Genomic DNA, 41291 nt, shown 5'->3' with positions numbered 1-41291 from the left:
GACGGCACGATCCAGTACACGCCCAAGGCCAACTACTTCGGCGACGACAGCTTCACCTACACGCTGAACGGTGGCGCGACCGCCACGGTCAACGTCACCGTGACCCCGGTCAATGATGCGCCGGTGGCGGTGAACGGGACCAAGACAGGCGACGAGGACACAACGATCAGCGGCTCGGTCTCCGCGACCGATGTCGAGAACACTTCCCTCACTTACAGCCTAGTCAACAATGTCGATCCCGCAAAGGGCATCGTTAAGCTCAACTCGGACGGTAGCTACAGCTTCACGCCAGTGAAGGATTTCTTCGGCGAGGTCAGCTTCACCTACAAGGCCAATGACGGCATCGCGGATAGCAATGTCGCAACCATGACGCTCACGGTGAACCCCGTCAATGACGCGCCGGTGGCTGTCAATGACAGCTCTGCCGTGGATGAAGATCAGACCGTCATCCTAGACGTGCTTAGTAACGACTCAGATGTGGATGGCGACGCTCTTACTATCGTGGACGCCAAAGCGACATCGGGCACCGTCGTGGTCGCGCCGGTGGAAGGCAAGATGTACCTTTCATATACGGCCTCGTCGGATGCCTATGATAAGTTGGCTACCGGGGCGTCCCTCCAGGACACGATCACCTACAAGGTGTCCGATGGCAAAGGCGGCTTCTCGACGGCCACGGCGACCGTCAAGGTCACGGGTGTGAACGACGGCGTCGCAATTGTTGGAACCAACCAAGCTGACACCATCAACGGACTGCTGACTTCAACTGGCAAGGACCGTGACGAAACCATTGAGGGTCTCAATGCCAACGATGCGCTTTCCGGCAAAGGTGGCGCTGACCGTCTCATTGGTGGAAATGGCGATGATAAGCTCTTCGGCGACACCGGCTGGGACGAACTCTACGGCGACAACGGCAATGACTTCCTCGACGGAGGTCTTGGTCTCGACTTCCTAGACGGCGGCTTGGGCGACGATCGGCTTACTGGCGGAGCAGATGCTGACACGTTCCACTTCACCAAGGCGAACGGAAACGACACCATTACTGACTTCCAGGTAGGCCTCGACAAGCTCCAGTTTGCGACCGGAGTTTCGATCAAGGGCAGGAGCCTGGTCGACACGGACGGGAACGGCAGCATGGATGCCACGCGCCTGCTTCTCTCAACTGGTACTGTCACGCTTAATGGTGTCATGGAGGCTGAGTGGGGGCTTCTGGCATAATCCTCTGGCGTAAGAAATACTGCTGATCAGAAACGAAGGGGGCCCGGAGCCCCCTGCTCTTCCGGCCTCTAGATGTTCTAGGATCGAACGGCGCTCTCAGCTCTCGTGATTATTTAGCGGAAGCCGGACTCTGGTGTGACCGCGGTGCGTGGCAGGACCTTAGATGCAAGGAGCTCTTCAGCTGCACAAGAAGGGATCGGCGCAGAACTGATGGCATTCCGTGGTTTGGATGTGATGAAAACGTTCGGATACTGTTGGCACAGTCAGGACGAGGTGGCGAGTACGCCAAAGCCCGGCTGGGGGGCTCCAGAGCCGCCAGTTCAACGCTCGATGGCTACCCGGCTCCGACTTCGCCAACAGTGTCGGTTCGTATGCTGGACATAAAGGGAGCGGCCAAGGACGTGGGTCACGCTGTCGATCTCATCCTGTGATCGTATCGGTGACCATCCACGAGTTTCGCTGAGGACTTGCGATCTACCTTGTGGCGGCTACTCCCTCAGGTCGGACCGGTGCGGCGCCGCTCCGCCCTGCAAGGAGCCCGGAATGTATCAGGAGCGCTTTCGACTGGACGGCGAGACGGCCGTCATCACCGGTGGGGGGCGCGGCATCGGGCTTTGCTGCGCCGAGGCCCTGGGCGAGGCCGGAGCCCGCGTCGTCCTGATCGAGGCCGAGGAGGCCGCGACCCAGGAAGCGGTCCGCTCGCTGACGGGCCAAGGCATCGAGGTCCATGCCTTCGGGGGCGATGTGACCCGCTCCGAACGCATGGAGCAGATTGCCGACGAACTGGCAGCGCGCGGTATGGCCGCGACGATCCTCGTCAACAACGCCGGCATCGGCCAGAGCGGCGTCGCCTGCGAGGACGTCACCGATGCCGACTGGCTCCGGATGATGGATGTCAACGTCAACGGCGTGTTCTGGTGCTCGCGCGCCTTCGGGCGGCACATGATCCGGGCGCGCCGGGGCTCCGTTGTCAATCTGGGCTCCATGTCGGGGACCATCGCCAACCGCCCGCAGCCGCAGACGCCCTACAACGTCTCCAAGGCGGCCGTGCATCACCTGACCCGCTCCATGGCGGCCGAATGGGCGGCTCACGGTGTCCGCGTCAACGCCGTCGCGCCCACCTACATCGAGACCCCGATGGTGCTGGCCAACCCACTCAATCAGGACCGCATCCCGATCTGGCTGAACGACACCCCCATGGGCCGCATGGGCCAGGCGCCCGAGGTGGCCGCCGCCGTCCTCTTCCTGGCGTCGGATGCCGCGAGCCTCATGACTGGCGCCGTCGTACCGGTGGATGGCGGCTACACCTGTTGGTGAGGGATGATGTATCCCCGCTCGGAAAACGACCGTTATCCGGCAGGTCAGGACTACGGCCGCTGAGGCGCTTGCAGTCTGCTCGGAAACCCGTTCCGGTTGCTGTGTACGGAAACAGGGTGCCAATGTGTGTTTCCGAGCGGCTCAGGCCGGTGCCAGGTGCGTGGACCGGGTAGGATGAGGGAGGGATCGGGATGGCTGACGTGGTGCTGGGCTACATGCGGGTGTCCAAGGCGGACGGCAGCCAGACGCTGGACCTGCAGCGCGACGCCCTCCTCGCGGCCGGGGTGGAGCCCGGACGCCTGTACGAGGACCTGGCCTCGGGGCGTCACGACGCCCGCCCCGGGCTCCTGGCCTGCCTCAAGGCGCTCCAGCCCGGCAACACGCTGGTCGTGTGGAAGCTCGACCGGCTCGGGCGCGACCTCAAGCACCTGGTGACCACCGTGGACGACCTGCGCACCTGCGGCGTAGGCCTCAAGGTCCCCGGAGTTATCACGGCCTTCGCAGCAGGATCCACTCGGTCCCTGGCGTCTGCCAGCCGTCCTTGACCATGGGACGCCGGGCCGCCTCAACGAAGCCGTTCCGTCCGAAGAAGCTGAGCGAGCGGCGGTCGTGGTCGGCCACGATGGTGCTCATGCCCTCGGGGCCGCGGAAGCGCTCTGCAAACCGGAGGAGCCGCGTGCCGATCCCCTGGCCTCGAAATCCCTCGGCGACGGTCAGGGTCTTGATGTAGGCACTGTCGGAGGCCTGAAGTTCCAGCTCGACGAAGGGCACCCACAGAGGCGACATGATCGTGGCCTCCAGTTGCTCGGGCGTTTCCGCGAGCTGGTGGACGATGACGGCACCGACGCGCTCGTTCCAGATCTCCGCAATCCAAGCCATGCGCCAGGACACCGGCGTGTCGTCGCTCTGGACCCGCCGCAATCCGACTTCCCAGGGGTCCGCACCTGGCAAAGCCAGAGAGGACCAGATGTGAAACGGCATTCCTCCATCGGCCTCGTTGACCATCGGCACCAAGAAGGGCGCGTCCTCGATCTGCGCAGGACGCAACTGCAGGTCCATGAAGCCCTCCCACAGGATCCGGGAGCTGCAGCCAAGCTATCAGAGTTCGGCCCTGCCGCCCACGGGTTCGTAGGAGTGGCTTTGAGGTTCCTCCGCATCCTTCTGTCGACTACCTCCCCAAGGGGGAGGTTCTGCGTCGGCGTGTTCGCTGCTTCCTCTGGGATGCCCGGCGCGGGCCATCGGCATGAAGGCTAAAATCAGCCCCATTGCTCGGTGGATCGCAGTCGAATTCATGGAAGATGAACGGGTCCAATCGCTGGACGGTCGTATAGGCCCTCAGCCGAGGCGGATGATGTCGGCGAACTTGCGGGCGATCCGATCCCGAAGGTCCGATGCGTCCTCGGGTACGAGTTGGACGGCGGCGTGGCACTGCTGACATTTATACTGGTCTGAGCCCTCGACGTCTTTGAGGCTGAGCCAGTTCGCCTCACCGCATATAGGGCAGATTTGCTCGACCGTGATGCTCTCCATCACGGGAAGGGGGCGCGCCTGCTTGGCCATGAGTCTCGTCCTGCTCGCTGCAATGGAGGATAGGTCGCGGATCGGAGCTTGGAGTGGCCCGAGCCTGCTCTGGAGATCCGACCATCTAAGTTGACTGTCCTCGTAAGCTCATCGCGTGCCGGGGTCGACCAAGGATCAGATTGCACGGCCGCCAAGGGAGAGCGCAACAGTCAACCGACCGGGAGGTTGCCTGCGGATGCAAGCTCTCCGCCCAAGGCGTGACCGTGATAAAGGCCGAACAGCACGACAAGACCTATGATCTCGGTCATCGAGAGACGGACCGCGAGAGCGGCGGCATAGACCAGCGCCAGCCCCGAGGCCCAGACCATGGGCTCGACGAACAGGAGCAGCGGAACCTCCTCGACAGCCAGAACCAGGCCCATGCTCATGGCGAGAAGAAAGGCCGCCGGCAGCACAAGAGGCGCGTGTCCACCCAGCCGGGTGGCCCAGACGCTGACGCCAACCGTGGCCAGCAGGTGCGCAAGTCCCAACGCCGGGTAGGACAGCCCTGAGCGGATCGCGCCTCTCGGATTGAAGCCGAGGTAGGTCAACAACAGAACGACCACCAAGCCCAGCAGGGGTAAGGAAAGGGATCTCCTCATACACGGCTAAACTAGGCTGTCGCCGACCCAGGCAACGATGCTCCCTTTGACCTGTCTGCGCCTGACCCTGACCGCAAGGGCGAGGCGGTCTGGCAGTCATCTTCCGGCAACTTGGCTATGGAAAGGGCGACGCAGGGCGGCGGTGGTGACTGGACAAAGAAGGCCAGCACGCCGGTCCGGGTTGATCTCGGTCCACCTAGCGCCTTAGTTGGCTTTGGCTTCCTGGCTCGCGGCTTCGCCTTCGGCCATCCTTGACCATTTCACTACTCCGATCGGAGGCCATCAGAGCGGGCGCGCCCGAACGCGCGTCGCGAGCACTTGCAAGGAGGTGGCCGGGCTCGGGCATGAATGAACCAAACCTGATCTTCCTGCTTGTTCTCCTGCCCTTGGCTGGCTCGGTGGTTGCGGCCACGCTCCCCGCCGGGGCCCGCACCGGCACCGCCTGGCTGTCGGGCCTGGTCCTCGGGGCGGGTCTCCTGATCCTCGCCGGGCTTCACGGGCCGGTCGCCGAAGGTGGCGTGCTCCGCACCACCCTGCCCTGGGTGCCGTCGCTGGGCCTCAACCTCGATTTCCGACTTGACGGCTTTTCCTGGCTGTTCGTGACGCTCGTACTGGGGATCGGCGTCCTCGTCGTGCTTTATGCGCGCTACTACCTTGCGCCGTCGGACCCGGCGCCGCGGTTTCATGCCGGCATTCTGGCCTTCACTGGCGCCATGATCGGCATGCTGACCTCCGGCAACGTCATCATGCTCGTGGTGTTCTGGGAACTGACCAGCCTCATCTCCTTCCTGCTGATCGGCTACTGGCACCGCAACCCGGCCGCACGCGACGGCGCGCGCATGGCGCTGGTCGTGACCGCCGCGGGAGGGCTCTGCCTCTTGGGCGCGATGCTGCTGCTGGGCCGGATGGTGGGCGGCTACGATCTGGACCGCATCCTGGCGTCCGGCGACACCATCCGGGCTCATCCGCTTTATGGCACCACGCTGGCGCTGTTCCTGATCGGGGCTTTCACCAAGTCGGCGCAGGTGCCGTTCCACTTCTGGCTGCCCAATGCCATGGCCGCGCCCACCCCCGTGTCGGCCTTTCTTCACTCGGCCACCATGGTAAAGGCCGGCGTCTTTCTTCTCGTGCGCTTCTCGCCCGCGCTGGGAGGAACGGAGGTCTGGTTCTTTGCCGTGACCGGCACCGGGATGGCCACGCTCCTGATCGGAGCCGTGATCGCGCTTTTCCGCCACGACCTGAAGGGGCTTCTGGCCTATTCCACGATCAGCCACCTGGGCCTTATCACGGCGCTGGCCGGCCTGGGCAGCAACGGGGCGATCGTCGCGGCCATCTTTCACATCGCCAACCACGCCGTGTTCAAGGCCTCTCTGTTCATGGCCGCCGGCATCATCGACCACGAGAGCGGGACCCGCGACATGCGGCGGCTCAGCGGCCTCATGCGCCTCATGCCCGCGACCGGCAGTCTTGCCATCGTGGCAGCCGCAGCCATGGCGGGGGTGCCGCTCCTCAATGGCTTCCTGTCCAAGGAGATGTTCTTCGCCGAGGCGGTCGAGTGGCACAATGGCACCTGGCTCGACAACTCCCTGCCCTACCTCGCCACTCTGGCCAGCGTCTTCTCGGTCGCCTACTCACTGCGCTTCATCGCGACCGTGTTCTTCGGGGCTCCGCCCACGGACCTACCCAAGACCCCGCACGAGCCCGTGCGCTGGTTGCGCCGACCGGTCGAGCTTTTGGTGCTGATTTGCCTGGTCGTGGGCATCATTCCGGGTCTCACGCTCGGGCCCACGCTGAACATGGCGGCCCGCTCGGTGCTAGGAGCGGACATGCCCACTTATAGCGTCGCGGTCTGGCATGGCTTCAACACGCCCCTCCTGATGAGCCTTGCCGCGCTTGTGCTGGGTGCCGCGCTCTACTTCACCTTCTCCACCCGCATTGCCCAGGGACCGGAAGGGCCACCGGTGATCCACAAGCTCCAGGCACAGCGCCTCTACGAGCGCTTCATGCTGGCGGCCACCTGGACCGGACCGCGCCGGCTCCTCCGACTGGTCGGGCCAGACCGGCTCCAACCGCAGCTCCGGCTTCTCGTGCTCCTCGCCATCGCAGGGGCAACCTACATGCTGTGGCGCTCGGTTCAGATCGAGCCTTGGCTCGGCCCGACACCGTTGAACGCCGGCTTCCTTCTCATGTGGGTGGTCGGCGCAACCTGCGCGGTCGCGGCCGCCTGGCAGGCCAAGTACCACCGCTTCGCCGCGCTGGTGCTCCTGGGGGGCGCGGGGCTGGTGACCTGCCTGACCTTTGCCTGGTTCTCGGCGCCTGACCTTGCGGTGACGCAGCTCCTCGTTGAGGTCGTCACGACGGTCCTGATTCTCCTGGGCCTGCGCTGGCTGCCCAAGCGGCTCCAGGAGATCCCGGGGGACCGGCTCCGATCCGCCCGGGTCCGGCGCAGCCTCGACCTCGTGATCGCCGTGGTATTCGGGGCGACGGTCTCGATCATCGCCTTCGTCGTGATGACCCGACCCCAGCTCTCGACTGTGGGCGACTGGTTTCTGCGCAACGCCTACTCCGAGGGCGGCGGCACCAATGTGGTGAACGTCATCTTGGTGGACTTCCGTGCCTTCGACACCTTTGGGGAGATCACCGTTCTCGTCATCGTCGCGCTCACGGTTTTTGCCCTGCTCCGGCGCTTCCGACCTGCCACCGAGATCGCAGGCCAGCCCGAGCAGCAGGCCACTCCCACCGCGCGTGCGCTCAGGGACTACATGCTGGTACCTTCGGTCATCATGCAGTGGATGTTCCCCGTTTTGATCGTGCTGGCGGCCTACCTGTTCCTGCGAGGTCATGACCTGCCGGGCGGTGGCTTCTCGGGCGGGGTGACGCTGGCGATCGCCTTCCTGCTTCAATACCTCGCCACGCATGTCCGTTGGGTCGAGGCGCGGCTCACTGTCCTGCCGACCCGTTGGATGGGCTTTGGCCTGCTGATCGCAGGCGGTACCGGGGTGGGCTCATGGGTCTTCGGCTACCCGTTCCTGACCGCGCACGCCCAGTATGTGGACCTGCCCCTCATCGGGGAGGTGCCAGCGGCCACGGCCATGCTCTTTGATCTGGGCGTGTTCGGGGCCGTGGTCGGAGCCACGGTGCTGATGCTCATCGCCATCGCCCACCAGTCGCTCCGGTCGCCCCGCCCGAGGAGCCAGGATGAGGCGGCGCGATCCGAACACGAGGAGGCCGCCTAATGGAGTTCGTCCTGTCTGCGGCTATCGGCATCCTGGCGGCCTCCGGCGCCTGGCTCCTGATGCGACCACGCACCTTCCAGGTGATCGTGGGGCTGTGCCTGCTGTCCTACGCCGTGAACCTGTTCATCTTCTCGATGGGGCGCCTCACCGTAGGAGCCCCGGCCGTCATGCCCAGGGGCGGCTTCGTGAACCCCGACGCCTACGCGGACCCTATCCCACAGGCGCTGGTCCTGACCGCTATCGTCATCAGCTTCGCCACGACCGCTCTGTTTCTGGTGGTGATGATCGCCGCGCGCGGCTTCAGCGGCACCGACCACGTCGACGGGCAGGAGCGCAACCGGTGACCGTCACGCCCGAGCACCTCCTTATCGCGCCGATCCTGATCCCGTTCTTTGCGGGGGCCCTGATGCTGCTCTACGGCGACGAGAAGCAGCGCAAGGCCCGGCTGACGCTCAGCTTCGGCTCGGCTTTTGCGCTGCTTCTGGTCGCGTTCGAGCTTCTCGAGCGCGCATCGCAAAGCCCCATGGCCGAAGGTGGCGCCATGGGGTTCTACCTCTTGGGCGATTGGGCCGCGCCTTACGGCATTGTCCTGGTGCTCGACCGGCTCTCGGCCATGATGCTGCTCCTGGTGGCGCTCCTGGCGCTCCCCGCGCTGATCTACTCGCTCGCCGGCTGGCAAAGGCAGGGACAGCACTTCCATGCCCTCTTCCAGTTCCTCCTCATGGGATTGAATGGGGCGTTCCTGACGGGCGACCTGTTCAACCTCTTCGTGTTCTTCGAGGTGCTGCTCGCGGCCTCGTACGGCCTTCTTCTGCACGGCTCCGGGCCGGTCCGGGCTCGGGCGGGGCTGCACTACATCGCGGTGAACCTGACCGCCTCGCTCATGTTCCTGATCGGCGTGAGCCTCATCTACGGCGTCACCGGGACGCTGAACATGGCCCACCTCACCGGGCTTATCCCCGACCTGCCCGAAGCCGACCGACCGCTCCTTCACGCGGGTGGCGCCATCCTGGCGCTGGCCTTCCTGGTCAAGGCCGGGATGTGGCCGCTCTCGTTCTGGTTGCCCACGGCCTATATGGCCGGGGCGCCACCCGTGGCCGCCATCTTCGCGATCCTGACCAAGGTCGGCGTCTATGCCGTCCTGCGGCTGTCGATGCTGATGTTCGGGCCCGGCGCGGGCCCCTCGGTCGGCGTGGGCGCCGAAGTGCTGATGACAGGTGGAATGCTGACCGTCCTTTTTGGCCTGCTGGGGGTGCTGGGCAGCCAGGCGCTGGGGCGGATGGCCGGGCACCTGGTCCTGATCTCGTCCGGCACGGTTCTGGCGGTGGTCGGCTTCGCCCTGGCCGGCGCGGGACCCGCCATGCTCGCCGGAGGGCTCTACTATCTCATGGCTTCGACACTGGCCTCGAGCGCCCTATTCCTGCTCATCGAGCCGATGAGCCGGGAGGACGGCGACATTGCGGCCATGCTGGCGCTGACCGCGGACGCCTATGGGATCGAGGACCTGCAGGAGGACGAGGACGCCGGGGCCAGTCTTGCCATCCCAACCTCACTCGCGATGCTGAGCCTTTGTTTTGCAGGCTGCCTCCTTGTCCTGTCGGGCATGCCACCACTCGCGGGCTTTGTCGGCAAGGTTGCCATCCTGTCGGGTCTGCTTACGGATGGCGGCCTTTCGGTGTCACAGGACTGGAGCTGGATCTTCATGGCAGTCCTTCTCGCCTCGGGACTGGCGACGCTGATCGGGCTGGTGCGTGTCGGGGTCCAGGTGTTCTGGACCACCGAAAGTACGGCGCAGCGGGTCTGGGCGCTCGAGGTCGGGCCAGCGGTCGGCCTCCTTCTCATTGTCGTCGCTATGACCGTCCGGGCGGAGGATGTCCTGCGCTACATGGAGGCGACCTCCCGCGCCCTGCACAGCCCACCTGTCTACACCACGGGTGTGGGCCTTGCCCCCCGCATCTCCGATCAGCCCCCGGAGGACACGCCATGAGCCGGCTTGTGCCCCATCCCTTTCTCACCCTGGGACTGGTGCTGATATGGCTGATGCTGACGCGCTTCTCGCTTGGGCACCTGCTCCTTGGGATGCTTGTCGCGGTGATCGCCGGCTGGGCCATGAGCGCGCTCCAGCCCGAGCGGCCCCGCCTGCGCCGCGGGTCTGCCATTCCGCGCCTTCTTGGGATCGTGGCCTGGGACATCCTGCGATCCAACGCCGCTGTGGCCTGGCTGATCCTGACGGGAAGCCGGGGCGGCACCCGGCGGTCGGGCTTTCTCCACGTCCCGCTGCGCCTGCGCCACCCGTCGGCCCTGGCCGTCTTGGCCATTATCGTCACGGCGACGCCTGGAACAGCCTGGCTCGAATACGATCAGGAGTCTGGCGTCCTGCTCCTCCATGTCTTTGACCTGGTGGACAAGGCGCAGTGGCTCGACCTGATCCAGAACCGTTACGAGGCCCGCCTCCTGGAGATCTTCGAATGAGTGGGACCATCCTGACCCTGGCGCTCGATGTCGCCCAGATCACCCTTGCCCTCGCGGCCGTCCTGGCCGGCTGGCGGATCCTGCGCGGGCCCCGTGCCCAGGACCGGGTTCTGGGCCTCGACACGCTTTATGTGACGGCGATGCTGCTGTTCCTCGTCACCGGCCTGCGCTACGGCAGCGTGTTCTTCTTCGAGACGGCCATGGTCATCGGCGTCATGGGTTTTGTGGCTACCGTCGCGCTGGCCAAGTTCCTTATCCGTGGCGAGGTTATCGAATGAGCCATCTCGACACCGTTCCCCTCTGGGCCGCGATTCCAGCGGCGCTGCTGGTCCTGCTGGGCAGCGGGCTCACCCTCCTCGGCACTATCGGGCTCGTTCGGCTGAACGGCTTCTACGACCGCCTCCATGCCCCCACCCTGGGCACGAGCTGGGGGACGCTGGGCATTGTGTTGGCCTCCGTGATCCTGTTCAGCACTCTTGAGCACCGGCCTGTGCTCCACGATGTGCTGATCGGGTTGTTCGTCACGGTCACGACACCGGTGACGCTGATGCTCTTGGGCCGCGCGGCCCTGCACCGCGACCGAGCGGAGCAGGCGCCCGGCGTGCCGCCCGCGATGCTCCATCCGCCGACCTCGGAGCAGGTGCCACTCGAGCAATCCCCCTAGCGGTTCCGGACAGATCCGAGCTCAAGCGACATTGTTGATGGCGGCTGTGCGCGATCGGGCGAGCCGCGCCTCCAGCGAGGCCACAAGGATCAGTGCCACAGTCGATCCGACCGACAAGGCGAGTGGCTCAACGATCCAAGGCTCGAAGGCAAGCACCGCCAGCAAGGCCAGGCCGACAAGCTGGGGAACCGGCACCCGCCTCGAGACCGACAACTTGAAGAGCAGATTGTCGATGAGGAACAAGGCCGGGCTGCCAAGGATCGTTCCTCACGGTTGCCCCCAAGGATCGTGTAGTCGGTCATGCTCCCCTCCAACACATCGAGCCAGTGCAACAGCAAGATCGTTTCACTACGGCGAGGGAGACCTAAGGGCGTTGCTGCGTAGCCCACGTGGTGGGGCGGTTCGTGTAAGAGACACTCCTTGGCGCTGAACACGGAGTAGCGTCGCAGGCCTTTCCGTCAGCCTGAACGAGCCTTGGGTCACCCTATCAGCCAGCGGATGACCCGTTGCAGGTCCACTGGCTTTTCGAAGCGCGGTACGTGGGCGTAAGCGCCGGGCAAGGTCCAGGCTTCGTAGCCCGTGATGAAGGCGAACAGGACGCCACGGCCCAGCAGGAGCTCAGCCACCGGGAAGACCACCTCCCCGCCCAGGTTGATGTCGAGAAGAGCCGCATTGGGAGCGGGTTCAGCCGCTCACACCATCTCGGTGTCAATCGGCACGGGATCCACCAGCGTGCGAGCTGGTCGGGATCGGCCCAGGTCCTCCATACCCGTGCCCGCGGGGCCCGAATGATGCGCGAGGTCATCAGGTCGAGGTCACTGTCGACGTCGGTCACCCTCAACCCCCTCCTGTTCGTCCTCGACGTAGGTAACAAGCCTGTCGGCCTGCGCCTGCCAGGCCGCGCGCTGCTGCGCGAGCCAGCTCTCGGCCTGCGAGATCGCCTGCCCTTCCAGCACGCAGACACGCACCCGCCCCCGCTTCTCGGTCCGGACCACGCCGCAGCTTTCCAGCACCCGGACGTGCTTCATGAAGGCGGGCAGGCTCATCTCGAAGGGCTGGGCCAGTTCGCTGACGCTGGCGCCGCCCTGACCGAGCCGGCCGATCACCGCCCGCCGGGTCGGATCCGACAGGGCGAGAAAGACCCCGTCGAGCGGCTCTGCGGTGGGCCAGGTCCGGCTCGTCATCATGAACCCCCAGCTGCGGTCTCGAAGGCCCGGTCCGTCACGCCCCGAACGTAGGCGCCAGCTCCAGCAGCTCCCTTGAAGCCGTAACGGCACAGCTGAAGGCCGGCCGGGGTCGTCTGGCTCGACAGGAGCTGGAAGCCGAGTGGTCCCGCGGTGTCCCCAAAGAGCCGCCGTCCCTGGCCCAAGATAACCGGGGCAGTCACGAGCCGCAGCTCGTCCACCAGACCCGCAGCGAGCAGTGTGCGGCCCAGCCTGCCACTGCCGTGGACCTGCAACTCGCCGTCTCCGCTGGCCTTGAGCGCCGAGACTTGGGATTCCAGGTCCCGGTCGATGACAGTGACCGGCGTCCAGCTCTGCTCGACGGGCGTCGTTGCCACCACGAACTTCGGTCGGGAGTTCAGCTGCGCCGCATTCCGATCGGCTGGATCGGTGATGGTGGGCCAGACCGCCGCGAAAGCATCGTAGGTGCGGTGGCCGAAGAGGAACGCCGTCGCGATCGCCGTCCATGCCGTCGCCTGCTCCTCAAACGCCGCATCCACGAAGGGAACGAGCCAGCCGCCGCGTTCGAACCCGTCGCTCCGATCCTCGTCGGGAGAGCCCGGCCCCTGGTAGACGCCATCGAGCGTCAAGAACGACATCAAGATCAGTCGCATGGTTTGCCTCCTCCCCGACAACACTTCACCTTGAGGTAAACAATAGACACGCAGGGCCTAAGTCAAGCCGGCCTTGTCGATCAAGGTGCCGCTGCCCATGCCTCTTCGCGTGGGCGGAATCCGAGATCCCGCAGCTCTCAGGACAGCCTCACTCGGCCAGCACCCATCGGGCGAGTTGCTCCACGTTGGCGCGAAAGGTGTGCTCCATCTCAGCGTCCTCGGGCGCAACTGACGCGGCCAGGAGATGGCCATGGATGTAGTCGACGAGGAGCGCCAAGCCGCGATCGGCCATGGACGGATCACGCAGGGCGATCTGCCCCCTGACCCAGGCGCTGAATCGCTTCAGTTCATCCGGCATGAGATCGGAGCGGGCGAAGAGCGCGGCCACCGCTGCCGGATGACGCTGTGCGGCTTGGGCGTAGGCGAGAGTGGCCGCAGCAACCTCCGCTGCACTGGCCTTGTGATCCCCAGGTGGCACGTCGAGGCCAGCATGGGCGGCTGCCACTACCCGCGCCAGGAGGCCGTCGCGCCCGCCGGTGTGGTGAGACACGGCCATGGGCGTCACGCCCAGCCGCCGGGCCACGCCGCGCAGCGTGACCGCCGCCTCCCCTCCCTCGTCCAGTAGGGCAAGCCCCGCTGCAACAATGGCGTCGTCTCCGAGTGCCGCCGCGGCCAGCGGTGGTCGCCCAGGACCGCGGCCCGATGTTCTACCCTCTGTCATCCGTGCGCTTGGGTCGGGGATGGAAGGCTATAGCGGGACTGCACCAGCCCCGAGGGAAAGGTCTCCGTCCCCTGATGCACGAGCCGCAGGTCTTGCTCGATCGCCCCGAAGAGCGGCCGCCCCATGCCGATCAGCACGGGTGCGCGGGTGAGGATCAGGTCCTCGATAAGGCCCTCGGCGAGGCAGGACCGGATTACCGCGCCACCATCGACGTAGGCCCGGCGCCAGCCCTCTCGGCTGAGCCGCTCGAAGAGCACCCGCGGCGGCTCCGCGGTGATCCGCACCCGGCCTGCCAGTTCAGCAGGCACGTCCGCGTCCGTCAGGCTCCGCGACATCACCACGACGGGCTTCGGGTAGGACCACGGGCCGAGCGTCAGCACACTCTCATAGGTGCCGCGGCCCATGATGATGCCGTCCATACGGGAGATGAATGCGTCGTAGCCGTGGTCCTCGTCCCCAGGATCGGAGGCAAAGAGCCAGTCGAGCCCACCGTCCGGCCGGGCAATGAAGCCGTCAAGGCTCGTGGCAATGAAGACGTGACCTGTGACCATGCCGATGCTCCATCCAATATTTATACACCGTATAGCGCAAGGCGGACAGGAGGGTCCACCTCCTCCCGAGAATCGCATCGTTCACTGGATCACTGCGCCCCGCTGGCTTGAATTCTGTTCGAGGCGCTCGGCTTCAGGCTGGGCGATCTGGCCGATGATCATTGTTCTTGGCCCGGCCTGCGATTTGACCCTTGTCGTCCTCAGGGCATCATCTGGCCGTGTCCCTGTTACAGGAGACGACCGTGCTGACGATCTGGACGTATGACTGGGTGCCCGAAGGCCCACGCGGCTATGTCCGTGACCTCCGCCTTCGGTGGGCCTGCGAAGAGGCGCAGCTCGCCTACGAGGTGCGCAGCGTGTCCTTCGACGAGCGCGAGCCGGAGCACTTCGCGCGCCAGCCGTTCGGGCAGATCCCGTTCCTGGAGGATAACGGCCTCACGCTCTTCGAGAGTGGCGCCTGCCTCCTGCATCTGGGCCGCAAGAGCGACACGCTCATGCCGCGTGACCCGGCAGCCGAGGCGGAGGTGCTCGAGTGGACGATCGCCGCCCTCAACTCGATCGAGATGGTCAGCGTGCCGCTGATGGTCGTGGGCAGATCAAGCGAAGGCGGCCAGAGGCTTGCCGGTTGGCTCGCCATGCGTCTCGCCCAGCTTGAGACGGTCATCGAGAGCCGCGAGTGGATCGCGGCCGAGCGCTTCACTGTTGCTGACATCCTCATGGCGGACGTGTTGCGCCAAACCAAGGCGATGACGGGGCTGCCGGGAGACTATCCAACCCTTGAGGCCTACATCGAGCGCGTCTGCGCCCGGCCTGCCTTCGGGAAGGCGCATGCGGACCAGCTCGCCCACTTCGCCGCTGGCGACGAGGCGAGGCTCCGCAAAAGACAGTGAGCACCTGACGGCAGGGGGGCTTGGTCGGCGCGAACCGTGCTGATGTTCTGGGCCGTGAAGCAGGTCACGCCGCGTATGGATCATGACCTCTGCGCGCTCACGCAACGGTCCCGTCAGACGAGCTTTCGCAGGGCGAGATAAAACCCGAGCGCCAGGAGGCTGAGGAAGAAGCACCGGCGGAACGCCCCCTCGCTGATCCGGCCCCGCACCCATCCCCCCACCATCATGCCGGCGAGCGCCGGGATGAGTGTGAGGAGCGAGGCCGTGGCAGCCCCCACCCCCAGCGACCCACCACCCGCGAGCGCGAAGGCCAGCGCGACCGTGGAGACGGTGAACGAGAGCCCCAGGGCTTGGATCAGTTCGTCCCGAGAGAACCCGAGCGCCGCGAGGTAGGGCACGGCCGGGATCACGAACACGCCGGTCATGCCGGTGACGAGGCCTGTGGCGACACCCACCACCGGCCCCAGCCATCGCTCCGTCGGGGCGGGGACGTGGACGCGCGGGGCCGAGAGGCCGAGCCCGGCATAGATCACCAGCGCAACCCCCAGGCCAGCCGAGGCGAGCCCCGCCTCTTGGCTCTGGAGAACCCCGGCGCTTGACACGGTGCCCAGCACGACGCCCGCCTGCATCGGCCACAGGCGCCGGAGGAGGGTGCTCACACGCGAGCCCGCCCCGAGCTGCCAGACGTTGGTGACAAGGGACGGCACGATCAGGAGCGCGGCCGCCTGCGCCGGCGCCATGGCAAGGCTCAAAAGGCCCATGGCGATGGTCGGCAGGCCGAGCCCCACCACGCCCTTGACGAAGCCTGCGAGCAGGAAAGTCAGGGTCACGAGGACCAAGGAGGCGGGAAGGTCGAACGGCATGGCGCAGGCTAGGCCGAACCCGAGCGCGCCGCCACGCTCGGAAGTTTAAGCAAGCCAAAGGCCACTTCCGAACGTGCATAAATCTTGGATGCTGTTGAAAAACTCGAGTTTGAGCGGCGGCTGAGCCCGTGCTTCCCTTTGTTTGAGGGGCGCGGGAGGGCGGGGCCATGACGGGACGTCAGGTCGAGGCGGCACAGCTATTCTACGAGTTCAGCCTGGAGAGGCATGTGCCGGCGGGGCACCTGCTCCGGCGCGTCGACTGCCCAGCATCATAAGCTAAGAGAAATTGGCGCCCTGCGCTGATGCCAAGGAAATACAGCCGCGACGCCTCCTCCGTATCGCCGAATTTCTCAGCGAAGTAGCCGCACTCGAAGGCTTCCCACAGGGTGCGCGACATTGCGGCGTAATCCGCGCTGGTTTCTGCAGCTACGATGACCGGCAATGAGCCTAAGGCTAGGCCGAGCAGCTTCATCGCAGTGCTCCTCGCAACTCTAAGGTTCGTCGTGCTACTCCCTAGTAGGTAGGGGTAGTGTCGCAACCGTGATAGAAGTTCGCGTCGGGCAAATCAGACGCTTCGAACCTTTACGCCTTAATGTGACGGTATCAAGGGACCTGTTCGACAGCGGCATGACGAGCTTTTCTCAGCCGACGACGTTGCGCATAACGATCTGTCCAGAGGTCAGCAGCGGCCAGCCTCTTCGGCCCGCTCGTAGCGATCTGGAGACTTGGCCCACCCCATGTACTGTCGAAGCCCTCGACTTCGAAGGCATGGTGAACTGCCGAGAGTTCTTTTAGCTGAGCTAGCAAGTCGTTCTTCAACATAGGGTAACGATCTGGTTGCACTTCACCGGGACCCGGCGAGATTGACCTCAATCGGAAGAGAAGACCGACCATGGACTACTTGCCAGCTTAGACGTATCGCTGGAGACGACGTCATCCGAGTTCTACGAAGAACCAGCCGAGCACGTCGCGAACGCCAGCATCAGAGAACCTCTCCCGCTCAGAAGCGAGCAGCCAAGCCTTGTCCGATTAACGATAAAACTTAAGAATGGCGTACGAGCCCGCTTAGCCCCACATGCCAGTGCCATTTGCGACAGGCCTAGACTGCCGCCGCGATCTTCGGGATGACGGTGATGCTACCGTCAGCCTCCAGCACGGCGAACTTGATCTGGTCCATACGCTCGAGCCCCTGGAGCTTGCGGGCGGCCTGCATGACGTCGGCCTCGTCGAGGCGGGCCTTCCGAAGCCGGTCCACGAGCGGGCGGCCATTCTCGACGATGATCATAGGAACGCCGTCGATAAACCGGTCGATTAGATCGAAGTGCTGCTTGAGAAGGGACATAAGAATGTCGATGCCGACGAGCGTGGTCACGAGAAGGAAGGCGTTGGTGATCGAGAAATCTTCGCCAAGCAGCGCCTGTTGAGTCGTTTCCGCAATAATGAGCAGGAGAACGAAGTCGAAGGCGGTCATCTCCCCAAGCGTGCGCCGGCCCGACAGACGGATGACCACGAGCACAATGAGGTAGATCGAGACGCCGCGCAGCACTGCATCCATGGCAGGCTCCCTAGGGATAGATGAAGTAGGAAAGCTCGACGGGCTCGTGGCCGGCAAGCCCCAGCCGCGTCCGGCGTAAGCCGATCGCCTGTGGGGTAAGCTGGACATAGATCGTAGCGCGGCCCTGACCGGGCTCGGCCCTGAAGCGCAGACGCAGGCCCTGCGCTGTTGCGACCGCCTCTGCGGGCTCGGGCTGCATCGAGTCGATATCGAAGAACTCGAGAAAGGTCTGGTCCAATTGAAGCTCGATGGCCCTGTCCGTGACAGCGGCGAGATCGACATCGAGCTTGAGCGACGCCGGCGCGGTTTGGCGCTGGATGCGGCCGTAGTCGACGCGAAGCAGCCCGGATGTGTCGGTGCTCGTCGTCCAACTCATCGGACCGACTGCGAAGAGCCCGAGCAAGGCGGCGACGATCACCAGCACCATCACGCCCCAACCGATGCGCTCTGCCATCCAGTCGTGGCTCTGAAAGGCCATGTCCTCCCCGATCTCGGGCGCATGGTAGGAGGTATCCTGAGACATGACGCGTCTCCTGCATGCCGGGTGACCAACGCACGAAGGACCTTTGTGTTGCCGGGGCGTTGTGTCGAGATGGCTCCCCGGCGATGATGCCCCGGCCTTCTGGTGGGCTGGTCAAGTCCCCGAGGCCCGCAGCCGGTGCAGCACCTCCAGAACGGCCGTCAGCAGGATACCCGAGGTCAGCGCGCCCATGTCGCGACATCTGAGCGAGAAGCCTCCAGGCGCAACGAGAAGCGCCGTGACTGCGGCCGGCGGTGGCTTGCTTTCAGCGGAGTCTGCGTCAGAGGGCGAGCGCCATGGCAGTCACAGCGGCCCAGACGCGCGGCTGGATGAGCTCACCGGAAGCGCAGGGAATAGGTATCGGATCCTTTCTCCCGTAAGCCGCATGCAAGGGCGTCATACGTCGAACAGGCCGCCATCGCCCATGTCGTCACCCATTTCGGTCAGCTCGGGTTCCTCGATCAAGCCGTCAAAGTCATTGTCATACAGCTCGAAGATCCCCTCACTGAGCTCCTCGCCGGCAATGAGGCCGTCAGCGTCCACATCGAAATCGCCAAACGTGCCCCAGTCCGCGAATCCATCAAGGAACTCGTCGCGAACGATGATGCCGTCGCCGTCGATGTCCCAGGGTCTGAGAGCCACCCTCTCGTCGAGCGTTTCGTCCTCAGCCAGGCTTTCGTCCTCAAGTACGCCTTCGTCCTCGAGTATATCTTCATCCTCTAGGGACTCGGCAACTTCTACCTCGTCTGTCCGTCGTCAGGTGATTTGAGACTGATGGCGTCGCTTAGGATCGGAGGGTCTGGTCCATCTGGGGGTGAGGTTAGGCGGCTGCGGCGTGGTGCTGCAAGCGCCGGTGGGTCAGGGTCTGTTTCTTGATCCGCTCGCGTTTGGCGAGGATAGCCTCGCCCCGGCCGAAGTAGACGTCGGCGGGGGTCAGGTTGCTCAGGCTCTCGTGGGCGCGGCTGTGGTTGTAATGCTCCACAAAGGCGCCGATCTGCTCCTCGAGGGCGCCGGGCAGGTAGTAGTGCTCGAGCAGGATCCTGTTCTTCAGGGTCTGGTGCCAGCGCTCGATCTTGCCCTGGGTCTGCGGATGCCGTGGGGCACCCCGGATGTGGGTCATGCCTTGGTCCTCCAGCCACTCTGCCAAGTCGCCCGCGATGTAGCTTGAGCCATTGTCACTGAGCAGCCTGGGCCGGTGCCGGACCTTGACCTGGTCGAGCCCTGAGGCGGCCAGAGCCAAGTCCAGCGTCTCCATGACATCGCTGGCCTGCATCGTGGCGCAGAGCTTCCAGGCCACCACGAAGCGGGAGAAGTCGTCGAGCACCGTGGACAGGTAGTACCAGCCCCAGCCCGTCACCTTCAGGTAGGTGAAGTCGGTCTGCCAAAGCTGGTCCGGGGCCGTGGTCTTGTTGGTGAACTCGTCCGCGGCCTTCACGACGATGTAGGCGGGGCTGGTGATGAGGTCGTGGGCCTTGAGCAGGCGATACACTGAGGCTTCAGAGACGAAGTACTTCTGCTCGTCGGTGAAGCGCACGGCTAACTCTCGAGGTGAGAGCTCCGGCTGCTCGAGAGCCAGCGCGATCACCTTGGCCCGGACCTCGTCGGGGATGCGGTTCCAGACCCGGCTGGGCCGGGAGGGGCGGTCCTCGAGCGCCTCAGGTCCTCCGGTCTGGTAGAGCTCGTACCAGCGGTAGAACGTGGCTCTCGGGATCCCGAGCTTCTCCAGGGTCCGGCGGACGGGGAGATGGGACTGCTCTACGAGCCGGATGATCTCGGCCTTCTCGGATGCGGGGTACCTCATGCGTCGTCGCCCCCAGCCCCGCTCATGCTTTTTTTGAGCAGGCGGTTCTCGAGGGTGAGGTCGGCCACGACCTCCTTCAGGGCGCTGGCCTCGCGGCGGAGCTCCTTCACCTCGTCCGAGGTCGCGGCCCGGGCGGTGTCGCCCGCCAGCCTCTTCTTGCCGGCCTCGAGGAACTCCTTGGACCAGCCGTAGTACATCGACGAGCTGATCCCCTCGCGCCGGCACAGCTCGGCGATGCTGTCCTCCCCGCGCAGACCCTCCAGCACGATGCGGATCTTCTCCTCGGCGGAGAACTGGCGCTTGGTGACACGCCGGATGTCCTTCAGGACGGCTTCAGCAGGAGCCTTCTTCGTTGGCCCGGATGTCTGCTTCATCTTCGCTCCTTAGCGGCTACGATGAACCAGACATCCTCCTCTCACAAAACACCCCGGTTGTCTCATGGGCGCTGATCCGGGACAAGTCGCCGTCTGCGATCTCGGCTGCAAAGATCGGGCCCAGCACCTCGTCCGCGCGCACGCGCCGGTAGAAGGCATGAACCATCCACGCGATCCGTGCCTCGTCGAGCCCGGTGCGACGGCGGATCTCCTCGATTAGATCATTGCGGCTGGTCGTTGTCATGGAGGCTTGCCCTTCTTGCTCCGAGTGCGACCTGTCAGGGTCACGTCATCGGGTCTTGCCATAAAGGAGAGCCGCTCTCCTTGCGTTACGACAAAGTCCGCGAAGCGATCACCTTGCGCCTTTGGCGGAACCCAGATTACGGTTTGAGGGTCAGGGCGAGAGAGTGCTCTCCGGCTTCGGGACGGCCCGAGCCGCGCCTGAACGGCTTCGATGAATGGCCGTGTTCGCGATATGCGACACCAAAAGAGGAGCGACTGCTAGCGTAGTCACTCCCAGTAAGCCAAGTCCAAACTGGATCTCGGGATACATAGCCGCTCAGTCTGAGGAGTCGTCCTTAGCGTCGATCCGAGCGCCCAGTCAGCTCCTGAAATCGTCCGTACTCCTGGACGACCTCTTGCCCTTCCGCGAACGCGCGGTCCCGTTCGGTGTCGAGACACCGCAGGTAGGCCTCGAAATCGGCAATGTACTTTTCGAAGTCTTGGCGGATGAGGTCGGAGTAGGCTTCAACGTCCCGACGGTCGCTTGGGACGAACGGGCGCACAGGGGGGATACATCCAAGCTCTTGGCCCAGGACCGGTGCCGCAACTGTGGCGAGGAGGGGGACAAGTGATGACAACTTCGTGAACACGCAATAACCTTCTGCTAGGACTCTGTTTTCCGCAACCCAAGTTGCGCTGGTCAGGCTGAACTCGCCCTCAGGTAGAAGATACCGCTTGCCCGCGTCCTTATGCAATCGTACCGTTCCTCTGACAGCACCGGAGGCGGGTCGATACGATTGCGGATATTAATTCCGTGGATCGAACTATGCCAAATCAAGGGCCCGACGTGGTGAGCGACGAAGGACTACGCGAGCTTTTGAGTCGTGGCTACCAAGCTGTAGTCATTTGCTCGGAGGCGCCCTTGCAGAAGGCGTATTTCTGGCATGGTCTATGGCATATCCTTTGCGTGTCGCTCGATGGCCAAAGCGAGAGGCTCCTGGTCTCGGCGCGGCGCGATGCCGAGGGCGGCGACAAGCCCCGTGAGTTCCGCACCGCCAACGGGCTCATCAGCTTCCTCTACAGCCTGGGTTTCCGCACCGTCATGGTTCCCATGGAAGAAGGCGGGCGCATCAGCCACAATCTCCTGCATCACGGTCAAACGCGCAGCTAGCGTTTCCGCTCTGATCCTGGGCGCCGCCTTGGCGGGCGCCAGTCCAGCCCTGAGCGAGGGCATGGTCCTCGTGATGCGCGAGGACGGTGTGCTGGAGGCTAGCCGCGACGGTGGGACCGGGTTCGCCCGCTATTATGGCGATGGCGTACGTAGTGAAATGCAAGGCGTCCTGCTGTTCGGCGGCGACGAGGCCGAGTTTCCCGAGGAGTTGGAACCGGCCACGATGGCCCGCGCCTCACACGCCCGCGCACCCGCGTCCGAAGTCCTGGCCGAAATTGACGCCGCGGCGTTGCGCTACGCCGGCCATGACGCGCTTCGGCAGGCCGGGCTGAGCGTCACCGAGTGGCTCCACCTGTATCGGGCCAACATCGAGATCGAGAGCGGCTACAACCCTCAGGCCCGCAGTCCCGTGGGGGCGATCGGCCTTGGCCAGCTCATGCCCGGCACGGCGTCGCTCCTCGAGGTGGACCCGCACGACTGGCGACAGAACCTAGATGGATCGGCGCGTTATTTGCTGATGCAATTGGGCCGTTTCAGATCTCCGGAATTGGCCCTAGCGGCGTATAACGCCGGGCCCGAAGCGGTCCTGCAATACGGCGGCATTCCACCTTACCAGGAAACGCAAGGGCACGTTCGCAAGGTGATGTCGGTCGTGGCCCGGCTCGGAGTGGAGTTTTGAAAGTGCAAATGCAAAGACATATGATCGTCGGCATCAGCATCGCTATAATGGTCGCCAGTCCGGCCGTCGCGCAGACAGTGGACCTGTCGCCCCTGCAGAACGTCTTGCAGGGCATCGTGGACGCGCTCACCGGCCCGCTCGGGATCGTCCTAGGCACGCTTGCGCTCATGGGCTGCTTTCTGGGCTGGCTCTTGGGCTACATCGACTTCCAGCGCGCCCTCTACGTCGTCGTGGCCATCGTCGGCGTCGCTGCCGCGCCCACCATTGTCGCCACCATCTTCGGCGGCGCCTGAGGGCGGCGCGACATGGCAGAGCAGACCCGGCTATTCCTTGGCCTGATCCGCCCCCCGAAGCTCCTGGGCCTGCCGATCATGTACGCTGTGGTCTGGCTCTTCGGGGCGGCTCTTCTGTTCGTCTGGGTCCAGCACTGGACCGTCGGAGTCCTGATGGTCCTCGCCTACCCCGTGCTCTGGAAGGCGGCAGACTGGGACCCGCACTTCCTCGACGTGGTCTCGACCGTGCTGCAGCATACGCCGCCCAGTCTGGATCGTTCTGACGAGGGGACCATTGATTATGCCCCGTGATACGATGGAGACCGGAAGCCCCCTCGACCTCACCGGCCTGCTGCCCCAGCCCCGGCGCGGCGACCGCCATCTGGCTCGGATGCTGCCCTACGTGTCCCTCGTTGACGACGGCACGGTGCGCACGCGCGGCAACGAGCTCCTCCAATGCGTCCGCCTCGATGGTCTCAACAGCGGCACGGTGGAGGACGATCTGCTGGACCGCACCAAGCGCCTGTTCGCCCAGGTTCTGGCCCAGGTCGGCTCCGGCTACGCCTTCTATGTCCACAAGGTCTCGAAAGGCCTGCACCACGAGCTGCGCCCGATCGACAACGGTTTCGCCGCCGTGGTGGACGCCCACTGGCGCGCACACTTGGATCGCCTCGGGATGCGCGACCGGACCCTGACGCTCACGGTGATGAAGCGACCCGAGCTCGGGACCAAGGTGCCCTTCTTGGCACGCAAGTCGGCCGAGAGGCTGAAGGCGGAGACCGCGCTGTCTTTGCGCAAGCTGAACGAGGTGGTGGGCTTTATCCTGTCGAGCTTCGGCGAGATGCGGCCGCGACGGCTCACGGCCTCGAGCGGCGAGCTTCTGGGTTTCCTGGGCGCGCTCAACACCGGCGAGGAGCACCCGATCGCTACGCTCTCCCGCTACGGATTTCTGGCCGAGGACGTCGCCAACACCCGCGTGAGCTTTCAGGGCACCCGCTTCGCGCTCTCGGACGGCATCGTCGGGCGCAAGTTCGGCACGAGCTCGCCATCAAGACCTACCCCGCCAAGACCGAGGTGGGCCTGTTCGACGGCCTCAACCTGCCCGTCGACATGGTGGTGACCCACAGCTTTACACCCATCAACTCGAACCTCATGGCCGAGCGGATCAAGCGCCAGAAGCGGCTCATGCACGCGAGTCAGGACGGCGCGACCTCGCTTCTGGCCGAGCTGGACGAGGCGCATGACGACCTGGAGTCCAAGCGGCTCATCTTCGGCGACCACCACATGACGGTCACGGTGTTTGCCGGCACCCTCGCCCGCCTGGATGAGCTCGCGAGCGAGATCCGCAACATCGCCGCCAGCCGGGGCATCCTGATGGTCAACGAGGCCTTTGCGGCACAGACCCACTACTTCGCCCAGCACCCCGGCAACGCCCCTATGCGGGCTCGCCGCGCCGCGATCACCAACCGCAACTTTGCAGACCTCGCGGCCTTCCATCGCACGCCCTTGGGCAAACGGGGTGGGGAGACGCCCTGGGGCACCCCGCTGACCATGTTCCCGACCCCCGAGCGGTCGGGCTTTTGGTTCTCCACCCACGAGCAGGGCCACCCGGAGAAGGAGCCCACAAGCGGGCACACTCTGATCCTGGGTCGTTCGGGATCCGGCAAGTCGGTGCTCGCGGCCTTCTTGATGGCCCAAGCCCGGAGGGCCGAGGCCCGCATCCTCGTCTTCGATTACCGGGCCGGGATGGAGATGGCGGTGCGCGCCCTGGGTGGCGCCTATGCCCCCGTCCGTGCGGGCCTGCCGTCGGGGCTCAATCCTCTGTGGCTGGAGACCGACGAGCGCGGCCAGGCCTGGCTCGCCGACTGGCTGGTCGCCCTGCTCACACGGGAGGGGCGGCCTTTGTCTCCGGTGCAGACCAACCGGATCAACGAGGTGGTCCGGCAGAACGCCGAGGCTCCGCCGCATCTGCGCAACTGGACGGACCTGGCCTCGCTCTTCGCTTCGGCCGATGACGGCGGCGACCTCCACGAGCGCATCCAGGAATGGACTGAGACCGGGCGCTACGGCTGGATCTTCGGCCAGACCCGAGCGGACACCTTCTCGCTCGACGGCGATGTGGTGGGCTTCGACCTCACCGGCATCCTCGACAGCGAAAGCGAGAAGGAGCGCATGGCGGTCCTGAGTTACCTCTTCCGTCGCGTGGAACGGCTGATCGAGGACCGCCGGCCTACGGTGATCGTGGTGGATGAGGCCTGGAAGGCGCTCGACACATCGTACTTTGCGGAACGCCTCTCCAACTGGCTCGTCACCGCCCGCAAGCAAAACGCGGCGGTGGTGATGATGACCCAGTACGCGAGCCAGCTCGAGCGCACGCGCACGGGGCGCACCATCGTGGAGGCTGTGCCGACCCAGGTGCTGTTGCCGAACCTCCGGGCCCGGGCCAGCGACTACGAGATGCTGGGCCTCAGTGACAAGGAACTGGCCATGCTTCTGGAAAGCGGCAGCGGATCGCGGCTGGCGCTGGTGCGCGATGACCGGGGGTCCATCGTGGTCGACACCGACCTGTCCGCTCTGGGGCCGCACCTGACCATCCTGGGCGGCATGGACAAGGGCGAGGGTCTGGCCGGCCCGGACTGGCGAACCCGCCCCGACTTCTGGAGGCTGTAATGCGAGCGGGATGGATCGTATCGCTCCTGATCGCGGCCGCCGCGCTGGCGGGCTGCGCGACGGCCCAGGGCCCCACAGCGACCTGCTTCAATCTCTTGGCGAGCGAAACGCCCTGCGAGTTCCGACCTGTGCCCGGGCAGCCGGACGGCGATGCGTAGGCTCGCGGGCCCCACGGCGCTAGTGGCGGCGCTGGCTGCCCCAACGGCCAGCCCGGCCTTTCTGGGCGGGCTCTTCGGAGGATTCGGCGGCGGAGACGTGTTCGACCTGCGCGCCTGGGTGCAGCGTGAGGCGATCCTGGAGCAAGGAACCGACGACCTGGCCGTCCAAGAGGACCGCCGGATGAACGCGACGACGATGCTCAAGATCGAACGGGAGCAGCTCGCGGCTCTCGACCGCATCCTGGCCTCGGTGTCCGCCACGGATGGATCCGGCACGCCGCTCGCGATCGAGGAGTTGGAAGGCGACGGCACGACCTTGGCCTCGGCGAGCCTCCTCTACGGCCCCGAGGACCCGAACCCCGCCGCCGCGCGGCTCTTCGGGGATGCCAACGTCACCGTCGAGGAGCTCATCATCCAGGTCGCCAAGGACACGGCGGGCTACCCGGGCGTGAGCGCGGCCGGCCTTTCGCCCGTGCAATGGCGCTGCCTCTTGCAGGCGCTGATCTGGCAGGAGAGCCGGTTTCAGGTAGGGGCGCGCTCCCCGGCCGCGGCCTTCGGGCTCACCCAGATCATCCCGGGCACCGCGCAGCAGCTCGGCATCTACCCCGAGTACTACAAGGACCCCTACCTGCAGGTCGAGGGCGGCGCCCGTTACCTCTCCGAGCAGCTTCAGGCCTTCGGCGGCAATGTCGTCTTCGCGCTCGCGGCCTACAACGCCGGTCCCGGCGCCGTGCAGAAGTACGGGGGCGTGCCGCCGTTCTCAGAGACCCAGCACTACGTGAAGGTCATCCCGGCCAAGTACAACACCTACCTCGCGGCCGTGGGCGGCATCGACGCCCTGGGCACCATCGACCCGGTGCTCCTCGCGGGCGCGACGCTCTCGCTCACCGCCGACGCGGCCATCATCTATGCCGGGCACACGGACGCGATGGTCGCGGCGGCGGCCGAGCGGCTCCGGAGCATCGTCACCCGCATCCGCCTGACGGCGGACGCCGAGGAGGCCATGAGCCTCAACACCTACGCGCGGGCCGAGATCGCCCGTCTCCTGGTCATCATGGTCCGCCTCCAGGCCGCCCACACGCAGCCCCTGAGCGCCGAGCAGGTCGCTCTGGCCGCGACCATCGCCGCCGAGCGCGACTATGCGGATTTCACCTTGGAGACCTTGGAATGAAGCGCCTCCTCCTCTCGACAGCCCTGGTCCTGGGTCTTGCCCCAAGCGCGCATGCCGCCATTCCCGTCATCGATCTGCGAGCCATCACCCAGCAGATCGCCCAGCTCGATCAGATGCTGGAGGACTTCGGCATCCAGTCGGACCTCCTCGACAACGCTCTGGAGCAGCTCAAGACGCTGCAGGACCAATACGCCAAGCTGACCGAGACCTACGAGGCGCTGACCGGCGAACGGGACATCATCGAGCTGGTCATGGGCGGCGAGCTGGACAACCTCCTGGGTGGCAACTTCACCGACGTCGTGGCCTCCATCCAGGCCGTGCAGCAAGGGAACTGGTCGCAGCTTGTGGGTCCGAACGCCGGTCGTGTGCGCGAGGAGATCGAGGGCGTTTTGAGTGAGGCTGGCTTCGATGCCGCCACCCTGGAGCGCATGGCCGCGGGCAACCCTCGGGGCACGGGGTCCTCGGATCCGGGCGGCACGCCAGGAGACGGCGTGGGCACCGACGAGGAGGCGCAGCGGATCGCCACCCGTGCCACCACGGGCGCAACGATGAGTGCCGCGGCGCAGGTCAGCCACGAGAACGCCGGTCAGGCGGCCACGCGCATCGAGACGCTGGTGGCCGGGATCGGCGACCAGGCGGACCTTAAGGCCTCCATTGATCACAACACCCGCGTCACCGCCGAGATCGGGATCATTCTGCTCGAGATGCTGCGCCTGCAGTCGGTGGCGACCGTGGGCGCGGGCCAGGCGGGGGTGATCGACGCCGCCACCATCGCCGCCGAGCGCGAGTATGTCGATTTCACCCTGCCGGACATGGAGTGAGAGCCGCCCCATGAACCGGATGAGCGAGATCGTCGAGGAAGAGCTGATCTTTGGAGCACGCCGGCGCGAGCGGGTCTGGAAGGCGCTCGCGGGCGCAGGCTTTCTCTTCGGGGTGGCCGGGTGCCTGGCGGCGGCGGCCGTGGCGGTCCTCGACGTGGACGCCCCTCCGGCCCTCGTCGCCTACGACCCGGACACCGGTATGGCGCTGCCCGAGGCCGCCGTGCAGGCGGTCACGCTCAGCGAACGTCCCGCCGTGATCCAGTCCGAGATCTATCGCTATGTCGCGGCGCGCGAGACCTACAACCAGCTCGACAACGACCTGCGGGTGCGCGGCGTGCTGGCCCAGAGCGAGGGACCAGCGGCCGACACGCTACGTGCTCTCTGGACCAGCGGGCACGCCGCCTACCCGCCGACCGCCTATGGTGACAACGCCCGCATCGATGTGGAGGTGCTGAGCATCACACTCATCACCAACAACCGCGCTCAGGTGCGCCTTCGCAAGCGCCTGACCGCGCCCGAAGGCGTCACCACCGGGCTCTTCACCGTCACGCTCATGTTCGCCTTCGAACCGGGCGAGCGGCGCAGCATTGACGAGGTCTGGGGCAATCCTCTGGGCTTCGTGGTGCTGGACTACGCCATCGTGTCGGACCGACTGGAGGAATGAACATGGGCCCCTTAGGACGTCTCGGATTGGTCCTGGGATTGGCACTGGCTCTCGCGTCTGGCGCGCTGGCGGAGGTGACGCCGAGCCGGGGCGCTTACGACGAGCACGTGCGGGTGGCGTCCTATGTGGACGGACAGGTCTACCGGCTGAACACGACGCTCCTCCACGTGACCACCGTGGAGTTCGCACCCGGCGAGAGCATCCGCTCGATCGTGGCAGGCGACACCGAGGGCTTCCAGTTCGACGGCATCCCGGGCGGACAGGCCTTTGCCGTCAAGCCCACCATGTCCGGGGTCCGCACCAACATCACCGTCTACACGAACCTCCGGAGCTACTACTTCAATGTGGTCGAGGTGAACGGTCCGACCCACTACGTGGTGCGCTTCTCCTATCCGGGCGCCTCCGCGGCGCCCCAGAACGCCATCGCCCGGGCCGCGCCCAACTATCGCTACGGCGCCAACGGCGAGACCGAGTTCACCCCGACGGCGGTCTGGGACGACGGCACCTTCACCTACTTCCAGTTCGCCTCGAACGCGCCGCTGCCGGCCGTCCTGCGGGTGGGGGCTGAGGGGAATGAGCGCACCGTCAACAGCACGACCCAAACGAACGGGGTGGTGCGTGTCTCGGGCGTGAACACCCGTTGGGTGCTGCGGCTGGGAGAACAGGTGGTCTGCGTGCAGGCCCTGGAGGGCACCTCATGAACGACGAGGACCGGATCGATCTCAGCGAGCGCCTGGAGGCGCTGGAGGACAAGCCGCCCCGGACGCGGGCCGCGAAGGCCACGCCTGCCAAGGCCAGCGGCGGCCTTCTTGCCATCGCGGTCCTAGGCGCGGGGCTTTATGTCATGACGCAGATGGAGCAGCCGGAGCAGGCTCTGGCGACGGCCCAGCCCGATGACTGGCAGGGCACGGGCAGCGGATTTGAAGCGATGCCCACGCCGACCAAGGCGGAACCGGCAGCTCCGGCCCTAAGTCCGGTCCCCATTCCCGCTGCGGCCCAACCTGCGGAGCCCCCTGCCCGGCCGACAGGTCCCTCCGAAACCGAGCAGGAACTGATGCGGACCCTGGCTGAACTCAGCGCCGAGCTCGATGCCATGCGGGAGGCTGCGCAGTCTGGTGGAGACCCTACGCGGGACGACGCAAGCGCGGCTCAGATCGACCGGCTGACCGAACAGTTGGCGGCGCTGTCAGAGGAGACCGACGACCTGCGACGAGACGCGCGCGAGGCGGATCGCCTCGCCCGCGAGCGCGAGAACCAGATCCGCGGACTGGAGGCCCAGCTCGAGGCGGCGCAGTTCGAGCCCGAGCCCCTGGGACCCAGCGGGTTGGAGGTGCCTTCGGGCGACCCCTCCGAGGCCGAGCGCCTCGGGGCTCTGGAGGAGCGCCGCGCTCGGGCCGAAGCGGAACGCCAGGCACGGGTCAGCTCGTCCCTCATCGCCTTCGGCGGCTCGGGCGCAGCCCCGACCGACGCCGGAGCCGGGCCGGACCTGGGACAGAATGAGGAGTTCCTGCGCCAAGGCGCCCGCCGGGCCGAGGTCGAGCAGGCTAGCGTCATCGCCAACCCCTCTCGTACCGTCATCCAGGGCACGGTCATCCAGGCCGTCTTGGAGACGGCGATCATCTCGGACCTCCCCGGCGCCATTCGCGCGGTCGTCTCCGAGGACGTGCACAGCTACGACGGCAGCCGTGTCTTGATCCCCCGCGGTTCCAAGCTCATCGGCCGCTACAACAGCCAGATCGAGGCCACGCAGCGCCGGCTCATGGTGGCCTGGGACCGCATCATCACCCCGGACGGCCAGTCGGTGACGATCGCGGCCTATGGCGCTGACGAGCTGGGCCGCTCTGGCACCACGGGCCGGATCGACCGGCGCCTGGGCACCCGCTTCGGATCGGCGGCCCTTGTGTCACTGATCTCCGCCCTGCCCTCGGCCGCCGCGGCCTCGGCCGACGATCCGCTGGCTGCGGAGCTCGCCCTGGCGCTAGGCGAGGACGTGGAGGACGCAAGCCGGTCCGTCCTCGACGAGTACCTGTCCGTAGCCCCCACATTCTATGTCGACCAGGGCGCCCGCATCACCGTCATGGTGGACCGCGATCTGGAGCTCTACTGATGGCTGACAGTTATCTCGCGGCGTCCCTGGATCGCCTCGGGCCTGCGGCCAAGCGGGAGGACGTGATCGAGATTGCGGTCAACCCGGATGGCTCCCTCTGGGGCGAGTTCCAGGGGGACCATGCCATGCAACCGCTGGGCACGACGCTATCCCCGGTGCAGGTGCGCGACTTCGCCAACCAGATCGCCTCGGCGGCGCGCACCACGATCTCCGACAAAAAGCCGATCATCAGCGTGTCGATCTTCTACGGAACGCGGCCGATCCGGGCGCAGGTCGTCATGGCGCCGGCCGTGGAGGGCCCTGCCCCGTCGATTTCGTTGCGCTTCTTCTCGTCGGTGCCGCTGGACGCCATCAGTCTCAGCTGGCTTTACGACCGGCCACGGAGCCTTGAGGAGTTGCGGCGCGAGCGCGCGGAGGAGCTGCGTCAGGTCGTGGCTGGAGGCGACATCGCGGCCGCGACCGGCTTCTGCGTCCGTCACAAGCTCAACATCATTGTCTCGGGCGGCACCAACACCGGCAAGACGGTGGCGCTCCGCAAGCTCCTCTCGCATGTCTCTCCTTCCGAGCGCATCGTCACCATTGAAGAAGCGGCCGAACTGCGCCCTGAACAGCCCAACGTGGTCACGCTCATCGCCAGCCGCGATGACCCCGCGAGGAGCGCCGACCTTCTGTTGACGTCGACCCTACGGATGCGGCCCGACCGGATCATCCTGGGCGAGGTCCGGGGCGGTGAGGCGATGAGCTTTTTGGAGGCCATCAACACCGGGCATGGCGGTTCAATGACGACGCTGCATGCCGAGACACCTCAACTCGCGGTCAAGCGCCTCGCCATCGCCGCTCTGAAGGCCAACCTGCCCATGACCTACGCCGAGGTCTTGGCTTACATCGAGCACACCATCGACGTGATCGTACAGGTAGGGCGACACGAGGATCGGCGCGGCATGACCGAGTTCTTCCTGCCCGGGCTGGCGCGCGAGGCGGCATGACAAACGCGATGGAGGACATCATGGGATGTATGCGGATTGGCCTTGCCCTGGCGGTGGTCATGTCGGGGCCTGGAATGTCGGCTCTGGCCCAAGAGAGCACAACGAACGAGTTCAACGATCTCACCCCACCCGACATGAGCGCGTCCCGGGACGACCGCGAGTATCGCGTGTGCCCCGACCGCGAGCCGCGGCCCGAGTGGGTAGGCAACTTGGGTGTCCGTGAAAGCTACAGGGGCGTTCTCCTGATGAGGATCTACGAGGCTCGCAGTTACGAGGCTATCGTGGCAACTGGTGACTGCTCTTGCGCCAATCGCGCACCTTCGTGGGACGCAGCCGAAGCTGAGTATCAGGAGAACTATGCTCAGCTCGACCCGCAGGCACAGCAGCGTGCGACGAGCGAGTTCCGCCGTCTCAAGAACGACTTCCAGCGCGACGCACGATCAATCTGTGAAGCCCAAGGCAACTGGTGAGAGGACGCCATGGGCTTCGTCACGTGGATGGTTCAGACTGCCGATGAGGCGCTCGATGCAGCGGCCGAGTCGTCCTTTGGCGCTCTGGCCGGAGCCATGGGGAGCATGATCATGCTGGCCTCGACGCTCCTCATCATCCTGGTGCTGGTCAGTTTCGCATTTCAGACCCGTTCTATGGACGGCCGGACCGCTGTGCTGCTCCTCGCGCGTTTGCTCCTCATCAATGCCTTCGCTCTCAACTGGGTACAGTTCAACGCCGTCTCGAGCGCGATCATCGACGGCCTCGACCAACTCGGCGGCGCGATGATTGAGGCATTAGGGGGAACGGGCCCAGAGGGGGCAATAGGGTTTGCCGAGGCATTCGATGAAGTGCTGGCGACCTTTGGTGACTATTTGAACGCTGCCACGACCGAGATGGGCTGGATGGCCGGGGCCATGATCACGGCCCTTGGCACCGCAATCATGGGGATCGTGGGAGCGCTGGCCGGCGGCGTGCTGATCTTTTCCAAGATCATGCTGACGTTGATGATCGGCTTGGCCCCGGTCATGATCGCGGCCTCCATCTTCGAGGCGACAAAGGACTACTTTCATCGCTGGCTGTCGGCGCTCGTAGGTTATGCGATGTACCCCCTCATCATCGCCGGCGTCATGTCCACCATCGTCAGCATGGCACGCAGTATGATGGAAAGCTTGGGCGACCCGAATGACGCTGACAGCATCGGCGCGCTCCTGCCCTTCTTCGCTATGGTGTTCATGGCCGCCGGCATGATCGCGGCCATCCCGCTCATCGTGAAGGCGCTCTCGGGCAATGTGGTCATGCCGCACGCGCCAAGTGCGGTTGGGGCGGTCCAAAGCATGATAACCCGTTACACGGCGGGGCAACGCAGATCCCATGAACGCGAACGGGAGCGGCGCGAACAGGCCAGATGGCAGGAAGAGGATCGCCTGAGAACGCAGGCTCAGAGAGCGGGCAGCGGCGCAGGGAGCGGGTCCGGTGACTCAGGACAAACGGTCGTGAACTATCAGGAGATAATGGCGCGCAACCGTCGCCTCGACGCTGCAGGAATAACCGGCCCCTCGTCCCTGCAACCCAAACCCACCGTCAAGCCCACGTCCTGACGTTGCTGCAAGAACGGATTCAGGAGCAAGCTTGAGCGGTCTTGGTCGGCGGCTCTCGGACATCGCCTATAGGTTATCTGCTATTCTCTATACTTCCTCGAGCATCGGCGTAGGGAACCCGGACCCGAGTGTCAGAACCTCAGACCAAGCGGATACTCTCGCTCGCATCCCCATGCTCGGGCGTTTCCGCAGGACGGTCCTGATCTGAGCGATCCGACGGCGTCGCCGGCGCTGGGGTGTTCAGGAGATCGCTGAGCCGCGACGTGGCCTCCCGGAGGCGGGGTACGTCGGCCGGCGTCAGGAGGGTCGGCTCCAAGAGAGCGCTGGGACCGGTGCGAACGGCCTGGCGGACCTGGCTGCGTCGTGCCGAAGCGACCAGCCGGCCGCCCGTCGAAACCGCCCCGTCTGGGTCGTTCGCCGCCCCCTGCCCTGTCGGGTCACCGCTCACGGGCGCGGCGGGTGCAGGCTCGGGGGAGGATGCGGGGCTCGATCGGTCGGCCGTCAGGCGGGCGACCGAGCCGGTCAGCGCAGCAATCTGCTGCTCCACCGTCGTGACCCGACCGTCGAGGCGTGCTGTCGCCGGGTCCGGATAGGGCAGATCGCCCGACTGCGCCGCATGCAGGGCCCGAAGGACCGGATCCTCGTAGTACTTGATCCGCTTGGCGCGGATCGGGCACTGGGCGTCGATCACCAGCACGACGTCGTCGAGGCTCATGGTGCGCGCCTGGTCCTCGGACAGGAGTGGCGCGTCCTCGGTCCGCTCCGACAGCGTGCGGGACTTGAGGGGACTGGGGCCGAGGGGTCGCGACTTCGAGACGACGCGCCGGGTGGTGCGGCCCACGGCGGCGCTCAGCTCGGCGATGGTCTTCGGGTCCGACGGGGTGAGGTAGAGCTTCACGCCGGCGCCGCCCTGCAACGAGAGCCGCGTGTTCTCGCCGTAGATCTCGTCCAGCGCCGGGATGGTCTGGGTCACCAGCGCCAGATGCGCGCCGTACGAGCGCAGCGTCTTGATCGACTCGGCCACGATCGGCATTCGTCCGAGCCGGTCGAACTCGTCGAGCAGGATCATCACCGGCCAAGGCTCGTCCGGCCCCGGCTCATGGGCCTGAAGGGAGGCGATCAGGTCCGAAAAGAACAACCGGAGGAGTGGCGCGAGCGGCCGGATCATCTCGGGCGCGACCTCGAGGTAGACGGCGTGAGGCGACCGCCTCAGCTCCCGGAACAACACATCACAGTGCGCGGTGGCCGCGTCGATGGCCGAGTTCGCCCAGGTGTCGAGGCCCGAGGTCATCAGGAGCGACAGATAGGACGTGAGGGTGTCGGGGTTGATGGAGGCCAGGGACTCGAACAGGAGCCGCGCGGCCGGGTTCTTTACCTCGAGCGCGAGCCGGGCGTAGGCCTTCTGCTTGTCCCCTCCCCCGGCCGCAATGCGGTAGATCTCGCCCAAGGTCGGTCGGCCGCGCTCGAGGGCGAGCATGCCGGCCGCCACGAAGAGGTTGATGCCGCCCTGCAGGAGGCCGGCCACGCGCTCGCTGTCGGCCTGCAGGAAGAGCCCTGCGGTCAACCGCAGCTCCATCATCTGCTGATCCGGATTCGACAGCTCGGCGATGCGGCTCAGCGGGTTGTAGCGGTGCGTGGGCCGGCCGGACCAGTCGGCCGGAGCAAAGCGAATCACCCGGTCACCCATGGCCTTGCGGTGCCGCGAGGTCTCCCGGAAATTCTCGGCCTTCACGTCGAGGACCACCACCGAGCCCTTGAAGGTCAAGAGGTTCGGGATGACGAACCCGACCCCCTTGCCCCGCCCGGTCGGGGCCACGAGGAGCGCGTGCGGGAACGTCGTCGAGACCAGGAAGGGGGCACGGCTCCTGGCGCCGCCGAGCTTGCCCAAGAGGAAGCCACGCCCGGGCCGTCCCAGAAAGCCGTTGCGCCGGAGCTCGGCCCGGGTCTGCCAGTGCGTGAGCCCGAACCGGGTCAGCGCCTCGTTGGCGGCCAAGCCGCTCACCCCGAGCCCGAGGACCAGGCCTCCCCCGAGAATGGCCACCGCCGTCAGGAACTCGGCCGGTGCTCGCTCTCGGAGAACGCCAAAGCTGCGGACCAGGAACAGGAAGTCGATGCGCTCGAGCGAGCCGCCGAACCGGGTGGTCAGGTAGGCGCTGGCGATCGCATAGCCGAAGGCCAAGCCCAGGGCGGCGAAGGTGACGGCGCCCAGGGCCGCCTGCGGCCTAGCCATGGACCGGCCCTCGGGTCCCGTGCTGCAGGCGCTGCGCATCGATCCGGGCGTCACTGAGCGCCTCCTGAACCTGCCGGGGCACGTCCGAGACGGGCGCGGTCTCCCCCGTGTCCAGGTAGGCCTTCGCCAGGTGGAGCCGGTCGAGACGGTCTCCGCTGAGCCCGGTCAGCGCCCGCTCGTCGCCCTGACGCACCTGCGCGAGTTGCTCGGCGGTCAGGAGGCGCTCGATCTCCTCCCGGAACCTCTGCGCCTCGGCGAGGGAGCCGAAGGCCGGCGCATCGACCGGCGCGTCCTGCAGCCGCCTCAGCGCGTCTGTCACCGCGTTGGCGCCGGTCGAGGCGGCCTCCTCCCGCAGGGCCACACGGCTCTCTCGCAGGAGCCCGGCTGCGTCCAGCGCCGCCCCAAGCCGGGCTTGGACCTGCTCCAGCCGATCCAGCGCGCGCTCGAGGTCCTCCGGCTGGGACAGGTCAAGCCCGTGCCGGGCCGCCAGCGCCCGGACGTCATTCGCCAGCCACTGCCGCTCGAGTGCGGCGTTCGTCGCCCCGATCTGGAGACGAGCCAGGACCTCGGCGGGTGCGATCCCGGTGTCCTGCAGGCTCAACTCTAGTGCCGCCCGCACGGCGGGGCGGTCGAGTCGGTCCAGAGCGGCCTGGTCGACCGCGTCGCGGCCATACAGGCCATCGGCGCTCGCCCGGTCCTGAAGCGAGATGGAGTCCGGCCCCAAGGGGCTCAGGTGGCCGACCGACGCCAGCACCTCGTTGAGCCCGTGCTCCAGGCGCGGCCGCTCCTGCGGCTCGGCCGTGGCGATCCGGTGCTCCACGGCCCTGACCGTGTGCGTGAACTCCCGCAGCAGGGTGTCGAACGAGTCCTGGGTGTCGGCCATGTAGATGCCTCCTGTGGGCTGGATGCGGTCACCGCGGGCCAGGATCGCGCTGGCCCGCAGGAGAGCGTCGCTGACGTCCTCGAACCCGGCCCGGCTCGCCTCGACCGCGAGCTCCCGGTACGTCGAGCCGGCCTCCGCGATCCGCTGGAGCGCGCGGTCGAGGCCTGGGCCGACCCGAAGGCGCTCGGGGGCCCCCTGCCCTACCGCCCGCGCCCGCTGCACCTCGGCCGAGTTGGCCCCGTACGTGAGCACCCCCCGGTCGAGACGGCGGGTGGCTTCCAGCCGCAGCCCATAGCGCTCGCCATGCTCGACCATGGCCTCGCGGAAGGCCTCGTAGCTGAAGTGGTGCCCGCGCCGGAGATAGAACATCTCCCCGTCCTGGCTCCGGCGGTTGAGCACGATGTGGGCGTGCGGATGCGCGCGGTCCTCGTGGATGGCCACGAGGTAGTCGAAATGTGCATCCTCGCCTTGGAAGAACTGCTCGCAGATCCCCCGGGCCACCTCGTGTACATGCTCGGGCCTGGTGCCGACCGGAAAGGCCATCAGGAGGTGCGATGTGTGCCCGAGCTTGGGCGTGCGCTCGGTGGTCCACTGGGCGGTGAAACGCTTGGCCAGCGCCCGGATCTCGGCTGGCGTGAGCACCGCCTGACCGTCGAAGGTGCCACGCGCGTCGAAGAGGCTGCTCGACTTCGTCGTGAGATAGGTGAGCTGCGCGCGCAGTTCCGCGCTCGTACGGCACCCGCCGTTCCGGATCGCCTTGAAGATGGCCGGGCTGTGACCCCGGGCGGCGCGCACCATCTGCGCCCGCGGCCCGGTCAGGAGTGAGCCGCGGGACCGGTCCGAAATCCCACTCGAGCCCCCAGGCACGCCCCGACCCCGGACCCGACTCCAGCCGTCCCCGAACAGGTCGGCCGCCGGGGCGAGGCTAGGGCGCCGCATGCGGGTCCTCCTCTCGGAACGCGTCCACCACCCGGACGTCGAGTTGGGACCGGCGCGACCGCGCCAAGGCCTGGATCTGGTCCGCCACCTCGAACACGACCCGGAGCGCCTCCCGGACCTCGGCATGGCTCTGCGCCGTGTAGGGCAGAGGGTGGCCGAGCAGGCGAGCCTCGTTGCAGGCGCGCGCGATCTGGTTGACGTTGCCACCTAGCCGGTTGATCGCTGCCCCGAGTTCCTTGAGCGCTTGAGCGCCCGCTTCATCGGGGGCCAGGAGGTCGCCGGCGGTTCGCATCATGCGCTTCAGAGCCGCCGAGCGGGTCAGGCCATGGCGGCTTAGCGCCACCTCGAATTGCCGCAGCTCCCGCTCGGACACCCGGACTGCCACCACCTGCGTGCCCACCTCCGCAGGGCGCCCTTGTCCCTGCCGCAGGGTGGCGTGGATCGTCTGCCGGGACACACCGAACCGGGCCGCGAGGTCCTGCGCCGGGACCCCCCTGCCCCGCTCCCGCACGATCTCGCGGCGCTGGCTCTCGGTCAGTCTGCGTGTCGGCATGATGTAAAGTTTACACCCGCTATTTCTTGCCATCCTACAACCGCAGAGAATCTTCGCACAAGCAAAGATGCGCTGTGGTTGTAGTCCATGTCGCGGACCCGCAGGGTTCGCCCCGGCGTGCTTCGACGCCGGGACCCACTGATGGACCGTGCCACCTGGGCTCGGCTGGGGACGAACGACGTGGCCTCAAGCCAGCCGAACGGCCGTCCCGTGTCTCTCGCCGTGTGGACTCGTCAGAGCTCGGCCGCAGGACCGAACCTGAACCGACACGAGCACGACACCAGCAGCCACGCGTCGGCGGTCACGTTCTATCAGGTCTCGACTGTCGAGGATCGGGTCTATTTTGTCGCCACTCGGCCGTCGGATCGCGCTTGTCGTGTATCGCCCATGGGATCTCGTTTCCGTCCAGTCGTAAATCGATCGTTCGTTCTCGGCCATCGACTATGGGTTCTGGTACGTCCGTCATCGCTTCACTGCTAGCGCCTGTCGGTCCTGCCCTCTCGGCTCTTTGCTAACTATACTCGGCTCTAGGAACTAGGTCGTCGGGTCGATGCACTATTCCGTCGACTATGCGCTCCATATTATGGCTTATATGTTATCGGTTATGCGGGATCGGTTGGTGAGCATAGGTCGTGCCCTGTGCGTCACAGGCTATCGCTTCAATCCTGTCGAGGATTGACCGTCGACCGGACGTGATCTGTGATCGCCTCAAGGTCGTCGGCTATGCACCGTCGACTATCGAGGCAGAAAGGCAGACCTGGAATGGCAAACGACAACATGGTGGTCGTCGCGGCGGTGGCCCGTAAAGGCGGCTCGGGCAAGTCGGCCCTGGTGAAGGCTCTGGCCAGCGCGGCGTTGTCCGCCGGCAAAACCACATTGCTCATCGACACCGACCCGCAGGGCGACCTGACACGCTGGTACGACCGGGCCGCCAAAGGCGGGCTGACGCCGTCTGGCGCACAGTTTGCTGCCGTCAGCGACACCCAGAGCCTGGAGGCCGTAATCGACGAAGCCTATTCGGGCGGCGCGACGGACTTCGTCTTCATCGACACCGCCGGGGTCGGGGGCGCCTGGGCCGACGACATTGCCATGCTGTCCGACCACCTTGTGACGCCCGTGGTGGCAACGGTCACCAACTTCGACGTCGGCACCCAGACGGTCGAATGGTTTCGGCGGTTGCATGACCGCGTGGAGCGGCCGGAGGACCTGCCGCCCCATCACGTGGTCATCACCCAATTCCCGGCCAAGGCCTCGAAGCTGGAACTGGCGTTGCTGGAGGAGGCAACCACGCGGTTTCCGGTGATCAACAGCGTCATCCAGCACCGCAACGCCTACCACATGATGGACGCCCAGGGGTTCCTGGGTGAGATCCTTCGCAACTACCGGGACCACCCCAACCCACTCCAGCGCAGCCACGCGCGCCACTACGAGGAGGCCCTCATGGAGGCCACCGACGTTCTCAACGACATTCTGGCGAACTGACCATGGCACGACGCAAGCTTCAGCCGGTCCGCGAGATCGACCCCGCCTACACCGGAGGCCTCGGACTGACGCCGCGGCCGTCCCAGCCGCCAGCCTCTCCCGTCGAGCCTGCGCCGGGGCCGGCCCAAAGCAACGAGCCGCCCGCGATGCCCCCAGCCGCGGCCGACCCCGAGCCGGAAGTGTCCACCGGGCCCGCGCCCGCACCGACCACACCTCGGACGGCCCGGCCCCGACCGGCCCGGACCCGTCCGGAAGCTCCCCCTGTCGCCGCCCCCAAGAAGCGCATCGTCATCGCCGTGAATGCGCGTCCCCTGGCCATGCACGTCGAGCAGATGGCCGCGACGGGGTTGCCGGAGCAGGACGTCATGAAGGCGGCGTGGCGCAAGACGGCCGCACGCGTGGCTCTGGCGCCGGTCTTTGTCGAACCGCCGAGCGCGGACAGGGCAGGGGGGTCGACCCATGTCTACAGCACCACTCTGACGCTCGATGGCTCGACCCTGGCTGCGCTCACGGAGGCGCAGGACCCCTTGGGCGTCAAAAGCCCCTGGTCTCTCGTCCGAGGCCAGATCGAGCCGGTCTTCTGGGCCGCCCTGGACGAAGTGTTGGCCCAAGTCGGCCGACGGACGTGAGGCCGAGCGGGCGGCGCAGACCGACCCCAACCATCCGATGAGGACCGGCATGGGGGGAAGGAGTTTCGACTTCCTTCCCCCCGAAGCGGATTAGACGGGGCCGTGGCTCGGTCGCCTCTGGCTCCCTGCGCCCGCACCACCCCCGTCGAATCCGCTTCCCCCCCATCCTCTCGTCGCTCGCCGCTCGGGCAGAGGGTCAGGCGCGCCTGACCCTCGCCCTCCAGTATGAACCAAGCAGGGTCCGGCCGTCGCAGAGCGCAGCGACAGGTGGATCAGATGCGAAGAGAACGACGGAAGCTCGGGACCCTCACCGGCACCATCACCGATGCCGCAACCGGCGAGGTCTTAGGCTGGACCTACCTTTGGGACAACGGCGAGGAGTCCTGGCTGATGAGGGCGAGCCTCCCGCCCGTGCTACGGGCGAACCTCCGACGCCTGGCCGATCCCTAGGCGCCGACCTGAGCTTTCGGGGCCAGCAGGTCGAAGTCATCGGCGGCCAAGGTCACGCCATAGATCGTTTGGCCGTCCTTCTCGTACCGGGTCTGACGAAGCGTGCCGCGCACATGCACCAGGTCCCCGGTCTTCACGTGGTCCTTGGCCCAAGCAATCACCCGCTCGTTGAAGAGGGTGACCTCGTTCCAGTAGGGGTTCGATTGGAACTGACCCGCGTCGTCCTTGCGCCCGTACTCGGCGGCGACATCCACCCGAAGGGTCGGGCCCACAGAGCGCACTTTCCCGACGTGGCCGATGATCTGAAATTCGCTGAAGGTCCGCATGGCAGCATCCTTTCTGGGCCGTCGCATCAAGACGGCGCTGTGACGATCATATGGGATTGTCGCGGCCGCGCAACTTGAAGTTGAAGCAGGTGACCCACGACAGCTGGAGGAAAGGGGGCCGCTTACGCGGCCACCTCGGACTCGTGGGCCACGGTCGCGCCGCAGCGCCCGGTGATGAGGTCCACGGCCTTCTGCGCCTCGGAGGCAGCGCGGAAGATTGCCTTCTTGTCCCGGGCCAAGGCCTCCAGCCAGCCCGCGACATACGCGGCGGATTGGTCGATGGAGGGGGTCAGACCCAGGGTGGCGAAGAGGAGACATTGCCCGATCTCGGCCACCAGCTCCTCGAAGGCATAGGCGGCCCGGTCCTTGCAGCGCGAGATCCGGTCGAGCCGGGCGCTGCCCCCGGTCCAGTGCACCGCCTCGTGCCCCAGCGTCTCGTAGTAGCCTTGGGTCGTGTGGAAGGTGACGAGGGGGGGCATGTGGATGAGATCGCGGGCGGGGTGGTAGTAGGCGCGCGGGTCCTCGCTCGTCTCGATCGTGGCCCCGAGCCGGGCGAAGTAGGCCTCCAGCCCCTCGTCGGGCTGGGTCCCGAGGTTCACGGCCGGCTCGGCCTCCTGTATGAAGCTGGCGGGCAGCCCGTCGATCTGGCCCGCGTTGAACACCCGATAGGCCTTGAGGTAAGGGCGCCGCTCCTCCGTGCCGTCCTCGTCCTCCCTTTCCACCACGCCGTACTTAACAACGAGGGTGGATCGCTCGCCGCGACGGACCTGCCCCCCGAGCGCCTCCGCCTGCTTGTAGGTCATCCAGAAGGGCGAGGCGTAACCTTTCTCGGACGCCTCCAGCCAGAGCATCAGGACGTTGATGCCCCGGTAGCTCTCACCGGTATGGCGACGGGGAAAGGGACAGCCGCGTCCGCCGGTCCAGGGCTTGCGCCAGGGCGGGGTGCCCGCCTCAAGGGCGGCGATGATCTTGTCCGCGATCTCGCGCTCCGGGTCGAAGGGGGTGGTCGTGTGGGTCGCCATGATCGGCTCCATCTCCAGCGTGGTGATGGGCGGTGTGGGTCTGGTGCCCTTGTCCGCCTGTGGGCGACGCCGGTCCGATCTGACTTCCG

At 66.2% G+C, this 41291-nt stretch carries 47 protein-coding genes and 1 pseudogene; 26 read left to right on the top strand and 22 right to left on the bottom strand.

Annotated elements, in window-relative coordinates; translation table 11 throughout:
- From FHG71_RS24605 to FHG71_RS16960, 3 genes are all read left to right on the top strand, one after another.
- On the top strand, window positions 1-1215 hold a 1215-nt coding region (locus tag FHG71_RS24605; protein ID WP_139082888.1), incomplete at its 5' end, for a tandem-95 repeat protein.
- Window positions 1216-1758: 543 nt separating this feature from the next.
- Window positions 1759-2532: an SDR family NAD(P)-dependent oxidoreductase gene (locus FHG71_RS16965; RefSeq protein WP_139082887.1), complete on the top strand. Its 774-nt coding sequence runs from the start codon at window positions 1759-1761 to the stop codon at window positions 2530-2532.
- A gap of 191 nt (window positions 2533-2723) precedes the next feature.
- Window positions 2724-3077, top strand: a complete 354-nt coding sequence (locus tag FHG71_RS16960) for a recombinase family protein (protein ID WP_425467370.1) — start codon at window positions 2724-2726, stop codon at window positions 3075-3077.
- Here the strand turns inward: FHG71_RS16960 and FHG71_RS16955 are convergent.
- From FHG71_RS16955 to FHG71_RS16945, 3 genes are all read right to left on the bottom strand, one after another.
- Window positions 3022-3591, bottom strand: coding sequence for a GNAT family N-acetyltransferase (locus FHG71_RS16955; RefSeq protein WP_139082886.1), 570 nt, complete (start codon window positions 3589-3591; stop codon window positions 3022-3024). The genes FHG71_RS16960 and FHG71_RS16955 overlap by 56 nt on opposite strands.
- 276 nt (window positions 3592-3867) lie before the next feature.
- Window positions 3868-4092: a hypothetical protein gene (locus FHG71_RS16950; protein ID WP_139082885.1), complete on the bottom strand. Its 225-nt coding sequence runs from the start codon at window positions 4090-4092 to the stop codon at window positions 3868-3870.
- A 170-nt stretch (window positions 4093-4262) separates the two neighbouring features.
- Window positions 4263-4646, bottom strand: coding sequence for a HupE/UreJ family protein (locus tag FHG71_RS16945; protein ID WP_176559474.1), 384 nt, complete (start codon window positions 4644-4646; stop codon window positions 4263-4265).
- Window positions 4647-5038: 392 nt separating this feature from the next.
- Between FHG71_RS16945 and FHG71_RS16940 the strand changes: the two genes are divergently transcribed.
- Genes FHG71_RS16940 through mnhG form a run of 6 tightly spaced genes read left to right on the top strand, consistent with a single transcriptional unit; the run spans window position 5039 to window position 11066 of the window.
- Window positions 5039-7930 carry a monovalent cation/H+ antiporter subunit A gene (locus FHG71_RS16940; protein ID WP_139082883.1) on the top strand — a complete coding sequence of 964 codons (2892 nt, stop codon included), beginning with the start codon at window positions 5039-5041 and terminating at the stop codon, window positions 7928-7930.
- Window positions 7930-8274: a Na+/H+ antiporter subunit C gene (locus FHG71_RS16935; protein ID WP_139082882.1), complete on the top strand. Its 345-nt coding sequence runs from the start codon at window positions 7930-7932 to the stop codon at window positions 8272-8274. Before FHG71_RS16940 ends, FHG71_RS16935 begins: the two co-directional genes overlap by 1 nt.
- Window positions 8271-9917 carry a monovalent cation/H+ antiporter subunit D gene (locus FHG71_RS16930; RefSeq protein WP_139082881.1) on the top strand — a complete coding sequence of 549 codons (1647 nt, stop codon included), beginning with the start codon at window positions 8271-8273 and terminating at the stop codon, window positions 9915-9917. The genes FHG71_RS16935 and FHG71_RS16930 overlap by 4 nt, the downstream gene beginning before the upstream one ends.
- Window positions 9914-10402 carry a Na+/H+ antiporter subunit E gene (locus tag FHG71_RS16925; protein WP_139082880.1) on the top strand — a complete coding sequence of 163 codons (489 nt, stop codon included), beginning with the start codon at window positions 9914-9916 and terminating at the stop codon, window positions 10400-10402. Before FHG71_RS16930 ends, FHG71_RS16925 begins: the two co-directional genes overlap by 4 nt.
- On the top strand, window positions 10399-10680 hold the full coding sequence (locus FHG71_RS16920) for a K+/H+ antiporter subunit F (protein WP_139082879.1): 282 nt from the start codon (window positions 10399-10401) through the stop codon (window positions 10678-10680). Before FHG71_RS16925 ends, FHG71_RS16920 begins: the two co-directional genes overlap by 4 nt.
- Window positions 10677-11066 (top strand): monovalent cation/H(+) antiporter subunit G, encoded by a 390-nt coding sequence (gene mnhG / locus FHG71_RS16915; RefSeq protein ID WP_139082878.1) that lies wholly within the window; start codon window positions 10677-10679, stop codon window positions 11064-11066. The genes FHG71_RS16920 and mnhG overlap by 4 nt, the downstream gene beginning before the upstream one ends.
- Window positions 11067-11087: 21 nt before the next feature.
- Here mnhG and FHG71_RS16910 read toward each other — a convergent pair whose 3' ends face one another.
- The 6 genes from FHG71_RS16910 to FHG71_RS16885 all read right to left on the bottom strand — a co-directional run bounded on the left by FHG71_RS16910 (window position 11088) and on the right by FHG71_RS16885 (window position 14175).
- Complete coding sequence (locus FHG71_RS16910) at window positions 11088-11309, bottom strand: hypothetical protein (protein ID WP_139082877.1); 222 nt, start codon at window positions 11307-11309, stop codon at window positions 11088-11090.
- 236 nt (window positions 11310-11545) lie between these two features.
- Window positions 11546-11692, bottom strand: a complete 147-nt coding sequence (locus FHG71_RS23670; RefSeq protein WP_176559473.1) for a response regulator — start codon at window positions 11690-11692, stop codon at window positions 11546-11548.
- A 189-nt stretch (window positions 11693-11881) separates the two neighbouring features.
- On the bottom strand, window positions 11882-12250 hold the full coding sequence (locus tag FHG71_RS16900) for an ArsR/SmtB family transcription factor (RefSeq protein ID WP_139082876.1): 369 nt from the start codon (window positions 12248-12250) through the stop codon (window positions 11882-11884).
- The gene (locus FHG71_RS16895) at window positions 12250-12903 is read right to left on the bottom strand and encodes a dihydrofolate reductase family protein (RefSeq protein ID WP_139082875.1); all 654 of its coding nucleotides are present in this window, start codon (window positions 12901-12903) and stop codon (window positions 12250-12252) included. Before FHG71_RS16895 ends, FHG71_RS16900 begins: the two co-directional genes overlap by 1 nt.
- A 148-nt stretch (window positions 12904-13051) precedes the next feature.
- Window positions 13052-13624, bottom strand: a complete 573-nt coding sequence (locus tag FHG71_RS16890) for a TetR/AcrR family transcriptional regulator (RefSeq protein WP_139082874.1) — start codon at window positions 13622-13624, stop codon at window positions 13052-13054.
- On the bottom strand, window positions 13621-14175 hold the full coding sequence (locus FHG71_RS16885) for a dihydrofolate reductase family protein (protein ID WP_139082873.1): 555 nt from the start codon (window positions 14173-14175) through the stop codon (window positions 13621-13623). Before FHG71_RS16885 ends, FHG71_RS16890 begins: the two co-directional genes overlap by 4 nt.
- A gap of 242 nt (window positions 14176-14417) precedes the next feature.
- On the opposite strand from FHG71_RS16885, the gene FHG71_RS16880 reads away from it, so the two are divergent.
- Window positions 14418-15065, top strand: coding sequence for a glutathione S-transferase family protein (locus tag FHG71_RS16880; protein WP_218014130.1), 648 nt, complete (start codon window positions 14418-14420; stop codon window positions 15063-15065).
- A 113-nt stretch (window positions 15066-15178) separates the two neighbouring features.
- On the opposite strand, the gene FHG71_RS16875 is transcribed toward FHG71_RS16880, so the two are convergent.
- From FHG71_RS16875 to FHG71_RS16845, 8 genes are all read right to left on the bottom strand, one after another.
- On the bottom strand, window positions 15179-15928 hold the full coding sequence (locus FHG71_RS16875; RefSeq protein ID WP_139082872.1) for a sulfite exporter TauE/SafE family protein: 750 nt from the start codon (window positions 15926-15928) through the stop codon (window positions 15179-15181).
- 202 nt (window positions 15929-16130) lie between these two features.
- The gene (locus FHG71_RS23665) at window positions 16131-16400 is read right to left on the bottom strand and encodes a hypothetical protein (RefSeq protein ID WP_176559468.1); all 270 of its coding nucleotides are present in this window, start codon (window positions 16398-16400) and stop codon (window positions 16131-16133) included.
- 627 nt (window positions 16401-17027) lie between these two features.
- Window positions 17028-17483, bottom strand: a complete 456-nt coding sequence (locus tag FHG71_RS16870; RefSeq protein WP_139082871.1) for a DUF421 domain-containing protein — start codon at window positions 17481-17483, stop codon at window positions 17028-17030.
- Between the two features lie 10 nt (window positions 17484-17493).
- A complete protein-coding gene (locus FHG71_RS16865; protein ID WP_139082870.1) occupies window positions 17494-18006 on the bottom strand; it encodes a hypothetical protein in 513 nt (170 codons plus the stop codon).
- Window positions 18007-18399: 393 nt separating this feature from the next.
- Window positions 18400-18645 (bottom strand): EF-hand domain-containing protein, encoded by a 246-nt coding sequence (locus FHG71_RS16860; protein ID WP_139082869.1) that lies wholly within the window; start codon window positions 18643-18645, stop codon window positions 18400-18402.
- 178 nt (window positions 18646-18823) lie between these two features.
- Window positions 18824-20178, bottom strand: a protein-coding gene (locus tag FHG71_RS16855; protein WP_139082868.1) for an IS3 family transposase whose coding sequence is annotated in 2 segments (ribosomal slippage) — window positions 18824-19839 and window positions 19839-20178 — 1356 coding nt in all. Because the reading frame shifts where the segments join, the coding sequence is not laid out codon by codon here.
- Window positions 20179-20194: 16 nt separating this feature from the next.
- Window positions 20195-20422 carry a globin family protein gene (locus tag FHG71_RS23660; RefSeq protein ID WP_176559472.1) on the bottom strand — a complete coding sequence of 76 codons (228 nt, stop codon included), beginning with the start codon at window positions 20420-20422 and terminating at the stop codon, window positions 20195-20197.
- Between the two features lie 334 nt (window positions 20423-20756).
- Window positions 20757-21050: a hypothetical protein gene (locus tag FHG71_RS16845; protein ID WP_246045491.1), complete on the bottom strand. Its 294-nt coding sequence runs from the start codon at window positions 21048-21050 to the stop codon at window positions 20757-20759.
- 272 nt (window positions 21051-21322) lie between these two features.
- Here FHG71_RS16845 and FHG71_RS16840 point away from each other — a divergent pair, with 272 nt between their 5' ends.
- The 13 genes and pseudogenes from FHG71_RS16840 to FHG71_RS16780 all read left to right on the top strand — a co-directional run bounded on the left by FHG71_RS16840 (window position 21323) and on the right by FHG71_RS16780 (window position 32688).
- The gene (locus FHG71_RS16840) at window positions 21323-21571 is read left to right on the top strand and encodes a hypothetical protein (protein WP_139082867.1); all 249 of its coding nucleotides are present in this window, start codon (window positions 21323-21325) and stop codon (window positions 21569-21571) included.
- A 61-nt stretch (window positions 21572-21632) separates the two neighbouring features.
- On the top strand, window positions 21633-22250 hold the full coding sequence (locus FHG71_RS16835; protein WP_139082866.1) for a lytic transglycosylase domain-containing protein: 618 nt from the start codon (window positions 21633-21635) through the stop codon (window positions 22248-22250).
- 8 nt (window positions 22251-22258) lie between these two features.
- Complete coding sequence (locus FHG71_RS16830) at window positions 22259-22543, top strand: TrbC/VirB2 family protein (protein WP_139082865.1); 285 nt, start codon at window positions 22259-22261, stop codon at window positions 22541-22543.
- Window positions 22544-22555: 12 nt separating this feature from the next.
- Window positions 22556-22834 (top strand): VirB3 family type IV secretion system protein, encoded by a 279-nt coding sequence (locus FHG71_RS16825; RefSeq protein ID WP_139082864.1) that lies wholly within the window; start codon window positions 22556-22558, stop codon window positions 22832-22834.
- Window positions 22824-25192, top strand: a pseudogene (locus FHG71_RS16820) (VirB4 family type IV secretion/conjugal transfer ATPase). Before FHG71_RS16825 ends, FHG71_RS16820 begins: the two are co-directional and overlap by 11 nt.
- A gap of 150 nt (window positions 25193-25342) precedes the next feature.
- A complete protein-coding gene (locus FHG71_RS16815; protein WP_139082863.1) occupies window positions 25343-26521 on the top strand; it encodes a lytic transglycosylase domain-containing protein in 1179 nt (392 codons plus the stop codon).
- A complete protein-coding gene (locus FHG71_RS16810) occupies window positions 26518-27342 on the top strand; it encodes a type IV secretion system protein (RefSeq protein WP_139082862.1) in 825 nt (274 codons plus the stop codon). The genes FHG71_RS16815 and FHG71_RS16810 overlap by 4 nt, the downstream gene beginning before the upstream one ends.
- A gap of 10 nt (window positions 27343-27352) precedes the next feature.
- Window positions 27353-28006, top strand: coding sequence for a VirB8 family type IV secretion system protein (locus tag FHG71_RS16805; protein WP_139082861.1), 654 nt, complete (start codon window positions 27353-27355; stop codon window positions 28004-28006).
- A complete protein-coding gene (locus FHG71_RS16800) occupies window positions 28003-28707 on the top strand; it encodes a TrbG/VirB9 family P-type conjugative transfer protein (protein ID WP_425467369.1) in 705 nt (234 codons plus the stop codon). The genes FHG71_RS16805 and FHG71_RS16800 overlap by 4 nt, the downstream gene beginning before the upstream one ends.
- Window positions 28704-30113: a TraB/TrbI/VirB10 family type IV secretion system protein gene (locus FHG71_RS16795; protein WP_246045490.1), complete on the top strand. Its 1410-nt coding sequence runs from the start codon at window positions 28704-28706 to the stop codon at window positions 30111-30113. Before FHG71_RS16800 ends, FHG71_RS16795 begins: the two co-directional genes overlap by 4 nt.
- Window positions 30113-31099, top strand: coding sequence for an ATPase, T2SS/T4P/T4SS family (locus FHG71_RS16790; protein ID WP_139082859.1), 987 nt, complete (start codon window positions 30113-30115; stop codon window positions 31097-31099). The genes FHG71_RS16795 and FHG71_RS16790 overlap by 1 nt, the downstream gene beginning before the upstream one ends.
- Before the next feature lie 8 nt (window positions 31100-31107).
- Window positions 31108-31569, top strand: a complete 462-nt coding sequence (locus tag FHG71_RS16785; RefSeq protein WP_139082858.1) for a hypothetical protein — start codon at window positions 31108-31110, stop codon at window positions 31567-31569.
- A gap of 9 nt (window positions 31570-31578) precedes the next feature.
- Window positions 31579-32688 carry a TrbL/VirB6 family protein gene (locus FHG71_RS16780; RefSeq protein WP_139082857.1) on the top strand — a complete coding sequence of 370 codons (1110 nt, stop codon included), beginning with the start codon at window positions 31579-31581 and terminating at the stop codon, window positions 32686-32688.
- A gap of 139 nt (window positions 32689-32827) precedes the next feature.
- On the opposite strand, the gene FHG71_RS16775 is transcribed toward FHG71_RS16780, so the two are convergent.
- The 3 genes from FHG71_RS16775 to FHG71_RS16765 are packed head-to-tail and all read right to left on the bottom strand — an operon-like array spanning window position 32828 to window position 37293.
- Window positions 32828-34918 (bottom strand): type IV secretory system conjugative DNA transfer family protein, encoded by a 2091-nt coding sequence (locus FHG71_RS16775; protein WP_139082856.1) that lies wholly within the window; start codon window positions 34916-34918, stop codon window positions 32828-32830.
- The gene (locus FHG71_RS16770) at window positions 34911-36740 is read right to left on the bottom strand and encodes a relaxase/mobilization nuclease domain-containing protein (RefSeq protein WP_176559471.1); all 1830 of its coding nucleotides are present in this window, start codon (window positions 36738-36740) and stop codon (window positions 34911-34913) included. The genes FHG71_RS16775 and FHG71_RS16770 overlap by 8 nt, the downstream gene beginning before the upstream one ends.
- Window positions 36727-37293 (bottom strand): helix-turn-helix domain-containing protein, encoded by a 567-nt coding sequence (locus FHG71_RS16765; RefSeq protein WP_139082854.1) that lies wholly within the window; start codon window positions 37291-37293, stop codon window positions 36727-36729. The genes FHG71_RS16770 and FHG71_RS16765 overlap by 14 nt, the downstream gene beginning before the upstream one ends.
- A 762-nt stretch (window positions 37294-38055) precedes the next feature.
- On the opposite strand from FHG71_RS16765, the gene FHG71_RS16760 reads away from it, so the two are divergent.
- From FHG71_RS16760 to FHG71_RS23655, 3 genes are all read left to right on the top strand, one after another.
- Window positions 38056-38775 carry a ParA family protein gene (locus tag FHG71_RS16760; protein ID WP_139082853.1) on the top strand — a complete coding sequence of 240 codons (720 nt, stop codon included), beginning with the start codon at window positions 38056-38058 and terminating at the stop codon, window positions 38773-38775.
- Between the two features lie 2 nt (window positions 38776-38777).
- Window positions 38778-39404, top strand: a complete 627-nt coding sequence (locus FHG71_RS16755; RefSeq protein WP_139082852.1) for a hypothetical protein — start codon at window positions 38778-38780, stop codon at window positions 39402-39404.
- Window positions 39405-39680: 276 nt separating this feature from the next.
- Window positions 39681-39854: a hypothetical protein gene (locus FHG71_RS23655; RefSeq protein ID WP_176559470.1), complete on the top strand. Its 174-nt coding sequence runs from the start codon at window positions 39681-39683 to the stop codon at window positions 39852-39854.
- Here the strand turns inward: FHG71_RS23655 and FHG71_RS16750 are convergent.
- A complete protein-coding gene (locus FHG71_RS16750) occupies window positions 39851-40180 on the bottom strand; it encodes a single-stranded DNA-binding protein (protein ID WP_176559469.1) in 330 nt (109 codons plus the stop codon). The genes FHG71_RS23655 and FHG71_RS16750 overlap by 4 nt on opposite strands.
- A gap of 122 nt (window positions 40181-40302) precedes the next feature.
- Complete coding sequence (locus FHG71_RS16745) at window positions 40303-41202, bottom strand: ArdC family protein (RefSeq protein ID WP_139082850.1); 900 nt, start codon at window positions 41200-41202, stop codon at window positions 40303-40305.
- Between the last annotated feature and the right edge of the window lie 89 nt (window positions 41203-41291).

This window comes from Rubellimicrobium roseum (assembly GCF_006152145.1).
Lineage (GTDB): Bacteria > Pseudomonadota > Alphaproteobacteria > Rhodobacterales > Rhodobacteraceae > Rubellimicrobium > Rubellimicrobium roseum.
The sequence above is the reverse complement of the archived record's forward strand: the minus strand, read 5'-3'. Positions and strand labels throughout refer to the sequence as shown.

Excerpts from the sequence above, each read along its gene's own strand:
- FHG71_RS16965 (WP_139082887.1), top strand. The coding sequence starts at position 1,759 with ATGTATCAGGAGCGCTTTCGACTGGACGGCGAGACGGCCGTCATCACC.
- FHG71_RS16960 (WP_425467370.1), top strand. The coding sequence starts at position 2,724 with ATGGCTGACGTGGTGCTGGGCTACATGCGGGTGTCCAAGGCGGACGGC.
- FHG71_RS16955 (WP_139082886.1), bottom strand. The coding sequence starts at position 3,591 with ATGGACCTGCAGTTGCGTCCTGCGCAGATCGAGGACGCGCCCTTCTTG.
- FHG71_RS16950 (WP_139082885.1), bottom strand. The coding sequence starts at position 4,092 with ATGGCCAAGCAGGCGCGCCCCCTTCCCGTGATGGAGAGCATCACGGTC.
- FHG71_RS16940 (WP_139082883.1), top strand. The coding sequence starts at position 5,039 with ATGAATGAACCAAACCTGATCTTCCTGCTTGTTCTCCTGCCCTTGGCT.
- FHG71_RS16935 (WP_139082882.1), top strand. The coding sequence starts at position 7,930 with ATGGAGTTCGTCCTGTCTGCGGCTATCGGCATCCTGGCGGCCTCCGGC.
- FHG71_RS16925 (WP_139082880.1), top strand. The coding sequence starts at position 9,914 with ATGAGCCGGCTTGTGCCCCATCCCTTTCTCACCCTGGGACTGGTGCTG.
- FHG71_RS16920 (WP_139082879.1), top strand. The coding sequence starts at position 10,399 with ATGAGTGGGACCATCCTGACCCTGGCGCTCGATGTCGCCCAGATCACC.
- mnhG (WP_139082878.1), top strand. The coding sequence starts at position 10,677 with ATGAGCCATCTCGACACCGTTCCCCTCTGGGCCGCGATTCCAGCGGCG.
- FHG71_RS16900 (WP_139082876.1), bottom strand. The coding sequence starts at position 12,250 with ATGACGAGCCGGACCTGGCCCACCGCAGAGCCGCTCGACGGGGTCTTT.
- FHG71_RS16895 (WP_139082875.1), bottom strand. The coding sequence starts at position 12,903 with ATGCGACTGATCTTGATGTCGTTCTTGACGCTCGATGGCGTCTACCAG.
- FHG71_RS16890 (WP_139082874.1), bottom strand. The coding sequence starts at position 13,624 with ATGACAGAGGGTAGAACATCGGGCCGCGGTCCTGGGCGACCACCGCTG.
- FHG71_RS16885 (WP_139082873.1), bottom strand. The coding sequence starts at position 14,175 with ATGGTCACAGGTCACGTCTTCATTGCCACGAGCCTTGACGGCTTCATT.
- FHG71_RS16875 (WP_139082872.1), bottom strand. The coding sequence starts at position 15,928 with ATGCCGTTCGACCTTCCCGCCTCCTTGGTCCTCGTGACCCTGACTTTC.
- FHG71_RS23665 (WP_176559468.1), bottom strand. The coding sequence starts at position 16,400 with ATGAAGCTGCTCGGCCTAGCCTTAGGCTCATTGCCGGTCATCGTAGCT.
- FHG71_RS16870 (WP_139082871.1), bottom strand. The coding sequence starts at position 17,483 with ATGGATGCAGTGCTGCGCGGCGTCTCGATCTACCTCATTGTGCTCGTG.
- FHG71_RS16865 (WP_139082870.1), bottom strand. The coding sequence starts at position 18,006 with ATGTCTCAGGATACCTCCTACCATGCGCCCGAGATCGGGGAGGACATG.
- FHG71_RS23660 (WP_176559472.1), bottom strand. The coding sequence starts at position 20,422 with ATGACAACGACCAGCCGCAATGATCTAATCGAGGAGATCCGCCGTCGC.
- FHG71_RS16835 (WP_139082866.1), top strand. The coding sequence starts at position 21,633 with ATGGTCCTCGTGATGCGCGAGGACGGTGTGCTGGAGGCTAGCCGCGAC.
- FHG71_RS16830 (WP_139082865.1), top strand. The coding sequence starts at position 22,259 with ATGCAAAGACATATGATCGTCGGCATCAGCATCGCTATAATGGTCGCC.
- FHG71_RS16825 (WP_139082864.1), top strand. The coding sequence starts at position 22,556 with ATGGCAGAGCAGACCCGGCTATTCCTTGGCCTGATCCGCCCCCCGAAG.
- FHG71_RS16815 (WP_139082863.1), top strand. The coding sequence starts at position 25,343 with ATGCGTAGGCTCGCGGGCCCCACGGCGCTAGTGGCGGCGCTGGCTGCC.
- FHG71_RS16810 (WP_139082862.1), top strand. The coding sequence starts at position 26,518 with ATGAAGCGCCTCCTCCTCTCGACAGCCCTGGTCCTGGGTCTTGCCCCA.
- FHG71_RS16805 (WP_139082861.1), top strand. The coding sequence starts at position 27,353 with ATGAACCGGATGAGCGAGATCGTCGAGGAAGAGCTGATCTTTGGAGCA.
- FHG71_RS16800 (WP_425467369.1), top strand. The coding sequence starts at position 28,003 with ATGAACATGGGCCCCTTAGGACGTCTCGGATTGGTCCTGGGATTGGCA.
- FHG71_RS16795 (WP_246045490.1), top strand. The coding sequence starts at position 28,704 with ATGAACGACGAGGACCGGATCGATCTCAGCGAGCGCCTGGAGGCGCTG.
- FHG71_RS16790 (WP_139082859.1), top strand. The coding sequence starts at position 30,113 with ATGGCTGACAGTTATCTCGCGGCGTCCCTGGATCGCCTCGGGCCTGCG.
- FHG71_RS16785 (WP_139082858.1), top strand. The coding sequence starts at position 31,108 with ATGGAGGACATCATGGGATGTATGCGGATTGGCCTTGCCCTGGCGGTG.
- FHG71_RS16780 (WP_139082857.1), top strand. The coding sequence starts at position 31,579 with ATGGGCTTCGTCACGTGGATGGTTCAGACTGCCGATGAGGCGCTCGAT.
- FHG71_RS16775 (WP_139082856.1), bottom strand. The coding sequence starts at position 34,918 with ATGGCTAGGCCGCAGGCGGCCCTGGGCGCCGTCACCTTCGCCGCCCTG.
- FHG71_RS16770 (WP_176559471.1), bottom strand. The coding sequence starts at position 36,740 with ATGCGGCGCCCTAGCCTCGCCCCGGCGGCCGACCTGTTCGGGGACGGC.
- FHG71_RS16765 (WP_139082854.1), bottom strand. The coding sequence starts at position 37,293 with ATGCCGACACGCAGACTGACCGAGAGCCAGCGCCGCGAGATCGTGCGG.
- FHG71_RS16760 (WP_139082853.1), top strand. The coding sequence starts at position 38,056 with ATGGCAAACGACAACATGGTGGTCGTCGCGGCGGTGGCCCGTAAAGGC.
- FHG71_RS16755 (WP_139082852.1), top strand. The coding sequence starts at position 38,778 with ATGGCACGACGCAAGCTTCAGCCGGTCCGCGAGATCGACCCCGCCTAC.
- FHG71_RS23655 (WP_176559470.1), top strand. The coding sequence starts at position 39,681 with ATGCGAAGAGAACGACGGAAGCTCGGGACCCTCACCGGCACCATCACC.
- FHG71_RS16750 (WP_176559469.1), bottom strand. The coding sequence starts at position 40,180 with ATGCGGACCTTCAGCGAATTTCAGATCATCGGCCACGTCGGGAAAGTG.
- FHG71_RS16745 (WP_139082850.1), bottom strand. The coding sequence starts at position 41,202 with ATGGCGACCCACACGACCACCCCCTTCGACCCGGAGCGCGAGATCGCG.